Source organism: Agrobacterium sp. 22-223-1, assembly GCF_053522385.1.
Map to the genome: position 1 here is coordinate 2,191,502 of NZ_JBNWCN010000001.1, position 56,394 is coordinate 2,247,895.

Consider the following 56,394-nt stretch of genomic DNA (forward strand, 5'->3'; position numbering starts at 1 on the left):
CGCCACGAGCTGGTGGAAGCGGAATCGGAAGTGGGCGAAAGAACCATCGACGTGCAGATCAACCGTCTTCGCCGCAAGATCGAGGACGACCCTGCCAATCCTGTCTATCTGCAAACGGTGCGCGGCATCGGTTACCGCCTGAGCGTGGACTGACGAGCACCCAACGAAGGGCGAACGCACGGCCATGGCGAGCCTCGATTTTCTCAGCACGGTCAGAAACAGCGGCGCGGCCAAAGCATGGCGCACGTCGGGCAGATGGCTGCGCCACTGGCTGCCAACCGGCCTCTACACCCGTTCACTGCTCATCATCATCCTGCCGATGATCCTGCTTCAGGGCGTGGTCGCGGCCGTCTTCATGGAACGCCACTGGCAGCTCGTGACGGAACGCCTCTCCGCCGCCGTAACGCGCGATATCGCCGCGATCATCGAGCTGCTGCAGACGGACCCGGAGGAAGACGACTATCAGCGCGTCATCCGCATCGCCCGCGACAAGCTGGATCTCAGCGTCTATATCGAACCGAAGACCGACCTGCCGGCCCCGAGACCGGAGCCGCTGTTTTCGATCCTCGACAGGATCCTCGCGGATCAGCTGACGCAGCAGATCGGCAGGCCGTTCTGGATCGATACCTATGGCAACGGCTCGCTGGTGGAAATCCGCATCCAGCTCGAAGACAAGACCCTGCGCGTCTTCACCCGCCGCAGTTCGGCCTATGCCTCCAACACCCATATCTTCCTTGTCTGGATGGTCGGGGCATCGCTGGTGTTGATCGCCATCTCCATCCTCTTCCTGCGCGGGCAGATCAAACCCATCGAAGCGCTCGCCAAGGCGGCGGAAAACTTCGGCAAGGGCCAGAAGATCAGCGGCTATTCCCCCCGCGGCGCAGACGAGGTGCGGCGCGCCGGCCTCGCCTTCATCCTGATGCGCGAGCGTATCGAGCGGCAGATGGAGCAGCGCACCGCCATGCTGAACGGCGTCAGCCACGACCTGCGCACCATCCTCACCCGCTTCAAGCTGCAACTGGCACTCGCAGGGGACAATCCCGACCTCGAGGGGCTCGACAAGGATGTCGAGGACATGCAGTCGATGCTGGAAGCCTATCTGACCTTTGCCCGTACCGATGTCGAAGAGGACGTCGGCACGCTGGAGCTTCCGGCCCTTCTCGAAAAAATCGGCCATGATTTCGAGCTGCACGGCAAAAAATTCAGCTACGAGCTTTATAATATCGAGCGGATCATCGCGCGGCCGAATGCGCTGTCCCGGCTCGTCGCCAATCTGGCCGAAAATGCACGGCGCTACGCCGGCAATCTCCACATCGATATCCGCAAGGCGCCGCGTTCCATCATCATGACCTTTGACGATGACGGGCCGGGCATTCCGGAAAACTCACGCGAGGATGTGTTCAAGCCGTTCTTCCGGCTGGACGAAGCGCGCAACCTCAATGCTTCGGGCACCGGCCTTGGCCTTTCCATCGTCCGCGATATCGCCCGCAGCCACGGCGGCGACGTAACGCTCGATGAAAGCCCGATGGGCGGATTGCGGGTAATCGTAAAAATTCCGGCTTAGAGTTTTTTCGCTTTTCTTCGAATCGCGAAAACACTCTAACTCCTTGTTTCGGCACATTTCCGGACGGAAAACCGGGCTCCACTTTTCCTGGAAATGCTCTAGAGCACCGGAGCCAAAAGTGTGACCCGGACTTGCCGTTTCCGTCACTCCGGCACTGAGCCGTCGTGTTCCATCAGCACATTTTCTCGCCGTTCGGCACCGGCCGCTCGACGCCGGCAAGCACGATATCGCCATTGGCATCGGCAAAACCGAGCGTCAGGACCTCGGACCGGAAAGGGCCGATCTGGCGCGGCGGAAAATTCACCACGCCCAGAACCTGCCGGCCGACAAGGCTTTCCAGCGTATAATGCACCGTGATCTGCGCCGAGGATTTCTTGACGCCGATCTCCGGTCCGAAATCGATCTTCACCTTGAAGGCAGGCTTGCGCGCCTCGGGAAAAGGCTCGGCCTCAATGATGGTGCCGACACGGATATCGACCTTCTCGAAATCGGCATAGGAAATTTCACCGCTCATGGCCCGCCCCTTCAGCCCGCCAGCTCTTCGGCGCGCGTTTTTGCGGCAGCGACCGCCCTGTCGAACAGGGGCTGCATGCCGTCTTCGGCCATCAAAACGGACAGCGCCGCAGCCGTGGTGCCGCCCGGCGAGGTCACATTCTGGCGCAGGCGCGCCGCCTCGTCGGAGGACTGATGCAGCAGCTCGCCGGCGCCGGCCACGGTTTCGCGCGCCAGACGCATGGCCACATCCGCCGGCAGACCGGCCTTGCGGCCGGCTTCGGCCATGCATTCCACCAGATAGAAGACATAGGCCGGGCCGCTTCCCGAAACCGCGGTCACCGCGTCGATATCGCTTTCGGCATCCACCCATTCGACAGGACCGCTGACTTTCAGCAGCCCGTCCACCACCGTTTTAAGCTCCGGCGTCACCAGCTCGTTGGCATAGGCCCCCGTGACGCCACGGCCGACCATGGCCGGTGTGTTGGGCATGGCTCGCACCGCGGCAACCTTGCCGAAATGCGAAACGAACGTGCCGATGGTGGTGCCCGCCGCAATCGAAACGACGACCGTATGCGGGCCCAGCAGGGGTTTCAGTGAGGGCAGCACGGCTTCCATCATCTGCGGCTTCACCGCCACGAAAAGAATACCGGCCTTCACGCCCTCGGGCACGCTTTCGCTATGGGCAGCTCCGGCTTCCGCAATCGTCGTCCGCATGGCGTCGGAAGGGCGCGGATCGATGACGATGACCTGCGATCCCGGCACGCCCTTTTTCAGCCAGCCTGAAAGCAGAGCGCCGCCCATGTTGCCGGCGCCCACCAGGACGAGCGGCCCGGAAGCCTTATACACCATCTTACGCTTCTCCGACGGTCTCGAACATGACCGCTTCGATTGCACTTTTCGCATCCAGCCCCGACCAGACGACGAACTGGAATGCCTGATAATATTGTTCGCAGGCCTCCAGAGCGCTGGAAAGCAGCACTTCCACCTGCTGGTTGTTCGGTTCGGCGCCGCCGGCCAGAAGCAGGGACTGGCGGAAGATCACCACATCCTCCTGCCGCCACAGATCGAAATGCCCCATCAGCACCTGACCGTTGACCTGAGAGAGCAGACGAATGACTTCGTTGACGCGCTGATCCGGCACCTTGATGTCGAAGGCGCAGGCAAGATGCAGCGCCTCGAATTCTTCCATCCATGAAAAGGAGACGTGATAGTCGGCCCAGTGACCGGCGACAGTCATGGCGATCTCATCTTCGCCTGAACGTTCGAACGACCAATCGTTCGAGGCGGCGACGATCTCGATCATGTCCACGGGATTGGACTGACGCTCAATTTCAAATTCTATCAGACTCATGCGGCACCTTCTCAGCCGGTAGGAATGTCCTGTTTTGAACGCCGGGCACAAAACGCACATACAAACCGGGATAAACATTTGAGACGATTGCCCGACACCACCAGAATTACGCATTCACCCTGTCTGGAGCTTACCAGGTCTTTTCGAATCATCATTTAAAATCAGTGTATAATGGCCGAGTCCTGCTGCCACCCCTTCCCCGCCATTTTTGCTTTTTGAACAGTGGATATCTCCTCCCCCATCACCTCAGGCGAGATACATAAGCGACTCTGCCGATTGCGTTTTTTGGAAGTGTCCACAGGCCCCAAAAAATTCGTGCCGGAGAGACGTTTTTAACAACCGGGAGTCATTTCGGGCGGAATGGGCCGAAAACAAAAAGTCCCGGAATCGCAAGCGATCCGGGACCTGTCAGAAAAAGCGTTAAAAAATCAGTCTTTGGCGGCGGAAAGCTTCGCTTCCAGAGCCTCGATGCGGGCACGCAGCGCGTCGTTTTCATCACGCGCCTGAATGGCCATTTCGCGAACGGCATCGAATTCCTCGCGCCGGACGACGTCCAGACTGTTCAGCCAGCGATCCGCCTGCGCGTGAAAAGCGGCTTCGGCTTCCTTGCGCACACCCTGCGCCGCGCCGGCCGCATCGGTCATCAGCTTGGCGAATTCATCCAGAAAACGGTTGGTGCCTGTCGTGCTCATGGCGCTCATCCTTCGTCGGTTCAGGGGCATCGTCTTGCCCGCTGTTGCTAGCCTTCAGGTAGGCACTCCATCGCCGCCTTGCAAGCGAAATCGAAAAATCGCAAGAGCTTGCATGGCCTACGGTATCTTGAACCGGAGCTTGAAGAATCACCTTGACCGCCGCCACCGCAATCGCCATTTTCCTTGGCGTCAGGGAGACCGGTGAGCATCATCGCCCGGCCCCTTGAGGCAATGGCTCGTTCCGTTGTCCGCCCCGCAACGATGACGGAATATACGGATTGTTAGCCGCCCCCACCCAACTCGCCATCATGCCCTTCCCCAATATCGATCCGGTGGCGCTGTCCCTTGGCCCGCTCTCGATCCACTGGTACGGCATCGCCTATGTCGCGGGCATCATGCTCGGCTGGTTCTATGCCCGCCGCCTCGCCCGCACGGATCGCCTGTGGCCGAACGAGACGTCGCCGATCTCGGCGCAGCATCTTGACGATTTCATCCTCTGGGCAGCCGGCGGCATCGTGCTCGGCGGGCGCATCGGCTACATCCTGTTTTACGATCTCACCGCGGTTGCCGCCAATCCCATCAGGGCAATCGAGATATGGAATGGCGGCATGTCGTTCCATGGTGGCCTGATCGGCACCACCATCGCCATGATCCTTTTCGCCCGCAAGAACGGCATTCCGGTCTGGAGCATGTTCGACATCGTCGCGGCCGTAGCACCCATCGGCCTGCTGTTCGGGCGCATCGCCAATTTCATCAATGGCGAATTGTGGGGGCGCATCGCCGACGTGCCATGGGCGGTCGTGTTCCCGACCGGCGGCCCCTTCGCGCGGCACCCGAGCCAGCTTTATGAAGCGGGTCTCGAAGGCCTCGTGCTCGTCATCGTTCTGGCAATCGCCATCTATGCCTTCAGGGCGCTGAAGACACCCGGCGTCGTCACCGGCATCTTCGTCTGCGGTTACGCGCTGTCGCGCATCTTCGTGGAATTCTTCCGCGAGCCGGACGCGCAGATCGGTTATCTCGCCGGCAACTGGCTGACCATGGGCATGGTGCTCTCCACGCCCATGTTCGCTCTCGGCCTCTGGGCGGTTCTGCGGGCGCGCAGCGCGGCAAAAAGCGCCTGAACGGTATGACCCGCCATGACGACACCGCTCGCGCAACGCATCAAATCACTTATCCGGCTCAACGGTCCGCTTAGCGTTACCGACTTCTTCTCGCTCTGCCTCGCCGATCCGGAGCACGGTTATTACAGGAGTCGCGAGCCCTTCGGCCGTTCGGGCGATTTCATCACCGCACCTGAAGTCAGCCAGCTTTTCGGCGAAATGCTCGGCGTTTTCGTAGTCCATGCCTGGCAGAGGCACGGCGCCCCCATGGAAACGCAATTGGTGGAAATCGGCCCCGGCCGCGGCACTATGATGTCGGACATGCTGCGCGTCATCCGCCGCATCGCACCGCCGCTTTACGAGACGATGCAGGTGCATCTGGTGGAAACCAGCCCCCGCCTTTCCGCCATCCAGAAGGAAACGCTGGCCGCACATGCGGACAGATTGACCTGGCATGACAGTTTCGACGACGTGCCGGAAGGTTTCCTGCTCCTCGTCGCCAACGAGCTTTTCGACGCCATTCCGATCCGGCAATTCATAAAGACGCCCCAGGGTTTTCGCGAACGGGTCGTCAGCCTCGATGCCAATGACGAACTTGTGTTCTCGACCGGGCTTGCCGGCATAGACCCGGCCCAGCTGCCGCCGCAGCCGGAACGGCAGCCGATTGGCACCATATTCGAGATTTCGCCTGCCCGCGAAGCCGTGATGACCGCGATCTGCCAGCGCCTCTCCGCCCATGGCGGCACGGCGCTCGCCATCGATTACGGCCATCTGGTCGCCGGTTATGGTGATACGTTGCAGGCCATGCGCAACCATGCCTTCGACCCGGCGCTTGCGCATCCCGGCGAAGCCGATCTCACCAGCCATGTCGATTTCGAAAGCCTCGTAAAAACGGCCGAAGCAACCGGCGTACACGTCAACGGCGCCCTGAGACAGGGCGACTTTCTCTATGGCCTCGGTCTCAAGGAACGCGCGGCCGCGCTTGCCGCCAAGGCCACGCCCGACCAGACGCTGGAAATCGCCGAAGCGGTCAACCGCCTCGCCGGCGAAGGCGCCGGCAAGATGGGGGAACTTTTCAAGGTCATCGCCGTTTCAAGTCCCGCGCTTCATCTCCTGCCGTTTCGCGCGGTGGATTGACAGCGCAATCACCTCTGGGCCAACATCGCCGCGACACACGAAGCAGGCACACTGCATCACACACGCCGCGCAACGCCGCGGCAACCGGAAACATCTCGCTTAACCGTAGCTCACTGGCCAACAGCGATATTCTCCAAGGAACTCCCGCACCATGCAGAACGCAACGCTGCCGCTCCCCATCCAGAGTCCCCTGCTCGCCGACTACAGCAAAAACCGTATCCGTCACGGTTTTTTCACCCGGCAGGGCGGGGTGTCGGAAGGGCTTTATCAGGGCCTGAATGTCGGTCTCGGCTCGCATGACGAACCGGAACGGGTGCAGGAAAATCGCCGGCGCGTGACGCAATGGTTCGGCCTGTCGGCGGAGCGCCTCGCCACCGTGCACCAGATCCATTCCCCCGATGTTCTCGTGGTCGATGAAACCTATGACGGCAGCCGCCCGCAGGCCGACGCCATGGTAACCGCGACACCGGGTTTCGTGCTTGGCGTGCTGAGCGCCGATTGCGGCCCGATCCTGTTTGCCGATGCGGAAGCCGGCGTCGTGGGTGCGGCCCATGCCGGCTGGAAAGGGGCGCTGTTCGGCGTGCTCGAAAACACCATCGAGACCATGACGACGCTCGGCGCCAGCCGGGAACGCATCGCCGCCTCGCTCGGCCCCTCCATCAGCCAGAACAATTATGAGGTCGGTCCGGAATATGTGGCGCGTTTCACCGATATCGATCCGGCCTATGCGGATTATTTCGCCGGGACGGAAAGGCAAGGTCACGCATTGTTCGACCTCAAGCAATTCACCATCGACCGGCTGACGAAAGCCGGTGTGAAGGCGGAAAATCTCGGCCTCTGCACCTATCCCGACGAACATCGCTTCTATTCCTACCGCCGCACCACCCACCGCGCCGAACCCGATTATGGCCGGCAGATTTCCGCAATCGCAATTCTGGAGGACTGACATGGCCCTGCATTTCGAGCTTTCGGAATTCGATGCCCGCCGCGAGCGGCTGCTCGCGAAAATGGCCGAGGAGAAGCTGGACGCCTTGCTGCTTTTCGCGCAGGAAAGCATGTATTGGCTGACCGGCTATGACACGTTCGGCTACTGCTTCTTCCAGACGCTGGTGGTCAAATCGGACGGCTCCATGACGCTTCTGGCCCGCTCGGCGGATCTGCGCCAGGCCCGCAATACCTCGATCATCGAGAATATCCTGATCTGGGTCGACCGGCCCAATGCCGACCCGACGCTCGATCTCAAGAACCTGCTGAGCGATCTCGACCTGCTGGGTGCAAAGATCGGCGTCGAATACGACACCCACGGCATGACCGGCCGCGTCGCCCGCCTGCTGGACAATCAGCTCGCCAGCTTTTGCCAGATGAGCGACGCTTCCTATCTGGTCAGCACCCTGCGGCTGGTCAAAAGCCCGGCCGAGATCGCCTATGCGCGCAAGGCGGGCCAACTGGCCGATGCGGCGCTGGACGCGGCGCTGCCGCTCATCAGGCCCGGCGCGGACGAGGCCGCAATTCTCGCGGCAATGCAGGGAGCGGTTCTGGCCGGCGGCGGCGATTACCCCGCCAATGAATTCATCGTCGGTTCCGGCGCGGATGCGCTGCTGTGCCGTTACAAGGCCGGCCGCCGCAGGCTCGACGCCAAGGATCAGTTGACGCTGGAATGGGCGGGTGTCAGCGCTCACTACCATGCCGCCATGATGCGCACGGTGGTGATCGGCGAACAGGATTTCCGCCAGAAGGAGCTCTACAGCGCCTGCCTGCAAAACCTCACCGCCATTGAAGAGGTGCTGCGACCGGGCAAGACCTTTGGCGATGTCTTCGACGTCCATGCCCGCGTGATGGATGAACGCGGATTGACCCGTCATCGGCTGAACTCCTGCGGTTATTCGCTGGGCGCGCGCTTCTCGCCGTCGTGGATGGAGCATCAGATGTTCCACGCCGGCAATCCGCAGGAGATCACCGCCGACATGACGCTCTTCGTGCATATGATCGTGATGGATTCCGATTCCGGCACGGCCATGACGCTCGGCCAGACCTATCTGACCACGGAGGGCGCGCCGGAGCCGCTCTCGCGCCACAACCTCGATCTTCTCACAGCTTAAATCGCCGCCGGGTTTGACAGAGCGGGAAAACCGCCCTTACATTGCGCCACCTTGGGCAAGAAGGAGCGGAACATGAGAGGGAAAATCGCATGAGCCGGACGGGGTTCACCCCCCTTTTTCCGGCCATCATTGTTCCAGCGATGATGCTGGCCCTGTCAGGCTGCAACACGACGGAAGCGCTGACACCGCAGGTGGATGTCGGCCACAATGCCTCGCAATCGACACCCGTGACCCAGGGCGATCTCGACCAGATGGCCGCCGCCGCCGACCGCGCGCCCACGGGCGCTCCGGCAACCGCAACATCCGTTCCCGCCTATGCACCGCAAAACTCGTTGCAGGCGCAGGCACAGGCGCTGTCCAACGGCAGCCAGTATGGCGAGCCGCTTCGCCAGAACCAGACCGCAACCCAGCCACCCGCCGCCGCTCAACCCGCCCCCGCGCAGCAGACGGCATCGCTTGCGCCCGCCTCTTCCGCAAACTCCATCCGCTTCCTGCCGATCATCGGAGCACCGGTTCAGGCGGTGACGCCGCTGTCGCGCCAGCTCGGGGCCGAAGCGCGGGCGAAGGGGCTGACCATCCGAGCCTCCAACGACAATTCGGCCGAAAACATCCTGAAGGGCTATTTTTCCGCCTTTGCCGATGGCGCCAAGGTCAATGTCGTTTACGTCTGGGACATTCTGGACGCCAATGGCGTACGGCTTCACCGCCTGCAGGGGCAGGAAACCGTGGCTGCAAAAGGCAGCGATCCATGGGCCGCCGTGACCGACAGGGTCATGCAGGATATCGCTGCAAAAACGCTCAACGACTATTCGTTATGGAAGCAGTCTCAACAGGGATGAGGTGAAAACGGCGGGAGAAGTCACAGAGATTTCACGAAAATCATTGCGAAAGCGCGGAGTCCTCTTGCAATCGGAAGCAACAGCGCTATTAAGGCGCGCATGGCAACAAGGCGTATCCGGCAAAGGCTTTTCAGCCGGATGTTCCTCCCCTTGAACGACGCTTGGTTACGGTGGATTGAGCCCCGTGATGCAAGGCGATGGCATGGAAACAGGCGGCCGCAATGAAGGTTTTCGCAGGCAATTCGAACCGGCACCTTGCCGAAGCGATCTGCAAGTATCTTAACGTTCCTCTCGGAAATGCCACTGTAAAGCGGTTTGCTGACCAGGAAATATTCGTAGAAATCAGCGAGAACGTGCGCGGCGAAGACGTTTTCATCGTCCAGTCCACCTCCTTCCCGGCAAATGATCATCTGATGGAACTGCTCATCATGATCGACGCCATGCGCCGCTCCTCTGCCAAGCGCATTACCGCGGTGCTTCCCTATTTCGGTTACGCCCGCCAGGACCGCAAGGCCGGCCCCCGCACCCCGATTTCCGCCAAGCTCGTCGCCAATCTGATCACCGAAGCCGGCGCCGACCGCGTTCTCACCCTCGATCTCCATGCCGGCCAGATCCAGGGCTTCTTCGATATCCCCACCGACAATCTCTTCGCAGCGCCCATTCTGGCCCGCGACGTGAAGGACCATTACGACACCAACAATGTCATGGTCGTTTCGCCCGACGTCGGCGGCGTGGTTCGCGCCCGTGCACTCGCCAAGCGTCTCGACTGTCTTCTGGCCATCGTCGACAAGCGCCGTGACCGTCCGGGCGAATCCGAAGTCATGAACGTCATCGGCGATGTCTCCGGCAAGGACTGCATCCTCATCGACGACATCGTCGATTCCGGCGGCACACTCTGCAACGCCGCTGAGGCGCTGCTGAAAAAGGGCGCCACCAGCGTCACCGCCTATATCACCCACGGCGTGCTTTCCGGCGGCGCGGTTGCCCGCGTGGCCTCCTCGAAGCTGCGCGAACTCGTCATCACCGACAGCATCCAGCCGACAACCGGTGTCCAGTCCGCGCATAATATCCGCGTGGTCAGCACCGCAGGCCTGCTCGGCGAAGCGATCAACCGCACCGCGCAGGAACAGTCGGTTTCCGGCCTGTTCGACTGAAAAGCTGCGGCAAACCTCGGCAACCATTCTGCGGCTTGGCGAATTGCCGCCCGGTTTAGATTTCCGGGCAGGCTGCGGTCCATCTTGAAATCGCTGGTTCCCTCGACGTCGTCCCCGGCCCTGTGCCGAGGACCTAATCATGTTGAATAAAATCAACAGGTCGCAGATCCCCGGGGACAAGCCCGAGGATGACGCAAGGGTGTCTGGCGCGCTTCGCCATTCACCTCATTGAAGCGAGCTCCGAAGTTCCCCTTAAGACGAAGCCGCACCCGCATCCGGCGGCCGTTGCAGACGTGAGGCTGCGGCCTTGATTTTCGGCCACCAGCGCCGAACCCGGGTCAGGACAGCATGGCGACCGTTACGCCAGATACTGACCGTATCGGCTGTGACCGCATCGCCAGTAAACAGATGCCGATGACGTCCGATCACCAGCGCCCGGTAGAGAAACAGGGTCGTGAGGGCGGAAAACAGGATGGACATCACCACATCGCTGAGGAAATGCCCGCCGGCCGCGATGCGCAAGCCGGACATGAGGACGATCATACCGGCAGCGATGCTTCCCATCATCAACCGTCCGCGCCGTTGCAGCCGGGGCCAGACGAGCACGCAGAGCGGCAGGAAGAAACTGGCGATCAGCGCGGTTTCGCCGGAAGAAAACGAGCAGTTCGAATAACATTGCGCACTGTACTGGAAAGGCGGCGTGAAAAGCTGCTGCCCGCCGAATTCGGTGACGCTGAATGGGCGCGCGCGACCGATGGTCGCCTTCAGTACTCCATTGACGAGAAGCCCGGCACAAAGGATCACCGGCCCGCACAGGAAGGCCCACACCCGCCAGCCGGTTCTCTGCAGCGTGCCCAGCCGAAGATTGCCGACAAGGATCACGAAAGCCAGAAGGGTGGCAAGCTCCGTACCTTCGCGCAGCGTATCCCGCAACCATTCGGGAAACGGATCACGGCCGGACCATGGCTGCTCAACGGGCGAGAAAAACAGGGCGGAGAATCTGAGATCGATGGAGGGAAAGGTCGCGAACAGGATAACGAGCGCCAGTGTGGCGAGTGTCAACCAAATCGTGATCCGCATATGCGAAAGATCATTGTCCATTGCTGCCCTCCGGCATGCATCGCGGCAGCAGGCGCCAGAGGCCGATTTCCCTGCCTTCGAGGAAGCCCGGCCCGGCGGTCCAGCGAGCGACCGGCGCCTCGCCGGCAAGGCAGGCCGGCAGGCCATCCGCACTTGCCAGAAACAGGGGATTTTTCGCCTCGCCGGGTTTCAGCGGGTAAAGAAGCGCATAGTGACTGGAAGGCACGCCGGTTTCAGGCAGCGCGCGCGTCATCACCTGCTTCTCATCCCGAAGCTGATAAAAAAGCTCGGCAAGTATCGAACGGTCAGTAGCGACGATGGCGTCCGCACCCGCCTCGCGCGCCCGTAACAGGCCGGTCGACACCAGCTCGGCGCGCCCGAGATACCGCGCCATCGCCAGCTCACCTTTCGGCAGGCGCAATTGCGTTCCGGCAATGGTCATCAGCGGCAGCGCGACGGCCACGATGCCGCCGAGCACAAGCGTGGACACGGTGAGCCAACGCCGCGACGCCAGGACCGGCACCGCCAGAAGCACGCCCGCCGCATAGGCCCCGACCGCCCAGTTGGCGAGCGCCCGTGACATCAAACCCTGCGCAGTAATCAGCAGAACGATCGGCACCGAAAGAGCGACCAGCGCCCAGGTTTCGGCATTCTTCGCACGAATTGTTGCGACGATCATGCCGACGAAAACGAACGGTCCGACCACGCCCGCCTGCGAAAAGAAGAATTCCAACGCGGAACCGATCTTCAGCTGGACGCCATGCCAGTTCGCATTATCCGCCGTATGGCGTGCGGTCATGAAATCATGCGCCGCGTTCCACCACAGATTGGGCGCGATGACGGCAGCGCAGACGAGCGCAGCAATGACCGCGTCACGCAGCCGGATGCGCCATGCCTCACAGAGCCAGCCGGCGGCGATGAAGCAGGGCAGAAAATAGATCATCGCATATTTCGACATCAGCCCGAGGCCGAAGCAGAGACCGAGGGCGATGCTCCAGTCCAACGCCGCCCTGCCCTCGCGGCGGGCCAGCGCAAGCTTCCGCACGGAGATCATCGACAGCACGATGAACAGCATCATCGGCGTATCGGTCGAGATCAGCAGGCTGCCGAGCGTTACGGCCGGCAAGGTCAGATAGATAAGGGCGGCCAGGGATGCCAGCCTGACATCGTAGATCATGCGGCCGAGGGCAAGGATGGCCGCCGCCGCGACGCCATGCACCACGGGTGCGGCCAGCCGAACCTGAAACGTGCCCTCGCCGCCGCCCAGAACGGTTGCCGCGCGAATGAGCCAGCCGATCAGGGGCGGCTTGGAATAGGCGCCGAGCGCCATCTCCCTGCCCCATAGCCAATATTGCGCCTCATCGACGAAAAGGTCGGTGCGGTTGAAGGCCAGCCCAAGGACGCGCAGCGCGGTTACGAGGACAATCGCTGAAAACGCGAAGGTCAGCCACCGGCGCTCATCGCCTGCCTGCGCATAAGGCAGGGTCGCCGCCTCATGCATGCTGGCGGCGTTCTGCATGAATCAACCAGAGATTTCGGGCATAGATGAAAAGGCCGGACGCCTGGCCCAGAATGAAGACCGGATCGCGCCGCCAGATGGCGTAGGAAAGCAGCACCAGACCGCCGAGAACGGAAAAATACCAGAAGGCCACCGGAATGACCGAGCGGTTCGCCCGTTCCGAAGAAATCCATTGAACCAGAAAACGCATGGTAAACAGCATCTGACCCATGAAGCCGGTGCAGACCCACAGAAATTCCTTCCAGCTGTTCACATGCAGCATGGACCATAAAGCAGGTGCATTCACGGCGATGTCTCCGTTTTGAAAGTTTCAGCCCAGCTTGAGCGCTTGCGCCGGCGCAGCAGCCAGGCGACGCCGATCAGATCGTGGATGCCGACAAGCGCGCGGCCGATATTGGTGTAATGGGAATTTCCGTGCAGCCGCGCCCGATGTGTGACGTCGACATGGGTGACCTGCCAGCCGTCGCGATTGAACAGCGCCGGGAAATAGCGATGGTGATGATCGAAATAGGGCAAGGCGAGGTAGGCGTCGCGGCGGAAGGCCTTGAGCCCGCAGCCGGTGTCGCGCGTGCCATCCTTCAAGATCCGCGCCCGAAGCCCGTTGGCGAAACGGGAGGAAAGGCGTTTTCCAAGCGTATCGCGCCGGCCGACGCGCTGGCCGGCCACAAGACCGAGCCGGCTGGGAGCGCTGGCGGAAAGAAGCGGCGCGAGAAGAGCCGGCAGATTGTCCGGCGGGTTCTGCCCGTCTCCATCCAGCATGCAGATGACCGGCGCTCGCGCCGCCTGCACACCGCTGTGGATCGCCGCAGACTGTCCGCCCTGACGATCATGCCGGACGAGCCGCAGCATCGGGTAACGATCGCCAAGCGCAAGCACCGCATCGACCGTGCCGTCCGAAGATGCGTCGTCCACCACCACGATCTCGAAGGCGCCGACGGGCTGGCAGGCGGCAAAAATCTCCGCCACGAGCGTTTCCACACTCGCTTGCTCATTGTGCATGGGCACGACAACGGCGAAATCCGGCCTCGGTTTCACGCTGGCTCCGTCATATCCGTCCGCATTCAGTCCGCAGACATCATTGATAGTGGCGAGAGAAGGAGCGCGGAAAGCTTGCATGAACATGAACAGCCGTTGAACTTCACTCGATATGCGCCCGTTCTATTGCAGTTTTATTACGGGAAACGCGTCAGTGGCGGCCGGCTATTTTTTCACGGCATGCGGGAAATAATCGTACAATTCCCAGCGCTTTTAACGCGACCGTAAACAATTTTTGCCACGGTATGGCCACGTTTTTTGGGGGGAGGAAACAGGATGCCGGGTGTAAATCCGACTGCTGTCAAAGCTAAATCATTGTCGATAAAGGCCAAATTCGCAGCGCTCGTCACGGGCGCGACGCTGGTTTCATGTCTTTCCGTGGGGTTGTTGTCCTACGAGATGGGGAAGTCGGGACTGATCGACGCCAGCGAAATCAGGCTCGAAACGGTTGCAGGCAACCAGTCCAAGCAGCTTGATGCCTATACTTTGCGCGTCGAACAGAGCATTTCCGAGCTGTCGCAGAACGCCGCGGTCGCACAGGCGCTGGAAACGATGACCACCGTTGTACCGACGGAAAGGGATGCGATCATCCAGGCTTTCCGCCGCGAGGGCGTCTCCGAAGAGGAGCGCGCCTCCTTCAACGGCGAAGGCCTGCGACTGCTTTACGCCATTCGCCACGCCACCATCAACGCCACCATCGCCAGCGTCTGGCGCAACACCCGCGTCAGCGACATCTATGTGATCGATAAGACCGGCCTCATTATTTACACCGTGACCAAGGGGAAGAACTTCCTCACCAGCGTGACGGAACCGCAGAACGCCGCGATCAAGGACCTGTTCGACCGCATCGAAGCCGGCAAGGACGGCGTCGTCAGCACCACCGGTTTCAGCGGCGGCGAAAATGATTCGGCCATGATCGGCATGCCGCTCGCCGTCTCCAACTGGGGCCAGCTTCAGCGCAAGGGCGCCGTCATCATGCGCATCGCCGCCGATCGCATCGGCGCGGTGGTGACGCCCGAGGAAACCGGCAAGACCATCGATGATGCCGTTCTCCTGAGCGCCGACGGCAAACGTCGGGCCGGCGTACTGTCGGGCGGCGCTGATGCTGTCGTTTCCGCAAGCCTCGCCGCCCTTTCCAACGCAAACAACGCCGGAACGGTGATGGCGCAGACACCTGCGGGCAACATCTTCTATGCCTATCGCCCGGTCTCCGTCTTCGGACAGAAACATCTTCTGGCCATCGGCCAGCAGGAAAGCAAGGTTCTCGCCGCCGCCAACGATCTCGCCTTCTGGGCAACGGTTGCGACACTGGCCGTACTTGCGATCATGACGCTGATCGGCATTTTCGTTTCCGCGAGCCTGACCAAGCCGCTGACCGGCCTTGCGGGGCTGATGGAGCGCCTGAACGGCGGTGAAAACAACATCGAGATCAAGGCCGTTTCCCGTGGCGATGAGATCGGCACCATGGCGCGCGCGCTGGAATCCTTCCGTCAGGGAATTCTGGACAAGCAGCGCATGGAAGCTGAATCCCATCGCAAGAGCGAAGAACTGGACGAAGAACGCGCCCAGCGGGAAATGGAAAAGGCAAGAAGCGCGAAAGAACTGGAAGAGGCTGTCGACGCACTTGCCACCGGTCTCGCCAATCTCGCGGCCGGCAGGCTCGATCTCCGCATCGACAAATCCTTCGTACCGTCGCTCGATCATCTGCGCATCGACTTCAACAACTCCATGGCAGGCTTGGAAGCGACCATCTCCAACATCGGCGAAAGCGCCAATGCCATCCGCTCCGGCTCTGGCGAACTGAAAAGCGCATCGGAAGACCTGTCGCGGCGCACCGAACGTCAGGCCGCAGCCCTTGAGGAAGCGGCGGCGGCACTCGGAGACATGACGCAGGCCGTCAATCTCTCGCTGTCGCGCTGCAATGTCGCCGTCGAGGCGACGGCGGGCACGATGCAGGATGCGCACAAGTCCACGGCCGTCGTTAAAGAAGCGATCGTCGCGATGGAACGCATCGAGACCTCGTCGGCCAAGATCCGCCAGATCATCGACGTCATCGACCAGATCGCCTTCCAGACCAATCTGCTGGCGCTGAATGCCGGTGTGGAAGCCGCCCGCGCCGGCGAAGCCGGCAAGGGCTTTGCCGTTGTGGCGCAGGAAGTTCGCGAGCTTGCCCAGAAATCGGCAGCCGCCGCCCGGGACATCACGACGCTGATCGCCACCTCGGCGGGCGATGTGGAAAGCGGCGTGGCGCTGGTGCTGAAGACGGGTGAAAGCCTTGAGCAGATCCAGAAACGCATCCAGTCGGTCAACGACCAGATCGGCGAGATCGCCACCGCATCGCGCGAACAGTCCGGCCGCCTCAGCGAAATCAACGCCTCCGTCAACGAACTCGACCATGTAACGCAGCAGAATGCGGCCATGGTCGAGGAAACGACGGCCGCCGCCTTCTCGCTATCCAGCGAGGCGGACGGCCTGACCGAACAGGTGGGGCAGTTCTCGGTCGGCGGCCCCCGCCAACGGGACCAGCGTTACGCGGCATAAACCGCAACGAAAAAAGGCCGGAGGCAAAACCTCCGGCCTTTCTGTTTGAAGCCGGGCTCCCAGGGGCCGAAGCCCCTGGGAACACGCCGACGATCTGGCACCACAGCCCCTCGCCGGCTTCCGGGGAGGACCTCAGAAGAAACCGACCTTGTTCGGGCTGTAGGACACGAGCAGGTTCTTGGTCTGTTGGTAATGGTCGAGCATCATCTTGTGGGTCTCGCGACCGATGCCCGACTGCTTGTAACCGCCAAAGGCAGCGCCCGCCGGATAGACGTGATAGCAATTCGTCCATACGCGGCCCGCTTCGATGCCACGGCCGGCCCGATAGGCAATGTTGGTATCGCGGCTCCAGACGCCTGCGCCCAGACCGTAAACCGTATCATTGGCGATTTCGAGCGCCTCTTCCACCGTCTTGAAGGTGGTGACGGAGACAACCGGTCCGAAGATTTCCTCCTGGAAAATCCGCATCTTGTTGTTGCCTTCGAAGACGGTCGGCTGGATGTAATAGCCATCCTTCAGATCGCCCGTGAGCGTCTTGCGGTCGCCGCCGGTCAGAACCCTGGCGCCTTCCTTCTTGCCGATCTCCAGATAGCTCATGATCTTGTCGAACTGTTCCTGCGAGGCCTGCGCGCCCAGCATGGTCGACGGATTGAGCGGATCGTCCTGGCTGATGGCCTGAACACGCTTGATCGCCTTTTCCATGAAGCGGTCATAGATCGATTCATGCACCAGCGCACGCGAGGGGCATGTGCAGACTTCGCCCTGGTTGAGCGCGAAGAAGGCGAAACCTTCGAGCGCCTTGTCGAGGAAGGCGTCGTCTTCGTTCATCACGTCGGCAAAGAAGATGTTCGGCGACTTGCCGCCCAGCTCCAGCGTGATGTTGGTGACGTTGTCGGCCGCATAACGCATGATTTCCTTGCCGACCGAGGTGGAGCCGGTAAAGGCGATCTTGGCGATGCGGTTGCTCTGCGCCAGCGGCTTGCCGGCTTCGAGGCCGGTGCCATTGACGATGTTGAGGACGCCGGGCGGCAGCAGGTCTTCGATCAGTTCCATCACGATGAGAATCGAGGCCGGTGTCTGTTCCGCCGGCTTCAGCACCACGCAATTGCCGGCGGCAAGCGCCGGTGCAAGCTTCCACGCGGCCATCAGGATCGGGAAGTTCCAGGGAATGATCTGGCCGACGACGCCGAGCGGCTCATGGAAGTGATAGGCGACGGTATCGTTGTCGATTTCGCCGATCGTGCCTTCCTGGGCGCGGATGCAGCCCGCGAAATAACGGAAATGGTCGATGGCGAGCGGAATATCCGCATTGGTGGTTTCGCGCAGCGGCTTGCCGTTATCCCAGGTCTCTGCCCGGGCGATGAGATCGAGATTGTCCTCGATCCGCTGGGCGATCTTGAGCAGGATGTTGGAGCGCTCCGTCACGCTCGTCTTGCCCCATTTATCGCGGGCCTTGTGGGCGGCATCCAGCGCGAACTCGATGTCGGATGCGTCCGAACGCGGCACTTCGCAGATCTTGTGGCCGGTGACCGGCGAAAGATTATCCATGTAGCGACCGGATTTCGGCTCCACCCATTTGCCGCCGATGTAATTGCCGTATTTCAGCTTGAAGGGCGCTTCGCCCGCTTTCTGCTGAACCTGAATGTTCATGATTTCATCCTCCCTGATGAAAACGATCCGCAGCGGATCGCATGGGAGGAAGGTGGGCCTAGATGGCGCGGTTCGGTAGAGGGGCGGCGCGGTTCCGCAGCGCACATTGTCTCACATCTGCGACAAAGGCGCCTCGATCCGGCATGATGGGCCGGATCGCACCCGCACGCACCTCAATGCACGTCGAATTTCTTCATCTTGCGATGAAGCGTGGCGCGGCTGATGCCGAGCAGGGAAGCGGCCTGCGTGACATTGCCGTTGGTGCGCGACAACACGCGCCGCAGCGCCGAGCGTTCCGCTTCCGCAAGATCGGAACCGCCATCGTGGCGCTGTTCCTGGAGAACATCGGCGGCGGGTAGACCCTGCGCGATGCGGGCATCGTCCAGCTTCAGTGCAAGGCGTGCGGCACGGGTCGCACCCAGCACGAGATCGTCCTGATCTACGGCAAGCAGCGACAGCGCCGCGCCGAACCCGCTCGGCACGACGACGATGCGCGCACCGGGAAAGGCGCGGCGGAAAAGATTACCCTCAATACGCTGCGCCGCATCCTTCACCGCCTGGGTGACGAAGGAAAAGGTCATCTCGTTGATGTCGTCGCGGCAGGTGGAAATATCGAGCGCGCCCGTCACCCGGCCGGTATGGTCGCGGATGGGGGCCGTGGTGCAGCAGAGTTCGGTATTCGACGTGAAGAAATGCTGATCGCGGTAGACCACCACCGAGCGCTCATCCACCAGCGCCGTGCCGATGCCATTGGTGCCCACGCTCTCTTCACTCCAGACCGCCCCGGACCAGAGGCCAAGCGCCCGGAAATCACGATCATCGCCCGAAGCGCCGCGCCGCTCCAGCGCAACGCCCTGCGCGTCGGTCAAAAGCAGGCAGCAGCCGGATTTGCCGACGCTTTGGAAAATGCGGTCGAGTTCATCCGTGCTTTCGGCAATCAGGCCGGCCGCACTTTCGCGGGCGCGACGGAATTCATATTCGCTGAGAAAGATCGGCTTGCGGTTTTCCTCCGGTGCAAGATGATGTTTGACCATGCAGCGACGCCAGGAAGCGACAATCGGAGAACTTGCGGCGGCGGAACGATGGCGCGCGGTTTCATACACGCGTTCCGCATGGGCGATGTCTGTCGGCATACGCTCCTCCCAAAGCTTTTCGGCGATGGTGCGCTGGAAGCGGCCATGTTTCAACAAAAAATTTCGCGACCGGCCTTGCCGGGTGCAGCCGCGGGCGGCGCCAGACTATCGGACCGCCTTGAAATAACGCCGGCCGGCGGTCACGTCCGTTTCATCCTCGGCCGAAAGGAACGTATCGTCCACGAGATTGGCGATGGAGGTCAGCGGACCGGGCTTCCCGAAAAAGAAGCCCTGCACCTGCAGGCAGCCTTCACGCCGCAGGAACTCGATATGGGCCTTGGTTTCGACGCCTTCCGCAAGCACCGGAATATTGAGGCTGTGCGCCAGAATGAGCGTCGAGCGAACGATCGCCTCCGACTGCACGTTGGTCGACAGGCCATCGATGAAGGCGCGGTCGATCTTGATCTTGTCGAAGGGGAAGCTCTGCAGCGTCGAAAGCGAGGAATAGCCCGTACCGTAGTCGTCCATGGCGATCTTGACGCCGAGCGACTTGAGTTTGCGGATGGTGACGAGCGCGTGGCGATGGTCGGCGATGATGCTGCCTTCGGTGATTTCCAGCTCGAGCCTTTCCGGCGCAAGCCCCGTCTCGGCGAGAATTTTCTCAACCTTATCGGGGAAATCATTATCCGCAAGCTGCTGCGGCGCGACGTTTACGGCAATGGCGAGCGATTTTTTCCACTGAGCGGCCTGCGCGCAGGCTTCTCTCAGAACCCATTCGCCCAGTTCGACGATAAAGCCGGTCTGTTCGGCGATCGGAATGAATTCGGTCGGCGAGACCATGCCGCGTTCGGGATGGTTCCAGCGCAAAAGCGCTTCGAAACCGACGATGCTGCCGCTCTTGGTGTCGTTCTGCTGCTGGTAATAAAGCTCGAACTCGTTATTGGCGAGGCCGCTGCGCATGGCGACGGCCAGCACGTTGCGCTCACGCGCGGCCTCGTCCATGGATTTGTCGTAAAAGCATATGGTGTCCGAAGTACCGCTTTTCGCCCGGTACATGGCGACATCCGCCTGGGCCATCAGCGTATCGGCATCGATGGAGCCGGTATTGCGAACCGATATGCCGACGCTTGCGCCGACCGAAAATGTCTGTCCGTTCCATTCAACCGGCTTGCTGATCTGTTCGATCAATCGCTGGGCGAATTCCGCGCCGTCGGCGCGGGTGTAATAGGAATGGGTCATCGCCACGAATTCATCGCCGCCCATGCGGGCCAGAAACTCTCCGGTCTTCAGCACGGAACTCGCGCGGTCAGCGATGGCGCGCAGCACGGCGTCGCCTGCCGCATGGCCATGCACGTCGTTGATTTCCTTGAAACGGTCGAGATCGATGGACAGAAGCGCCGTATGCGCACCCATCGAGACATGGCGTGTGCGGCGATTGAGATGCTCGATGAATGCCGCCCGGTTGGGAATACCCGTCAGCGGATCGTGCAACGAAAGATGGCGATAGCGGGCAACCGCCTGCTGGGTGGACTGGGCGTCGATGACATAGGTGGAGAGCCCGAGCGCCAGAAGCAGAAGCGTCACCGCAATGGCGCCTCCGCCCATGATGGCCGGCGGCAGCAGGTTTTCCGGAATGACGATGCGCGGGTCGAAAGCGAAGGACATCGACGCCATGCCGGTATAGTGCATCGAGGCAATGGCCAGAATGAGAAACGCCACCGCGCTATACTGGCAGAAACGGTTGAGAGGCCGGGCAATGCGATTGACCGCAATGGCGCCCAGCACCGCCCCCAATATCAGCGAGGCGATGACATAAGCCTGATCCCAGAAAAGCATGCCCTGAACATTATAGGCAGCCATGCCCGTGTAATGCATGGCCGCAATGCCGAGGCCGAGGACGATGCCACCAGCTTCCACCAGCACGCTGCGCCCGCCATAGGCGGAAATGCCGAAACCGGCAGTCGTCGTGGTAATGGCGATCAAAAGCGACAGCCCGGTGAGATAGGGATCGTATCCGACATCACCCGCAGCGACATAGCCCAGCATCGCCACGAAATGGGTGGTCCATATCGCCGCCCCGCCATTGACGCCCGCCAGAAACAGCCAGTTGACCTTCTGCACACCCGTCGCCAGACGTGCTTTCGAAAAAAGGCGCATCGAGACGAAACTGCCCAGCATGCAGACGAAGACGGCTGCGGCGGTGTATCGATAGTCGTGATCGATGGTGAGGCACTGGAGAACTTTGAGCATTGTCATCTACGCAATTGGAATTTTGCGTAGCCTTATCATTCGCCAAGTTTTCACCCGGTTTATGTGCATGGATAAGCATATATTAAAGGTTGCAACAAACGAGTGAATTAGTGATCACTAATAAAATTATAAAGCGGCACCCGTGAAAAACGGGCCGCTCTTGTCTTTATGCCCCGTTTGTATTATAGCGCCCGCACCCGTGTAGACACCCTTGGAGGCAACGCGGGCGGGATGGCCTTTGGCCTCTCCGGTTCAGGCCGCTTCGTTCGGCGTGAACTCTCCATATAACCTCGAAAGGAATTGCCATGAGCAAAGAATCGTATGAGCTCAAGGCCGAGGCGCGCGAACGAGTTGGTAAGGGGTCCTCTCGTGAACTTCGCCGCAACGGTTTGATTCCCGCTGTCATCTATGGTGACAAGCAGGCCCCCATTTCCATCGCCCTGTCGACCAACGAAGTCACCAAGCGTATCCACGCCGGCGGTTTCATGACGACGGTTGCGATCATCGACGTCGACGGCAAGAAGATCAAGGTTCTCCCGAAGGACTACCAGCTTGATCCGGTCCGCGACTTCACCATGCACGTCGACTTCCTGCGCGTTTCGGGCAACACGCTCGTCAACGTCGAAGTTCCGGTTCACTTCGTCAACGAAGAAAAGTCGGACATCAAGATCGGCGGCGTTCTGAACATCGTTCGCCACACGGTGGAATTCCACTGCCCGGCCAACGACATTCCGGAATTCATCACGGTCGATCTCGCTGGTCTGAAGATCGGCGACAACGTTCACATTTCGAATGTGAAGCTGCCGAAGAACATCACGCCGGTTATCGCCGACCGTGACTTCACGATCGCAACGATCGTCGCTCCGGCTGGCGGCGTTGCAGAAGAAACGACTGAAGAAGCTTCCGAGGAATAATCGGCGGCCGCAAGGCCGGACAGCTTTGAACAATGAGGCCCGTTCCGTTTTCGGAACGGGCCTTTTAGTTTTTATGAACTTTAAAACCAGAAAGCTTGCCATCCTCACCTGATACGGAACCCGTTTCAGTGTCGATTAACACTTCCATGAAACGATACCCTCGCGCTGTCGTGAAACACCGGCCGGGCTGAGGAAATGCGTGGGAAAACAGGCTTTTGCCGAAAACCCTCGCAAAACCCTCCGGGCGGACGAAACGGGGCGCAGCAAGTCTAGGGCAAAGGGTAGCTGCAATCGAACATGGCTCATTCCGTCGAAAGTCGCTTTATCGCGATTGTTTCCGGCGCACTTCTTACAGTGGTCGCCCCGCTCTTCACGCTTTTGCTGACGCTTTCCTATCACGAAGCCATTCGCAGCCAGCGTAACCACCTTGAGATTCTGCTGTCGACCAATGCGCAGGCGCTTGCCCGGCCCCTGTGGGACCTTGATGACGACACCATAAACCAGATTACCGGCACCCTCATTTCCGACCCCGTGATCAGGATGGTCGAGGTCAGGGATACCTCCGGCCAGCTCGATATCGTCCAGACGGCCGGCAGCGACATCATTCAGGATGCAGCCTCGACGACGCGTGAAGTGACCTACAAGACCACCAAGGGCTCCATCACCGTCGGGCAACTGACGATCTATTACGACAATGTCAGCCTTCTGACCTCTTTGAGCCGTACCGAACTGGCCTTCATCACGATTTTCATCCTCGCCGTCCTTACCATCGTTCTTGCCGCCATCGCCGGCAACCGCTTCATGGTCATCCGTCCGCTGATGCGGCTGGCGGCCGCCATCGAGGCGACGCGGCGTCTCGGCTCGCGCCACCACGTCGACTGGCGTTCGAAGGACGAAATCGGCCGGCTGGCGAAAAGCTTCAACGAAATGCAGACCCAGCTCGAAAAGGAAGAGCTGGAGATCAAGAATGCGCATGAGCGTAAGACGGAAATCTACAACCGCACGCCCGCCATGCTGTTTTCGCTCGACAGGCACGACCGCATTGCCGCCGTCAGTGACTATTGGGTGCAGGCGACCGGTTACGACCGCACCCGGATACTCGGCCTGAATTTCGCCGATCTCATCCATCCCGATGACCGGCTTCTGTTCCAGCAGCGCAAGACGGCTCATCCATTGCCCGATGCCTCGCATAGCGGCATTACCGTGCGTTTCCATTGCATGGATGGCAGCCTCATGGATGCGCTCATCCTCGAAAAGGCCCTCGATTCCGGCGATGCGGCCCATCAGAGCACCTGCCTCTGCGTCATGACGGACGTGACCGAACTGCGCCAGTCGGAAAAGCGCAACCGCCAGCAGGCCATTTCCGACCACCTGACCGGCCTTTTCAACCGCCAGGGCTTCGAGGCCATTCTCGACCTGCAAATCCGCGATGCGGACCGCAACGGCAGCGAGCTGGCCTGCCTGTTCATCGACCTCGACCGGTTCAAGGCGATCAACGACAATCTCGGCCATGCCGCGGGCGACGCTGTTCTTAAACAGTTCACGCTAAAGCTCGAACCGCTGCTGACGCCGCTGGACAGCGCATCGCGGCTGGGCGGCGACGAATTCGCCATTCTTCTGGCCGGCGACAAGGTGGAAGAGCGCGCCCTGCAATTCTGCGAGCGCATCTGCGCCATGCTCGACACGCCCTTCGAGATCGAAAGCAACAGCATCCGCCTCAGCGCCAGCATCGGCATGGCGGTCTATCCCCTGCACGCCGCCAGCGCCTCCGAGCTTTTGCAGAATGCCGACATGGCCATGTATACCCGCAAGCGCACGGGCAAGAACGGCTCGCAGGTCTTCGACAGTTCGATCATGGACCGGGCGCGCGAACATGCGGAGCTGGAACGGGATATCGCGCAGGCGCTTTCCGAAGACTGGTTCGAGGCCTATTTCCAGCCGATTCAAAACCTCGCCACCGGCCAGACGGCGGGTTTCGAGGCGCTGCTGCGTCTCAACCACCCGGACAAGGGCCTGCTTTCCCCGGCCGCGATCGTCAGCCTTGCGGAAGAAAACGGCACTATCCACCGCATCGGCAATGTCATTCTCGATCAGTCGATCGCCAATCTCGCCAGGCTGTCGCACCTGCCGGGCATGGACCAGACCTATGTGGCGGTAAATTTCTCACCGTTGCAATTCGAACCGGGATTGCCGACGCGCATCGCCGGCGTTCTGCACCGCCACGGCATTCTTCCCAGACGGCTGGTCATCGAGATCACCGAAGCCGTTATCATGAAGGACGATCCGCAAATCCGGGCGATCCTCAATGCCATCCACCAGCTCGGCTGCCGCATCGCGCTGGATGATTTCGGCACCGGTTATTCTTCGCTCAGCTATCTCAGCCGTTTTCCGGTCGATATCGTCAAGATCGACCAGTCCTTCACTCGCTCGATCTGCGACGACAGGATGGACATCAGGCAGCGCAATCGCATGCTGGTCGAAGGCATCGCGGCCATCTCGCACAAGATGAACTGCGCCGTCATTGCCGAGGGCGTCGAGACGGAGGAACAGAAGGCGCTTCTGACCGATATAGGCGCGGATTTCGGGCAGGGTTATTTCTTCGCACGTCCGCAGCCGGTCGAAAGGCTGATCACCTCACTCGACACGGCGTCCGGGCAAAACCGCGCCGCGGCGCGGCAAGCATGAACCGGCAGGGGGCAGCCATGGGATTGATCCGCTTTTGCCTGATCTTTCTTGCTCTCGCCACTCCGGCCAGCGCGGCCAAGCTCTTCCTGACCACCGAGGTCTATCCGCCCTATAATCTGCAGGCCAGCGACGGCAGCGTGCGGGGTGTCTATTTCGACCAGCTCAGAACCGTGCTCGAAGACACCGGCACCAGCTACGAAGTCGCCGTCATGCCCTGGGCGCGGGCCATCGCACTGGCCAGAACGCAGGCCATGCACTGTGTCTTCGCCGCTGCGAGAACGCCGGAGCGGGAAAAACAGTTCAAATGGGTCACGCCGATCCATATCGACCGCAACATTCTCGTGGCGCGCCGCAACGCGAATATCGAAGCCTCCAGCCTTGAGGAAGCCAAGAAATATCGGGTGGGAACCCAGCGTGGAGATTACACCGAAGCGCTTCTGGAAAAGCTCGGTTTCCCGCAGGTGGATGTTGGCGCTGATTTCGAGATCACGCTTCACAAGCTGAAGGCCGGCCGCATCGACCTGATGCCCATGTCTGAAAGCACCTTCAAAAGCCTGCCCGCCGACACGTTCAGCGAAGTGATAACTCTCTCGCGGCAACAGCTTGGGCTTGCCTGCAACAAAAGCGTGCCCGACGAGGTCATCGCGAAATTACAGGCCCGGCTGGACAGGCTGATCGCCGACGGAACGCAGCAACGGATATTCGACCGCTATAATCTCGTCAGCCCATAAGCGGCCGGTTCGGCGTTCCCGCAAAACTCATAAAAAGCAAAACTCATAAAAAGATTGACAGCCGGCGGTTTTCGGGGTGGTGACAACAGCATCATCAGGCAAAACGCGGACATGCCCCATGAAGATCATCGCAGGACTTGGTAATCCCGGCGCGCAATATGCGGTAAACCGTCACAATATCGGCTTTATGGCCGTCGATGCGCTGCAGCGCCTGCCGTCCTTTGCGCCCTGGTCGAAAAAATTCAAGGCGGAGATTTCCGAAGGCGAGATCGGCGGCGAGAAGGTCCTGCTGATGAAGCCGCTGACCTATATGAACCTTTCGGGTGAGTCCGTCGGCGAAGCCATGCGCTTCTTCAAGCTTGCGCCGGCAGACATCATCGCCATCCATGACGAACTGGACTTGCCGGCCGGCCGCGCCCGCATCAAGACCGGCGGCGGCCATGGCGGCCATAACGGCCTGAAATCGCTCGACGCCCATTGCGGCAAGGACTATCGCCGCCTGCGGCTCGGCATCGGCCATCCCGGTGACAAGGAACGGGTGCACGGCCACGTGCTCGGCGATTTCGCCAAGGCAGACCGGGTCTGGCTCGATCCGCTTCTGGACGCCATTGCCGACAATGCCGCCATGCTGGTGAAAGCCGAGGATTCGCAATTGATGAACAAGTTGGCGCTGGCCACGGGCAGCAAGCCGGAAGCCGAAAAGCCGGCCAAGGCAGCCAAGCCCGCCGCACAGTCCCATATCCATCAGGCACGCAACAGCGCCCAGCCGAAAAAGCTGCCGGAAACCGGCCCGATGGCCGAAATGCTGAAACGCATGTTCAGCAAGAAGGACTAGATCGCAAATGTCTTCGGAGCCCATCGTCCTGCGCGCAGCCGGAGCCGGCGATCTGGCCGGATTGCTTGACCTTTACCGGGCTCTCAATCCGTCCGACCCTGAAATGACGGCAGAAGAAGCGAACACGGCTTTCGCGGCCATGCTCGCCCAGCCGGGCCTGACCGTGTTTCTTGCGACCGAAGGCGAAGAAGCGGTCGCCACCGCCACGCTGCAGATCGTTCCGAACCTGACGCGCGCCGCCCGTCCCTATGCCCTTATCGAAAACGTGGTGACGCTGGAAAACCGTCGCGGCCGCGGATATGGCCGCGCGGTGGTGCGCCATGCCGTCGAGGCCGCTTTTGCGGCGAACTGCTACAAGGTGATGCTGCTGACCGGGCGACAACGCCCGGAGGTCCACGCCTTTTACGAAAGCTGCGGTTTCGTGCAGAACAAGACGGGCTTTCAGATCCGGCTGGATTAACGCTCACTCCTCCGGCTCGGTGGTGAACATCAGCGGAAATCCCGCTTCCTTGCCGAGATCGGTCGCTTCCTTGGCCTTGGTCTCGGCAATATCGCGCTCGCAGACAACAACGACCGCGCTGCCGAAGCGGTGCGCCGTCATCATCACCCGGTGGCCGGTTTCCTCGCTCATGCGGAAGACGGCTTTCAACACCACGGTAACGAACTCACGCGGCGTATAGTCGTCATTCAGCAGAATGACCTTGTAGAGCTTCGGCCGCTCCAGCTTCGGTTTGACTTTCGGTTTCGGCTTGAGATCGACAGGACTGTCACTCATCATGGTCGCTCGTGCCTGTCGCTCATCGCGGTTGTTCATGGGAAAACCCCGTTGATGACGAAAGATCGATCGCTTGACCGGCTTATATTGCGCCGCAACCGCAGCATCGGCAACCCTGCCCGAAATTCCGCACCATTAAAGGTGCTTTGCCCGCACAAATCGGCCCGCGGGCTTGACCTTGCCCTGCCCTTTCCGCAAAAGGCTCCTCAACGAATTCTTTCAAACGGACAGGTTTCAAGCCATGGGCTTCAAATGCGGTATCGTTGGATTGCCAAATGTCGGCAAGTCCACTCTCTTCAACGCGCTGACGAAAACGGCAGCGGCGCAGGCGGCCAACTATCCCTTCTGCACCATCGAGCCGAACACCGGCGAAGTGGCGGTTCCGGATGCGCGCATGAAAATCCTCGCCGACATTGCCGGCTCGAAGGAAATCATCCCCACCCGCATCTCCTTCGTGGATATTGCCGGCCTGGTGCGCGGCGCATCGAAGGGCGAAGGCCTCGGCAACCAGTTCCTCGCCAATATCCGCGAAGTGGACGCCGTGGTTCACGTTCTGCGCTGCTTCGAAGATGACGACATCACCCACGTCGAAGGCCGCATCAATCCGGTGGCCGATGCCGAAACCATCGAGACCGAGCTGATGCTTTCCGATCTCGAAAGCCTTGAGCGCCGCACGGAACAGACCCGCAAGCGAGCCACCGGCAAGGACAAGGAATCGCTGGCGCAGCTGCCGCTGATGGAAGCCTCACTGAAGCTTCTGAACGAAGGCAAGCCGGTCCGCACCCTGCTCTCCACGCTGGATGCCGAGGAACTGCGCATCCTTCAGGGCCTCAACCTCCTGACCGCGCACCCGGTTCTTTACGTCTGCAACGTCGCCGAAAGCGACGCCGTCGACGGCAACGAACATACCAAGGCCGTTGCCGAAATGGCTAAGGCCCAGGGTGCGGAATCCGTCGTCATCTCCGCGGCGATCGAATCCGAAGTCGCGCAGCTTCCCGATGAAGAGGCGAAGGAATTCCTCTCGGCCCTGGGGCTTGAGGAAGCAGGCCTCGACCGCCTGATCCGCGCCGGCTACAAGCTGCTCGATCTCATCACCTATTTCACCGTCGGCCCGAAGGAATGCCGCGCCTGGACCATCGAGCGCGGCACCAAGGCCCCGCAGGCCGCCGGCGTCATCCACTCCGATTTCGAACGCGGCTTCATCCGCGCCAACACCATCGCTTACAACGACTATGTCGCCTTCAAGGGCGAAGTCGGCGCGAAGGAAGCAGGCAAGGCTCGCGACGAAGGCAAGGAATATGTGGTTCAGGACGGCGACGTCATCCACTTCCGCTTCAATACCTGATCTGGCCTTTGGCGACTTCGATAAGGTCCGCCAAGAAGGGTAACCGAACATTGCGGCGCGGTTTCTTCTCCCCGCCGGGGAGAAGGTGGCCCGAAGGGTCGGATGAGGGGGCAAGATCTCGGTTTATCTCTACCCTCGCCCCCTCATCCCGCTGCCGCGACCTTCTCCCCCTCGGGGAGAAGGCGAAACGCGCGCCCACTCGCTCCAAACCACCTCCCCAAGAACCGGCCTCCCCGATTTGACCTTTACGTAAAGGGAAAAATCATTTTAGATGCCGCCGATATTGACTGTGCGAAGGGAGGAAACCATGACGCCGGTCGCGACATATGCCTATGAGGATTTTTCCGTCGGTCGGGAATTTCCTTTGGGCCCGCAATCGATTTCCGCAGAGCAGATCATCACCTTCGCCAGCGAATTCGACCCACAGCCGATGCATCTTTCCGAAGAGGCTGGCCGCCAGAGCATTCTCGGCGGACTGGCGGCTTCCGGCTGGCACACCTGCAGCCTGCTGATGCGGATGATGGCGGACAGCTACATCTCGAACTCGACCTCGCAGGGCAGCCCCGGAATCGATTTCGTCGACTGGAAAAAGCCGGTTCTGGCGGGCGATACGCTTGTCGGAAAATCCATCGTGCTGGAACAGCGGCCCTCCGCCTCGCGCCCCGGCATTGGCCTCGTGAAATTACGCCACGAGCTTTATAACCAGCGCGGCGTTCTGGTATCGCACGGGGAAAACACCGTGATGTTCCTGATGCGCGGCAAGGGAGGCGTTGCAGCATGAAACTGGCGGAACTTTCTCCCATCGGCGAACGCGTCACCCTCGATACGCTGCATTTTTCCGCCGAAGACATCATCCGTTTTGCCCGCGATTTCGATCCGCAGCCCTTTCATCTCGATGCGGAAGCCGCAAAGAACAGCGTTTTCGGCGCTCTCTGCGCTTCCGGCTGGCACACGGGCGCAGGCTGGATGAAATGCTTCCTCTCTCACTGGGCCAAAGAGGTGAAAAGATTGAAGCTACAGGGCCTTGAGCCGCCCAAACTCGGCCCCTCCCCCGGCTTTCGCGAACTCAAATGGAAAAAACCGGTCTTCGCCGGAGACGATGTCACCTATTTCGTGACCCTGCTCGAGACCCGAGCGCTGGAATCCAGAGCCGGCGTCTGGCTGAACACGACCTTCAATGAGGGCGTCAACCAGTCGGGAGAAACAGTGATGACCTTCCAGAGCGGGGTTCTGGAATTCGAATAGAATGAGCGTCGGGGCAATAGCGTCACCATTGCCCCGTTACCATCTCAGTGGCCGGAAAACTCCACCAGCGTCCGCACCTCGACGCCAAGGTCTTCCAGCTTCTTGCGGCCACCGAGATCGGGCAGGTCGATAACGAAACAGGCGGAAACGATCTCCGCGCCCATCTGCCGCAAAAGCTTGACCGCGCCTTCGGCAGTGCCGCCGGTAGCAATCAGGTCATCGACCAGAATGACCTTTTCGCCCGGCTGTACCGCATCCACATGCATTTCCATTTCGTCGACGCCGTATTCAAGGCTGTAGGCGACGCGGACGGTGGTGTGCGGCAGCTTGCCCTTCTTGCGGATCGGCACGAAACCGGCCGATAGCTGATGCGCCACCGCACCGCCCAGAATGAAGCCGCGTGCTTCCATGCCGGCGATCTTGTCGATCTTCGTTCCGGCATAGGGCTGCACGAGTTCGTCCACGGCACGGCGAAAAGCGCGGGGGTTGCCGAGCAGCGTCGTGATGTCCCGGAAGATGATGCCCGGCTTCGGATAGTCGGGAATGGAACGGATGGCAGCGGAAAGCTCCGAAGCGATAACGGTCATGGTATTTCCAGTTGAGATAAGGGAAATGGATCAGAAGGTTCGGGCCACCCTATCAACTTGACGGCTGCGGACCAACTAAAAAGGGCCGGCGCTCATTCCGCCAGCGACATTCCCTCGATCCGCGCCCAGACCGGGCAGACATCCTCGAAGGAATGCGACAGGGGCCGCAGGGCCTCGTCGTCCCTGTCATCGAAACTTCCCGAGACCAGCGCAACCGTCGGCGCTTCGTCGATGGCGCCAAGCGTGCTGCCGCAGATCGGGCAGAAAGCCCGGCTGGAATAATCGGAGGATCGGAAAGTCGAAGGCGCGCCGCCCTCTCCCGTCCACGTCACCGCATCCCTCTCGAACTCCACCCAGGCAAGGCTGGGCGCACCGGAATGCCGCTGGCAGATATCGCAGGAGCAAGTGTGCGGATTGCCGGGCTCGCCCTTCGCTTCAAAACGGATGGAGCCGCATAGACAGCCGCCGTTACGAATTTTCGTCATTTCCACCATCCCTCTCGACACATGAAAAGGCCCCCACGGAAGACCGTGGGGGCCAATGACTGACAGGCATCTTCTGGATGCCGATCAATGTTCCTTGTTGGCGTAGACCGATTTCTTGGTGAGATAGATCAGCGCCGTGAAGATGAACAGGAACACCATGACCATGAAGCCGGTGCGCTTGCGCTCTTCCAGATGCGGTTCTGCCGCCCACATCAGGAACGCAGCAACGTCCTTGGAATATTGGTCCACGGTCTGCGGCGCGCCGTCGTCATAAGTCACCTGATCGGCACTGATCGGCGGCGCCATCTTCAGCGCGGCTGCGCTGACGAAATACGGGTTGAAATGCGTGCCTTCCGACACTTCAACGCCGGCCGGCGGATCCTGATATCCGGTCAGCAGCGCATGGATGTAGTCCGGGCCGCCTTCCTGATAACCGCCGACGATCGGGATCATGTCGATGAGGAATTGCGGAAAACCGCGCTCCACGCCGCGCGCCTTGGCGAGCAGCGACATGTCGGGCGGGGCCGCCCCACCGTTGGCGGCTGCCGCCGCCTCATGGTTCGGGAAAGGCGAAGGGAAATGATCGGAAGGCACGGCCTTGCGATTATACATTTCACCATCGGCGTTCGGCCCGTCCTGCACTTCATATTCCGCGGCGAAAGCCTTCACCTGCTCGTCCGAATAACCGAGATCCTCCAGCGTGCGGAAGGAAACGAGGCTCATGGAATGGCAGGCGGAGCAGACTTCCTTATAGACCTTCAGGCCGCGCTGAAGCTGGCCCTTGTCGTATTTACCGAAGGGGCCGGCAAAGGACCAGCTCTGCTCCTCGGGCTTGATGACCGGGAAGTGACCCCCGGCAATCGCGTGCTCCGTCTGGGCGGCGAGATCATGGCTCTCCTCCGCCGCGAAGGCGGCGGCGGAACAGCCGATGGCGGCGAAAAGCGCGATGCTCGTTACAAGCTTCTTCATTGTCGTCATCCTTCCTTCGCGCTCAGACTTCGGCAGCCGCAGATGCGGCACCCGTCTTGGCGGCGTTCTTTTCGAGAACGGCCTCGGTAATCGAATTCGGAATACGCCGGGGCGTTTCGACCAGACCGAGGATCGGCATGATGACGAGGAAGAAACCGAAATAATAAAGCGTGCCGAGCTGCGAATAGCCGACATAATTGCCTTTCAGATCGCCGGTGAGCAGGCCGATCAGGCCAGTTCCTTCCGCCGGGCGAGAACCCAGCCAGCCGAGCATGATGGCATTGACCACGAACAGCCAGAAGAACATCTTGTACCAGGGACGATAGACGGCGGAACGCACCTTCGACGTATCGAGCCAGGGCAGGAAGAACAGCACGACGATCGCGCCGAACATCACGAGAACGCCGCCCAGCTTGGAATCGATGATCCAGATGTTGAAGGTGATGGCGCGCAGCATGGCGTAGAACGGCAGGAAGTACCATTCCGGAACGATATGCGCCGGCGTCTTCAGCGGATCGGCCATGATGTAGTTGTCGGGGTGGCCAAGGAAGTTCGGCATGTAGAACACGAACCAGGCATAACCGATCAGGAACACGGAAACACCGAGCGCATCCTTCAGCGTCGCATAGGGTGTGAAGGGAACCGTGTCGGTCTTGCTCTTCACTTCAACGCCGGTCGGGTTGGTCTGGCCGGTCACATGCAGCGCCCAGATGTGGAGGATCACGACGCCTGCGATCATGAAGGGCAGCAGATAATGAAGCGCAAAGAAGCGGTTCAGGGTCGGCTGATCAACGGCAAAGCCGCCGAGCAGGAACTGCTGGATCCATTCGCCGATGGCCGGGAACGCCGTGAAGAAGCCGGTGATAACGGTTGCGCCCCAGAAGGACATCTGGCCCCAGGGCAGAACGTAGCCCATGAAGCCCGTCGCCATCATCAGCAGGAAGATCACGCAGCCGAGAATCCAGAGGATTTCGCGCGGCGCCTTGTAGGAGCCGTAATAAAGGCCACGGGCGATGTGCAGGTAAACCGCGATGAAGAAGAACGACGCACCGTTGGCATGCATGTAGCGCAGCAGCCAGCCATGGTTGACGTCGCGCATGATCTTTTCGACGGAATTGAAGGCGACCGTCGTTTCGGCCGCATAATGCATGGCCAGCACGACGCCGGTGAGGATTTGCACCAGCAGCATGACGGAAAGCATCGCGCCGAAGGTGTAGGCGTAGTTCAGGTTACGCGGGACAGGATAGGCAACGAAGCTGTCATAGATCATGCGCGGCAAGGGAAGCCGCGAATCGATCCACCTTTCGATGCCGGTGGACGGCTGATAACTGGAATGGCCACTCATGAATATCTGTCCCCTTATCCGATCTTGATCACGGTATCGGATGTGAATGCAAATGTCGGGATGGCGAGGTTCTGCGGCGCCGGACCCTTACGTATGCGGCCCGCCGTATCGTAGTGCGAGCCATGGCAGGGACAGAACCACCCGCCGAAATCGCCGGCCTGGCCGAGCGGAATGCAACCAAGATGGGTACAGGAACCGACCATGACGATCCAGTTTTCCTTGCCCTCGCCGGCGGAGCGGTCGATATCCGTCGCCTGCGCGTCGGCGGCGATGTTGGCATTGCGCGCCACGGGATCCTTCAGATCGCCGAGAGCGACGGCCTTGGCTTCCTCGATTTCCTTTTCCGTGCGGTTGCGGATGAAAATCGGCTTGCCGCGCCACTTCACGGTAAGCGACATGCCTGGCTCGACGGCCGTGACATCCACCTCGATGGAGGCGAGCGCCAGCGTCGATGCATCGGGACGCATCTGGTCGATAAAGGGCCATGCAACTGCGGCGGCACCGACAGCGCCCGCCATTCCCGTCACTAGGTAAAGAAAATCGCGACGGGTCGGTTCACCCGAAGCGTCGTGATTGGTTACGTGCTCGCTCACCGCTACACCATCCTCTGCGCTGTTTTTGCCGTAAATCGCATGAGTCCTCCCGCTATGATTTGATCCAAGACAAACTCCGTCCCATCGTCCTGGTCATTCTCGCGGCATTTGAGAAACCGCGTCATGTGTTTGATCGCAAAATATTGACTGACTTGGCAAGAGCAAAGCACACAAAGCTGCCGTAATTCTGCCGGAGGGGGCCGATTTGGCTCGCATTTTTTCGCCGTCCTTGGCAGGCGGGCAACATTGTGCGCATCCATGCACCATGTTAGGAGACTTCAAGGGAGAGCGCGGAAAGCAGGGATTCGGATGACGGCGAAGCTCTCTTGCATGGTCTCCACGGCGGTGGCTGCCGTTCTTTTCGTCGCCAGCCTGCGTTATGTGACGGATTTCTGGCTTCTCGCCTTCGTCACCAGTTTCCAGCTGCACATAGCCATCGTCTGTATCCTGCTCTCATGCCTCGTTTTCTGGCTGACGCGTGACGCGGTTTCGGCGCTCCTCGTCGTCTGGTCGCTTGCGCTCGCCATCCATGCCATTGCCATGCTTCTGGAATTTTCCACATCCGCCAACCCGGCGCCAGGCGCCAAACCCTTCCGGCTGCTGTCCTTCAACGTGCTGATGGACAATGCCGCCAATGCGGACGCAATTGCCGACACGATTCTCGAATCGGGCGCGGATGCCGTCTATCTCTTCGAGGCGGCGGCGCTGAAATCGGCCCTGCCGCGACTGCAGCAAACCTATCCGCACAGGATTGGCTGTTACACCGGAACCCCCGGATGCGATCTGGTCATCCTGTCAAAAAGACCGTTGCTGGAAGGCCGTTTCCACAGCCTCAGCGATCTTCGGCGGGACCGGTTTGCCATAGCCCAGATCGATCTCGACGGCACGGAACTGACGCTCGCCGCCGGGCATATCACCAAGCCCTATTTCGACGATTATCATCGCGACGAACTCGATGAAGTCAGCGAAATTCTCTTTCGCGTCACCGGGCCGCTCATTCTGGCCGGAGATTTCAATTCGGCCAGCATCGCCCCTGACATGCGCGCTTTCCTCGCCGCCAACGATCTGAAGAAAGCGACCTTCGAACCCGCCACATGGCCGACGGAGGCCGGCCGCTTCGGCATCGCCATCGACCACATCTTCGCCCGCGAACCGGCGACGCTGATGAAAACCACCCGCCTGCCCGACAGCCTCGGTTCCAATCATTACGGCCTGATGGCGGATTTCATGATCGGGAAATAGCCGAAGGCCTTATTGCGCCGCTTCGTCCGCGGCAAGAAAACCGCCCGACTGCCGCGCCCAGAGTTCCGAATAGAGACCGCCCTGCATGACCAGATCGGAATGGCTGCCCTGTTCGACGATGCGCCCCTGATCCATCACGATCAGCCGGTCGAGAGCGGCGATGGTCGACAGGCGATGGGCGATGGCCAGCACCGTCTTTCCCTGCATCAGCTCGTCCAGATTGCTCTGGATCGCCGCCTCCACCTCCGAATCGAGCGCCGACGTCGCCTCATCGAGCACGAGGATCGGTGCGTCCTTCAGCATCACGCGGGCGATTGCGATGCGCTGGCGCTGGCCGCCGGACAATTTCACGCCGCGTTCGCCCACATGTGCATCGAACCCCTTGCGACCGCGCTGATCCTCGAGCCTGGCGATGAAATCATCCGCCTTGGCGCGTCGCGTCGCCTCCTGCAATTGCGCTTCGGTGGCATCGGTGCGGCCGAACAGGATATTGTCGCGAATGGAGCGATGCAGCAGCGACGTATCCTGCGTGACCATGCCGATATGGGCGCGCAGCGATTCCTGCGTCACCCTGGCGATATCCTGCCCGTCGATCAGGATGCGGCCTTTTTCGACATCGTAAAAACGCAGAAGCAGATTGACGAGGGTGGATTTTCCCGCCCCGGAGCGTCCGACGATGCCTACCTTCTCGCCCGCCCTGATTTCGAGATTGAGATGGTCGATGACGCCGTTCGCGCGCCCGTAATGGAAGCTGACATTTTCGAAACGGATGCCCGGCTTCTTGACCTCTAGCACCGTCGCCTCCGGCGCATCGACGAGACCGATCGGCTGCGAAATCAGTTCGGCGGCATTCTGCACCGTGCCGAAATTGCGCATGATGCCGTTGAACTGCGTCATCAGCCGGCCGAGCAGGAAGTTGAGACGCAGCACCAGCGCCAGCGTGAAGGCCACCGCACCGGAACTGATCTTGCCGGAAAGCCACAGATCGATGCAGAGCGCAGCCATGGAGGTAATCATCACGCCGGACAGCAGCGCCATGGAGGCGCGCACGCCGGTGATGAACCGGGTGAATGTCATGGTCGCATGCTGGAAAATGTCGAAACCCTGCCGCATGTAGCGGTCATTGGCATCATCTCGCCCGAACAGCCGGAGCGTCTGGATATTGCTATAGGCATCCACCATGCGGCCGGAGAGCATCGAGGCGGCTTCCGCCGTTTCCTTGGAATGGTAACGGATGCGCGGCACGAAATAGCGCGCCAGCAGCGAGAATATCCCCACCCAGACGACGACGACGACCGCAAGCCGCCAGTCCAGCCCGCCAATCAGGAACAGCATGGAAACGAAATAAATGCCGACGAACCACACGCTTTCCATCAGCGAGGTGACGAGATCGCCCGCCGCCTGCCCGCCCGACCAGACCTTGGTGACGATGCGGCCGGAAAAATCGTTCTGGAAGAAGGTCAGCGATTGCCGCGCCACATGCATATAGGATTGCCAGCGCACCAGATTGTAAAAACCGGGCGTGATGATCTGCTGATCCACCAGCGCCGTTACCATGGTGACGATAAAACGCACGACGCCGATCAGCACCAGCATGCCCACCAGCTCGCCGCCATGGGCCGCAAGCAGCCCCGCCCAGCCCTCTTCCGGCTTCACGGTGGAGAGAATATCCACCAGCCGCCCGACGAACCAGAACAGCGCCGCCTCGATGGCCGCCGTCAGCCCGCCGAGCACCAGCATGGCGAAAAACGGCGCCTTGGCCTGCGAGATGTAGAACCAGATAAAGGCGAACGTACTTTCAGGCGGCCGCAAATCGTCCTTGCGGGCGAAGGGCCTTATCCAGTTCTCGAAAAACTCGAAGATGCGGGTAATAACCATAATCCGGATATAGGCGGATTCCCGGAGCGGGAACAGCCGCGAAGGCTTCGGGAAGAGATTATATTTCGGTAACATTCGGGGAATGAAAAAGGGCGGGGAATGTTCCACCGGCTTGAGACTGATGACAACCTTCCTTCACGCCGGGCGTCATCCTCGGGCCTGTCCCGAGGATCTAACCACCTGTCCAATATTCAACGGTGGCAGATGCTCGGGACAGGCCCGAGCATGACGGAGGAGAGGTTTTCAGCCGTTGTTGTCAACCTGAGGGCGGGAACACCCCGCCCTCTCGCTTTTCCTTACTCCGCGGCCACTTCCGCCTCGTGGTCGGCGATGAAGCCGCCGGACTGGCGCCGCCACAGGTCGGCATAGATACCGCCCATCGCCACCAGCTCCGCATGGCTGCCCGCCTCCACGATCCGGCCCTTGTCGAGAATGATGAGCCGGTCCATTTCCGTCAGCGTCGAAAGGCGGTGGGCGATCGCGATCACCGTCTTGCCTTCCATCAGCGAGAACAGGTTTTCCTGGATCGCCGCCTCGACTTCCGAGTCGAGCGCCGAAGTCGCCTCGTCCAGCACCAGGATCGGTGCATTCTTGAGGAAGACGCGGGCGATTGCGATACGCTGGCGCTGGCCGCCGGAGAGCTTCACGCCGCGTTCGCCCACCTGCGCATCGAGGCCCTGACGACCATGCATGTCGACAAGCGTTTCGATGAAGTCCCAGGCATTGGCCCGCTTCGCCGCCGCGATCACCTGCTCGTCCGTGGCCTCGGGGTGACCATAGGCGATGTTGTCGCGGATCGAACGGTGCAGCAGCGAGGTATCCTGCGTCACGACGCCGATCAGCTCGCGCAGGCTGTCCTGCGACACCTTGGAAATGTCCTGCCCGTCGATGGTGATCCTGCCCGCTTCCAGATCGTAGAAACGCAGAAGCAGGTTCATCAGCGTCGTCTTGCCCGCACCCGAACGCCCGACCAGACCGACCTTTTCGCCCGGCTTGATGTCGAGTGTCAGTCCGTCGATCACGCCCTTGTTCTTGCCGTAGTGGAAACGGACATTGTCATAACGGATCGCGCCCTGCGGGGCCGCGAGCTCAGGCGCCTTCGGAACGTCGACGATGTCGTGCGGCTTCGTCATCATCGACATGCCGTCATAGACCGTACCGATATTTTCGAACAGCGAGGTGACTTCCCACATGATCCACTGCGACATGCCGTTGACACGCATGGCAAGGCTGATGGCGATGGCGACCGAACCGGCGGTGACCGAACCCTGCATCCAGAAATAAAGACCGAGCGCCGCCGTGGAAAACAGCACCAGCGCGTTGTTAAGGTCGATCAGGATGTTGAAGCCGGAAATCTTGCGCATCTGGCGGTGAACCGTGCCGAGAAACACGTTCATGCCCTCACGCGCATATCTTTCCTCGCGCCCCGCGTGGGAAAACAGCTTGATCGTCGAGATGTTGGTGTAACTGTCGACGATCCGGCCCGTCATCATCGAGCGTGCATCGGCCTGCTCCTGCGCCAGCCGGCCGAGCTTCGGCACGAAATAAGCGAGGATGGCCATATAGATACCGAGCCAGACCAGCAGCGGAATGACCAGCCGCCAGTCCGCCGCCGCGACCATGAACAGCATCGAGACGACGAAGCTGATCGCATAGACGAAGACGTCGATCACCTTCAGCGCCACTTCGCGGATCGCCAGCGCCGTCTGCATCACCTTGGTGGAAACGCGGCCGGCAAACTCGTTGGCGAAGAAGTTCATGGAATGACGCAGCAGGAAACGGTGCATCTTCCAGCGCGCGATCATGCCGAAATTGCCGGCAAGCGTCTGGTGCATCGTCATGGTGTGGATCGCGCCCATCAGCGGCAACACGAAGAGCACCAGCGCCGCCATGCCGATCAGATGCCAGCCCTCATCGGCAAAAAACGTCTCGCGATTGGCCGTGGAAAGCCAGTCGACGATATTGCCGAGGAATTTGTAGAGCATGGCTTCCGCAATCGCGATGCCCATGGACATCAGGCCGAGCAGCAGGAGCCATGGCCATGCGGGCTTCACATAATGCCACAGGAACGGCAAAAGCGTCTTTGGCGGCACGGAGGGCGCCGAAGAGGGAAAAGGATCGAGGCGTTTTTCAAACCAGCCAAACATAGGCCAAGCTCCGGCAATCAATCGCTCCATCGTGACATGGTGAGCGGACACAAATATGGCTCACGACGGAACGGAAAAGTCTTTGGATATGGCCGTGACAGCCACATGACGAATCGAAAAATGGGAAACGCGGGCGAACCGCGGAGTAACACCTAAGCCAGCAGCGGCACGACGGGGGCCGGGAGGCGAATACGAACATCATTTAGCATGAGAACCTCCCTTGGCTGGTGTTGAAGATATGGCCTTGTAGCGCAAAATTTAGTCAATGACCAGTCGGAAAGACACCGAATACGCGAGAAAACATGCAGGTGCCGCCCAAAGGCGAACGGGCGGAGATGACCCCGCGAGGTCTCCGCCCGTTAAACGATGCGCACGTCGCCCTATTCGGCCGCGTCCTGCGCCTCTGCGCTTTCATAGCCCGCAATCAACTCGGCCATTCCGGCCTGCGTATGCCGCTTCAATTCCCGACGGTCGCTGGGCTGCGGCGCAAAGGTGACGGTGAGCCCCGTGTCCCTTATCGTGCCGATCGCGAAGGAAGCACCGGACAACATGCGCACGCCCTCATGCAGCCAAAGCGGATCGGTGGCGAAATGCTGGCCGATGCCGACCACGACGGGAATGCCCTGCCAGTGCGACATGCGGTCGTAATGGATGTGGCCCGCAAGAATGCCGATGACATCATGCTCGAACAGCACCTCGTCCAGAGCCTCGGTATCCGCGAAGGAAAGCGATTCCCACTCCGCATCCGGACGGTCGAAATCGAGCGCCGGCGCATGGTGCATCACCAGCAGCTTCGGCAGTTCGGGGTGGTTTTCCAGCTCATCCTCCAGCCATTCGATCTGCCCCGGCTCGAAAGCGCCGCCAACCTTGCCCAGAACGCTGGTATCCATGACGATGATGTGGATCCCGGCAATGACCTCGGCATGGTCATAGGGCTCGTCCAGATCCTCATGGCGGTCGAGCATGACCGGATAAAAACCGTCGCGGCGGTCGTGATTGCCGAGCGCGAAGAGCACCGGCATATCGAGTTCCGCTTCCGCCATCAGCCGCTTGAGTTCCTCATAGCTGCCGGCATCGCCCCTGTTGGTCAGATCGCCGCTGGCGACGATGAATTCAGGCGGCGGCACGAGCGCCTTGATCTGCGCAAGCGTTGCGGAAAGCGTGGCCGAGGTCTCGGAATAAAGATCATCGTCCTGCACCTGCGGATTGCCCACATGCAGATCGGTCAGATGGACGAAATTCACCCGTTCGGACATGGTGTCCTCCTGTTGTTGCGTGCAGAAAATCCGGCTCGAAACGACCTGTCCAGACCATTCGCGATGGTCCGGGCAAACCCGACGATGTTCCGGTGAATGGGTAGCCGCCCTGTGTGTCACGCGAATGAACATCCAGCCGGGAACGACGCCTCAAAGGGACTTTTCGCAGCATAGCTGTCGCCCGGCCCCTGCCCGTGATAATCGGACGGGCAGACCAACCGCAGTGAGACGTCCATGCCCGAAATCAGGATCGCCCTTTACCAGCCCGATATTCCCGGCAACACCGGCACCATCCTGCGGCTGGCCGCCTGTCTCGGCCTCGGCGTCGACATCATCGAGCCGGCCGGTTTCGATATTTCCGACCGTAATCTGAAACGGGCGGGCATGGATTATATCGCGGCGGCGGCGCTGACGCGCCATGTCAGCTGGGACCGTTTCGAGGAATGGCGGGCAACCACCGGCCGCCGTCTCGTTCTCGCCTCCACCAAAGCCGCCCTGCCCTATACGAAGATCGCCTACCGCACGGATGACATCCTGCTTTTCGGCCGCGAAAGTGCCGGCGTACCGGACCATGTGCATGAAAAGGCAGAGGAGCGAATCATCATCCCCATGGTGGCGGGACAGCGCTCCATCAACGTCGCCATGTCGGCGGCGATGATCGCCGGCGAGGCTTTGCGTCAGGTGGCATGGGCATAGGCGTCATTTTTAACGCCAATTTTTCGGGCAAATACAAAATTTGACCGTTTTTACTTCAAAACTGTCGCAACCCGGCCTGTACCGAGGGCATCGAGGCTCCTATACTGATTAGCCGGACAATAAAAATCGTGCTCGCCGGAACCATCCGCCGGCGGGTGTGAGGAGACGTCGCATGCAATCCACCATTGTCATCGTCAACCTTCTCGGCGCAGTCGCGCTGCTGCTCTTCGGCCTTGCCCAGGTCAAGGATGGCGTCACCCGCGCCTTCGGCATGAAACTGCGAAGTGTGCTGGCCACCGGCACCCAGAACGGTCCGCGCTCCTTCTTCTCCGGCTTCTTCGCCACCGTCGCGCTGCAAAGTTCGACGGCGACGGCCCTCACCGTCGCCTCCTTTGCTGAACGAGACCTCATCAGGCCACGCATGGCGCAGGTGGTGCTGCTCGGCGCCAATGTCGGCACCGCCGTGACCGCATGGATCGTCGCGGCCGGGGTGGAATGGCTGTCGCCGCTGCTGATCCTTGCGGGCATTATTCTGAAAAAGGGCAGTTCCAATGCCCGGCAAGGCGGCGGAACGGCGCTGATCGGCATCGGCCTCATGCTTCTGTCGCTGCATCTGTTGAGCGGCGCGACAGAACCGATGCGCGCCTCGCCGGCTCTCGGCGTCTTTATCGGCCTGCTTGACGGGGCATGGCCCGTCGCGCTGATCTTTTCCGCCGTGCTCGCCTTCGTTTCGTCTTCGAGCCTTGCCGTCGTGGTGCTTATCCTGTCGCTCGCCGCCACCGGCACGCTTTCCACCGGCCTCATCATCGTGCTCATTCTCGGCGCCAATCTCGGCGGCGCCATTCCGCCGGTCATCGCCACGCTTTCCGGCCCCGCCTCGGCACGGCGCATCACCATGGGCAACCTTCTGGTGCGCACCATTGGCTGCCTCATCGCTCTGCCGCTCGCCTCCTATGGCGCGGAGTTCCTGCAGCAATTGCCGCTTTCGCCCGCAAAATTGCCGGTCGACGCCCATCTGATCTTCAACGTCATTCTGGCGGCGCTGGCCTGGCCCTTCTCCGGCCTCCTGTCCGACCTGATGGCAAGGCTGGTGCCGGGCGATCCGAAAGCCGAAGACGGCCCGAATTTCCTCGACCAGCAGGCGCTGGACATGCCGGTCGTGGCGCTCGCCAATGCCACCCGCGAGGTGCTGGGTGTCGGAGACAGCATCGAGCGGATGCTGATCCGCGCCGAAAACGCCTTCAAGCATAATGATCTGGCGCCGCTTCAGGAGGTTTCCCTGCTCGAAAAGAAGGTCGACCGCCGCCAGCAGGAGGTGAAGGTCTATCTGTCGCAACTGGGGCGCAAGGGGCTTGCCGACGAAGAAGCCCGCCGTTCGATCGCCATCATCGACTATGCCATCAACCTCGAACACATCGGCGATATCATCGAAAAAGGTATCTGCGAGCAAATCCGCAAGAAGGTGCTGAACAGCTTCAAATTTTCCGATGACGGCTATGAAGAGCTGAAAACCCTGTTCGACATGACCATCGAAAATCTGCGCGCCGCCCAGAGCATTCTGGTAACCGGCGATTTCGAGCTCGCCCGCAGGCTGATGGAAAGCAAGGTGGATATACGCCGCCTCGAAAAACAGTCCTCGAACCGCCATCTGGAGCGGCTGCGCGACGGGCTGGCGGAAAGTATGCAGACCAGTTCGCTGCATCTCGACATGCTGCGAGATCTGAAGCGCATCAACGCCCATATCGTCACGGTGGCGCATCCCATTCTGGATGAAAGCGGCGTGCTGATCGAAAGCCGCCTGCGTTATGCCGAGCCTCGCGCCTAAAAGCATTTCCGGGAAATGCGAAAACGCTCTAAACTTCAATCGGCCGAAGGAAGCCGCCGCATGGTGAATTCGATGCGGTCGCCTTCCAGTTGCCGCCAGCTTTCCACTTCCGTCCAATAGGCCGCTTTCGGAAAGCTGTCGAACCATTCGCGCGCCTTGGCGCGGGCTTCCTCGCGTCCGAGACAGAAGGTCTGCCGCACGAACATGCCATTGCGCGTCTTGTCGTCGCCCGAGCCTTCACGCGCCTTGCGGTGATTGGCTATCCTGCGCTTCAGCCCGTCCAGGGGCGGCGGTCCGGTAAATTTCGTCATGATATTCACCTCTGGCACCTACATCGATAAAGATAGTGCCCGCATGTGAACTTGGCGAGTCGAATTTGTGCGCGGGGCCTGCACCTGCTAGACGCGACAGGGAATCGACCTCACCAAAGGAGAATACGCATGGAACGGCCAATCTTGCCGAAGGGCTTGCCCGACGACATCGAGGACAAGAAGGCCCTTGCCCAAGCCTGGTTCCAGCATCTTCGCGACACCATCGTTAACTCCTTCGAGACCCTCGAAAACGACCTGACCGGCCCTCTTTCCGATCAGGAGCCCGGCCGTTTCGTCCAGAAAGACTGGCTGCGCGATAATGGCGAGGGCGGCGGCGGTAAGATGTCGATGATGGAAGGCCGCGTCTTCGAGAAGGTCGGCGTCCACACCTCCACCGTCTATGGCGAATTCTCGCCGGAATTCCGCAAGCAGATACCGGGTGCGGAAGAAGACCCACGTTTCTGGGCCTCCGGCCTCTCGCTCATCGCCCATCCCGTCAACCCCAATGTGCCGGCGGTGCACATGAACACCCGCATGGTCGTCACCACCAGCCACTGGTTCGGCGGCGGCGCGGATCTGACGCCGGTGCTGGGGCGCAGAAGGACGCAGGAAGACCCGGACAGCCAGCTTTTCCACCGCGCCTTCGAAATCACCTGCAACCGCCATCCGGTTGCCGATTATCCGCGCTACAAGACGTGGTGCGACGAGTATTTCTTCCTGAAGCACCGTAACGAAGCCCGCGGCATCGGCGGCATCTTTTTCGACTGGCTGCACCCGCAGGAGGAAAATGGCGGCTGGGACGCCAATTTCGCCTTCGTGCAGGATGTCGGCCGCGCCTTTAATCTGGTTTATCCGAAAATCGTCCGCGCCAATTTCAACCAGAGTTGGACGGAAGAGGACCGCGACGAGCAGCTTATCCGCCGCGGCCGCTATGTGGAATTCAACCTGCTTTACGATCGCGGCACGATCTTCGGCCTCAAGACCGGCGGCAATGTCGAATCGATTCTCTCCTCTCTACCGCCGGTGGTGCGCTGGCCCTAAAAACCTCACGTAAATTTGACGCTCATCAGCCATTTGGTCGCAAATAGCGCAAATTAGGACTTATGGAAAAATCAAGGCAATGATAGTCTCCTCCCCGCAGACGTACTGGAGGAGCTATCGTCATGATTACTTCGAACAGCATGCCTATCTCTGCTTCCCCCGAGGAAGCCCAGCATTCCATTGATACCCCTGATTTGATCGATCGCCTGGCAGCGGAAATGCGTGCCACGGGTGATCGAGAACTGCCGCATTCCTTTTATGTCGAACAGGTAAAACGCACGCTGGCCGGAAAAACGGTGAAGCGGGCGGACAATGACGAAATGCCTCGTACAAAAATTCCGGCAGCCGGCACATCCTCTGTTTTCCAGTGCTGGGCGATGCCCGAATAGGGGCCTGAATAAGGTCGAAGGACGCCGCTCTGGAACATAAGCGGTGAACATTCGTTTCTTGTCGGAGGGACAGCAGGCAATTGAATGCTGTCCCTCACTCTCGCACATTCTCCCTGTCGAAAATCGATTCCGGTTTTCGACAGGGAGAATGTGCAGACTCAAAATGTTAGAGCGTCCTTTATGCGTCCGAACGGATGCATGGCGCTCTAAAACAGGGAGGCAAGACCATGAGACTGTTTGAATGTGGAACGCTCGTGCCCGGCTGCGCCTGGCACACGCGCGCAGATGACGACGCAGAAGTTGTGCGTCGCACCGTGGAACATATGCGATCGGCGCACGGCGAAACCGTCATCCGCGAGAACATGATCGAAAACATCAAATCCCGCATTCGCGACGAGGCAAATGCGGCCTGAGCCGCAACGCCGCCGTCGCTGACCTCAATTTTCCAGCATATCCTTCAACCGGGCGGTCAACGCTGCCCGGTCGAGTGAGAAATTAACGTCGATCCACTTTTCCTCAAGGCTTTTCAGCACTTCGCCCACCTTCGGGCCGGCCTCGACGCCCGCTGCCATCACATCCGCACCGCTCAGCGGAAAGCCCGGTTTGTGGAATTTTTCCGCCCGCGTCAGCAAAGTCGAAAGCCGCGCCACTTTCTGCATGGCGGTGTCGCCAGCGGAAAGATCGGCACGGGCCGAAGCAAGCGCGAGTTTCAGCCGCGTCTTCACGCCCTCGACGCCCTGACGATAAAGCAGCCGGTCGAGCGCCGTCTCCTTCAGCTCGGGATCAGCCGCCGGAGCCGAAGCCCAATGGGCGAGATAGGCCGCTTCGGCCTTCGACAGCCGGAGGCGCGCGGCAAGGGCAGCCAGCCTCTCCCTGTCCGGCGGCATGATGGCGGCAAGCCGCAGCATCGGGTCCACCGCCCAGCTCAGAGCCTGCTCCGTCGCCACCAGCCCATGAATGGCGTCGATGCCCCATTTTTCCGTTTCGGGAAGAATTTCCGCCAGAACGCCCGATTGCCGCATCCACAAAAGGGCGCGCGAAGGATCGCGGGCGGAAAGCAGCTTTTTCAATTCGCTCCACACCCGCTCGGCCGAAAGGGTGCCCAGCTTGTCCTTGGCCCGCGCGCTCGCCCGCAAGCCGTCCGCATCCGGGCGGCCGGAGCCATAATGGGCGAAAAAGCGAAAAAACCGGAGAATCCGCAGGTAATCTTCCGAAATCCGCATCGCCGCATCGCCGATGAAGCGCACCGTGCCGGTCTCTATATCGGGAAGACCATCGATAAGGTCGATGATCTCGCCCTTTTCATCGGCATAAAGAGCATTGATGGTGAGGTCACGCCGCTCGGCGTCGGTCTGCCAGTCGGTTCCGAAAGCCACCTGCGCATGGCGGCCATTGGTTTCGACATCGCGGCGCAACGTCGTCACCTCGAAACCTTCGCCATCGATCACCAGCGTTACCGTGCCGTGCTCGATGCCGGTCGGCACCGCCTTGATGCCCGCCGCCTTGGCCCGCGCAACAACCACATCAGGGGTCAGCGTCGTCGCCATGTCGACATCGACCACTGGCAGGTCCATCAGCGCATTGCGCACCGCGCCGCCAACGATCCGCACCTCGCCGCCATCGGCATTCAGAAGCGTAAAGATGCGCTTCAGCGCCGGTTTTTGAAACCAGTCCCGCCCGGCAAGGCTGCTCATGAATAAAACCTCTCGTAAATCGTCCTGACGATGCCCGCCGTAATGCCCCAAATGTAACGTTCGCCATAGGGCATTTCGTAGAAAAACCGCTCCTTCCCCTGAAAGATGCGGCTGCCGCGCCCGTGGTTGGCCGGGTCCATCAAAAAGGACAGCGGCACCTCGAAAACCTCATCCACTTCCGTTGGATTGAGCGTCAGGTCAAAGCCGGGCCGAACGATGGACAGCACCGGCTTGATGCGGAAACCCGTCCCGGAAACATAATCCGGCAGGCGCCCGACCGTTTCCACGAAGGACCTGGAAAGGCCGATTTCCTCTTCCGTCTCGCGTAGCGCCGCCTCTTCCGGCGTGCGATCCTCGGCATCGATGCCGCCGCCCGGAAAGGAAATCTGGCCGGAATGTTTGCGCAACGTCGAAGTGCGCTGGGTGAAGATCACCCGCGCATCGTTGCCATCGTCAATGACCGGTACCAGCACGGCGGCGTCCTTCAGCCTGATGCCGTTTCCAGACAGCACCACGCCCGGATTGAGCACATGGTCGCCATGCTCCCGCTCCGCCACGCCCTCGCCTTCCTGCAGCACCCGGCAGCGGAAATCGGCGGCGGTAAAAGTCTTGAATGCCGTTGTCGTCATTGCGAAAGCCGTTCCAGTTCCTTGGCGGGCATCACCGGAAAAGTCACCCCGCCCGAGCGCACGGCGAACATGTCGACGCCCTCCACTTCGATCACCTCGCCAAGTGCGACGAGATCATACATCACTGCCCGCGAGATGAGCGCTTCCAGTCTGCCGCGCACCAGAAGATAGGGCTTCAATTCGCGGTTCTCACCGAAAACCTCGAACCGCAGCGGATGCTCCGGCCCGGCCTCCACCACATCGCCGACATTGGTGCGGAAGGTCAGCAGCGGCTCGCCATCATCCTCACCCGCCGTCAGCTTCATTTCCACGGCGACGAAAGGCGCATCCACGACGCGGATGCCGACTTTTTCCACAGGAGTTACGAGATAGGTTTTACCGTCCTCATCCTTGCGCAGAACCGTGGAAAACAGCCGCACCAGCGGCGCCCTGCCGATGGGGGTGCCGAGATAGAACCAGGTGCCATCGGCGCGGATTTCCATGTCGAGATCGCCGCAAAAGGGCGGATTCCAGCGCTCCACCGGGGCCGGCCCGCGTTTGGCGTCGCCGGTCTGTTCGGCGGCGCGGGAAATCATCGCCGCAAGCCCGGCCGCATCGCCCGCCGAATTTATCGTCTCCGCTGCCATATTCGAGTCTCGCTTTGCCGATAAGGAAATACTAAGTCACGACATAGTCATTCGAATGGCGCTTGTCAGCGGCCAAGAGAGCAATAAGCTATATGCAGCGCAAAATCCGTCCCGGCCGACTGCCAGCAAAACCGGGATGCGACTGTGACAGCGGCGAAGGTATGAGGAGAGCGACATGGGCGTGATGAATACCGGCGAAACCCTCGATGAAAAGGCCATCGTCGCCGCGGCCGAAAAAGCGCTTTCCGACATCGCGGCCATCCGCACGGAAGTCTCCAAGGTCATTTTCGGCCAGGAAAAAGTGGTGCAGAACACGCTTCTCGCCATCCTCTCCGGCGGCCATGCGCTGCTCGTCGGCGTTCCCGGCCTCGCCAAGACCAAGCTCGTCACCACGCTCGGCACCGTGCTCGGCCTCGATGCCAACCGCATCCAGTTCACGCCGGACCTGATGCCGTCGGACATCCTCGGTTCCGAAGTCATGGATCAGGACGAAAACGGACGCCGTTCCTTCCGCTTCATCAAGGGTCCGATTTTCGGCCAGCTGCTGATGGCCGACGAAATCAACCGCGCCAGCCCGCGCACACAGTCCGCCCTTCTGCAGGCCATGCAGGAATATCACATCACCATGGCCGGCCAAACCTATGAGCTGCCGAAGCCGTTCCATGTTCTCGCCACCCAGAACCCGCTGGAGCAGGAAGGCACCTATCCGCTGCCCGAAGCCCAGCTCGACCGCTTCCTGCTGCAGGTCGATGTCGGTTATCCCGAGCTTGCCGCCGAACGCCAGATCCTGCTCGACACGACGGGCACCGCCTCGGGCGAAGCGCGCGGCGTGATCGATGCCGGGCGCCTGATGGAAATTCAGGCCCTCATCCGCCAGATGCCGGTCAGCGACAAGGTGGTGGATGCCATCCTCTCGCTCGTCCGCTCCGCCCGCCCCGGCCATGGCAACAAATTGACCGACAAACACGTTGTCTGGGGTCCGGGTCCGCGCGCCGGCCAGTCGCTGATGCTGACGGCCCGCGCCCGTGCGCTTTACGAAGGCCGGCTAGCCCCGTCGCTGGACGATGTCCATGCACTGGCCGAACCGGTGCTGGAACACCGCATGGCGCTGACCTTTGCGGCCCGCGCCGAAGGCATGTCGGTGCGCGATGTCATCGCAGCGCTCGTGGAGCAGGCGAAGAACTGAAGCGACGTTCGCGAAAGGACTGCATGTGGCATCCATCGGCCAGATCGTAGACAAGACGCCGGGTAGCGAAGTTCTGGCGCGTGCACGCCAGCGCGCAGCCCTGGTGCCGGACTGCATGGTCGAGGCAAAGCGCATCGCCAACACCGTCACCGCCGGCTGGCACGGCCGCCGCAAACGTGGCATCGGCGAAAATTTCTGGCAGTTCCGTCCCTATGCCGAAGGCGAGAGCCTGTCGCGCATCGACTGGCGGCGTTCTGCCCGCGACGACCATACCTATGTGCGCGACCGGGAGTGGGAGGCAGCTCACACCATCTGGCTCTGGGCCGACATGTCGCCGTCGATGATGTTCAAATCCACCCTCGGCTCCGTCTCCAAGGAAAGCCGGGCGCTGGTGCTGATGCTGGCGCTGGCGGAAATCCTTGCACGTTCGGGCGAGCGCATCGGCTGCCCCGGCATCATGGAGCCGGTTTCGGCCAGAAACGCCGCCGAACGGCTGGCCGCCGCCATCATGCATGCACCGCTGACGACAGGCATGCCGGAAACGGGCATGATCCGCGGCGCGAGCGACATCGTCCTCATCGGCGATTTTCTCGATGATGCCAAAGCCGTGATGGAGCGGATTTCGCCGCTCGCGCGGCGCGGCCTGCGCGGCCATGTGGTGGAAATTGCCGATCCGGCCGAAGAGACCTTCCCCTATTCCGGCCGCACCGAATTCACCGATCCGGAAACCGGCGAAAAACTGGTGTCCGGCCGTGCCGAAACCATTCGCGAGGATTACACCCGCGCCTATCTCGCAAGGCGTGAGGCGCTGTCCTCGTCGCTGCGCCGTCTCGGCTGGAACTTCGTGTTCCACCGCACAGACCATCTCGCTTCTGAGGCGCTCGTCGCCATGCACATGTATCTTTCCGGCGCGCCGGCACAGGGCGGTGGGCACAGATGAGCGCATTGCCTTTCGTCTTCACCAGCCCCTATATCCTCTTCGGCCTTCTGGCGCTGCCCGCCATCTGGTGGCTGCTGCGGCTCACCCCGCCGCGCCCCAAGGCGGAAGTGTTTCCGCCGCTGAAAATATTGGCGACTGTGCTGAAACGCGAGGAAACGCCCTCGAAAAGCCCGTGGTGGCTGACCCTGCTGCGCATGGCGCTTGCCGCCGCGGTGATTTTCGCGCTGGCCGATCCGGTGGTGAACCCGCGCAACAACAGCATAGCCGGCAGCGGCCCGCTGGTGCTGGTGGTCGACAACAGCTGGGCCTCCGCGCCCGACTGGGAAAGACGCGTGGCGACCGCTCAGGCCCTGATCGGCGACGCGGAGCGCGCCGACCGCCCCGTCTCCATCAGCTTCACCGCCGATGCGGAACATGACGCCGTACCGGGAACGACAGCCGTTGCACTGGAAAAACTCGCCGCAGCAAAGCCGAAGCCGCTCGTTCCCGATCGTATCCGCACGGCGGAAGCCATCACCGAGGCGCTGAACGGCGCGGCCCCCGGCACGATTGCCTATATTGCCGATGGTGTTCAAACCGCGCAGGATGAAAGCGCGATGAGAACGCTTGCCAGCCTCTCCCCAGCCGAATTCCGCATCGTGAAGGGCGACGGCAAGGCGATCACCGCCATTACCGGCGCCACCAACAATGCCGATGCCATGAGCGTCACACTGTCGCGGCTCGATACCGCCGAAGCCGCCCGGATAACCGTCAATGCGCAGGACAGCCAGGGCCGCATCCTCGCCAACGGCATCGCGAACTTCGCGCCCGGCGCGGCCGAAACCACGGCGACGGTGGAAGCACCTTTCGAACTGCGCAACGATTTCGCCCGCCTCTCCCTCGAAGGCGTGTCGACGGCGGGTGCGGTGCATCTTCTCGACGACGGCTTCCGCCGCCGTCGCGTGGCGTTGCTGGCCGGCGAAACCGGCAATGATTTCCAGCCGTTGCTGCAGCCGCTTTATTATATCAGCCGCGCGCTGCAGCCTTTCGCCGATCTCATTCCGCAGCGGCAGGCCGATCTGGCGCAGGCGATCCCGGAAATCCTGCAATCCAATCCTTCGGTCATCGTCATGGCCGATATCGGCCGTCTGCCGCAGGAAACCTATGAGCCGATGCAACGCTGGCTCGCCGGTGGCGGCACGCTGATCCGTTTTGCCGGACCGCGCCTTGCCGCAGCCCCGGCCGACGATCCGCTGGTGCCTGTAACGCTGAGACAGGGCGAACGCGCGCTTGGCGGCGCGCTCTCCTGGGCCGAGCCGCAGCCGCTTGCCGATTTCCCGAATTTCGGCGCCTTTGCCGGCATGCCGAAGGCCGATGGCGTCCTCGTCAAACGTCAGGTTCTGGCCGAACCGACACCGGATCTGGCTGAACGCACCTGGGCAAGCCTTGCCGATGGCACGCCGCTCGTCACCACCCGCACTGTCGAGGCAGGCCGCATCGTGCTCTTCCATGTCAGCGCGGAGGCGAGCTGGTCCGACCTGCCGATCTCTGGCCATTTCGTCGACATGCTGCGCCGTATCGTGCAATTGTCGAAGGCGGGCGGCGCTTCCGCCAACGCCAATGCCCCGGCTGCCGCCCTTCCGCCCTTCCGGCTGCTGACGGCCGAAGGTGCGCTTTCCGCCGAAATCGGCACTGCCCGGCCGCTGGAAATGCGCGCCGGCCAGCCGCCCCGCACCGGTTTCGACAATCCCCCCGGCCTCTATGGCACAGAGGATGGTTTCGTGGCTCTCAATCTCCTGCCCGCAGGCGCGACGCTGCGCCCGCTCGACGCATCCGTCGCCGGCGTCAGCACCACCAGCGAAGCCCTGATCGGCGAAACGGCGAAATCGCTGCGCCCGGCGCTCTTCATCGCCGCTTTCCTGATGCTGATTGCCGACAGCCTGATCGTGCTCTTCATGAACGGCGCCTTCGCACGCCTGCCGAAAGCCCGCAGCGCCACCGCCGCCACCGTGCTTCTGGCCCTCGGCGCCTTTGCCGCCATGTCGCCAACCGACGCCCGCGCCGACGATCCCAAACCCGGCGACGAACAAATCTTCGAACGGCTGGACACGACGCATCTCGCCTATGTCCGCACCGGCGAAGACGATGTCGACCGCATTTCCGAGCAGGGCTTGCAGGGGTTGAGCGAATTCCTGACCTGGCGCACGACGCTGGAGCCCGGCCAGCCGGTCGGCCTCGATATTTCCAAGGATGAATTGTCCTTCTATCCCATCATCTACTGGCCGGTTTCCGCAACGGCACCCATGCCCTCAAGCGCCGCCATCTCACGCATCGACGCCTATATGCGCGCCGGCGGCACCGTGCTGTTCGATACGCGCGACCAGTTCTCCTCGCTCGATACCGGTGCGACCAGCCCTAACGGCGAACGCCTGCAGGCGATCCTCGCCAATATCGATATCCCACCGCTGGAGCCCGTGCCGGAAGACCACGTTCTGACGCGCTCTTTCTACCTGCTCACCAATTTCCCCGGCCGTTACAACGGCTCGCCGCTCTGGGTGGAATCGCGGCAGGGGGCGGCCAAGACCACCTCGGGCCTCTCCTCCTCCGGCGATGGCGTGACGCCGATCATGATAACGGGCAATGATTTCGCCGGCGCCTGGGCCGTCGATCCGCAGGGCGCGCCGGTTCTGCCTACCGTGCCGCCGGACGAGATGCAGCGCGAGCACGCCTTCCGCTCCGGCGTCAACATCATGATGTATATGCTGACCGGCAACTACAAGGCCGATCAGGTCCACGTTCCCGCACTTCTCGAACGGTTGGGGCAGTGACATGACATTGACCTTCTCCCCATTCCTGCCGTGGATCGTGATCGCCGTTCTGGCCGTCGCCGCCCTTCTCCTCTCCTTCATCGGCCTGTGGCGCGGCGTGCGTGGCGCATGGCTGCGCGGGCTGGCGCTCGCCGCTTTGCTTGCCGCTATTGCCAATCCGCTTCTGACGCAGGAGGAGCGCGAGCCGCTCTCCACCATCGTGCCCGTCATCGTCGACCGTTCGCAGAGCCAGGACGTGCAGGACCGGCCGCAAATGACCGATACGGCGCTGGAGACGGTGAAAGACCGGCTCTCCCGCTTCCCGCGCATCGAGCCGCGCATCGTGGAAGTGCGCGACAATGGCGAGAGCGATTCACCCTCGACGCAGCTGTTCTCCGCACTTTCCTCCGCCGTTTCGGATGTCTCGCCGTCGCGTGTCGGCGGCGCGATCTTCCTCAGCGACGGCCAGATTCACGATATTCCCAATGCCCTGCCCAATGCCGAACAGGCGCTGGGCTTCCGCGCCCCCGTGCATGGGCTGATCACCGGCAAGGCCGATGAATTCGACCGCCGTATCGAGATCGTTCGCGCCCCGCGCTTCGGCATCGTCAATGAGGAACAGCAGCTGACACTGCGCGTCTTCGATGATGGCCGCCCCGCCGGCGGCGGTTCGGCGGAAGTGACGGTGAAGATGAATGGCGAAGAAATCGCCACGCTGCAGGCCACACCCGGCCAGCCAACGCCGTTCAATTTCAAGGTTCCGCGCGGCGGCAACAATGTCATGGAATTTTCCGTCGCCGAGCTTCCCGGCGAAGTGACCGCTGCCAATAACCGCGCCGTTCACCTGATCGAAGGCATCCGCCAGAACCTGCGCGTGCTGCTCGTCTCCGGCGAGCCGCATGCCGGTGAACGCGCCTGGCGCAATCTCCTGAAATCCGACGCCTCGGTCGATCTGGTGCATTTCACCATTCTGCGCCCGCCGGAAAAGCAGGATGGCACGCCGATCAACGAACTCTCGCTGATCGCCTTCCCCACCCGTGAATTGTTCGTCGAAAAGATCGAGGATTTCGACCTCATCATCTTCGACCGTTACCAGCATCGCGGCGTGCTGCCGATCCTCTATTACGATTACATCGCCCAATATGTCGAAAAGGGCGGCGCGCTTTTGATCGCCGCCGGGCCGGAACATGCCGGTCAGGATTCGATCGCCATGACGCCGCTCGCCTCCGTGCTGCCGGCGCAGCCGACCGGTCAGGTGCATCAGGCCGCCTTTTATCCGCGCCTTTCGGAAGCTGGCAAGAAACACCCCGTCACCCGCGGGCTGGAAGGTTCGGGCAACGAACCGCCGCAATGGGGCCGCTGGTTCCGCACCATCAGCGTCGACCCGCCGCAGGGCCAGACCGTGATGCTGGGCGACGGGCAGGACCCGCTTCTGGTTCTCAACCGTCAGGGCGAAGGCCGTGTCGCCATGCTGCTGTCCGATCAGGGCTGGCTCTGGGCGCGCGGTTTCGAAGGCGGCGGCCCGCATGTGGCGCTTTACCGTCGCATCGCCCACTGGCTGATGAAGGAACCCGAGCTTGAGGAAGAAGCGCTGACGGCGCGCGCCAATGGCCGCACCTTGCAGATCACCCGCCAGACCATCGGCGACGATCCCGGTCAGGCCAGCGTGCGTTTCCCTTCCGGCAAGACCGAGAACATGGCCTTCACCAGCACGGAGCCCGGTCTTTACAGGATCGAGCGCCGCATGGACGAAACCGGCCTGTTCGAGATCAAAAACGGCGATTTCACCACCCTCGTCCATGTCGGCGCGGTGGATGCGCCGGAATTCAAGGCGATGATTTCGACGACCGAGACGCTGAAACCGCTCGCCGATGCCACCAGAGGCAGCGTGCACCGCGTCGCCGATAATTCCGGCCGTATCGCGCTGCCAGATATATTGCCCGTGCGCGGAGATATCAGGGTTGCCGATGAGGATCGCATGCTGATACGCATGACCGACGAGACGGTGCTGAAAGGCGTCAACACCCTGCCGCTCTTTGCCGGTTTTGCCGGGCTTGCCGCCCTGCTGCTCGCCTTCTCCGCGCTGTGGTGGCGTGAGGGCCGGTAACTGAGTTTCCAGCGAAGAGCTTAGGGCGCTTCACGTCTCGGAACGGAAAACGGGAAACGGCTGCCGCCCGGCGGCCCGGGAAGATGAACATGAATTTCGTTTTGAGCGACGTCGCGGATGCGGAAGTCGAAAAGTCCATTCGCGATCCGCTGGTGGCCTATAATCTCGCCCGTTTCGGCGAAAGCGACAAACGCGAACTCAACATCACCATTCGTGATGACGACAATACCGTCACCGGCGGTCTGGTGGGCTATACCGCTCGCGGCTGGCTTTACGTCCAGCTTCTTTTCGTGCCGGAGGCCATGCGCGGTCAGGGCACGGCTCCGAAGCTGCTTGCCATGGCAGAGGAGGAAGCCAGAAAGCGCGGCTGCATGGGTGCCTATATCGACACGATGAACCCGGATGCCCTGAGAACCTACGAACGCTACGGTTTCACGAAGATTGGCTCGCTTGCGCCGCTTTCCACGGGCCAGACGATCACATGGCTCGAGAAACGCTTCTAGCAGGCTGTTGAAAATCGTCGACGATCGCGCACGTCGTTACCCCCCTCTGTCTTGCCGCTTCATTCTCGACCGTCGAGAAGTACGAGACATCGCCACGGAACGATCTCCCCCCTTGAGGGGGAGATGTCCGGCAGGACAGAGGGGGGTATAACGACACCCAGCGCCGTCGATGATTTCAACTGTAGCGTACTGTGGAAGCAGATTAAATGCGACGCGCTTTATGTTCTATGCATGTCTCCCAAAACCACTGCACAGTTTGGGAGACATGCTTTAGGCGGCGATACCCGATACCCCACCGTCGACCGTTCGGCCCATAGCCTCGCGGATTTGCTGGCGAAGCCAAACGGCTCCGGCATCCGCATCGGTCTGCAATGTCCAGACCATGGCGACGGGCGGGAAACTCAGCGTCACCGGCACCGGGCTTATTTCCAGCCCCAGCATCGGCGCATAACGCAGCGCGATGCGTGAGGATACGGTCGCCAGCACCGCCGAGGATCGCGCCGTTGCCAGCACCGAGAGAAAATCCGGTGCGGCCGCAACGACGTCGATTTCCAGTCCGCTCAGTTCCAGCGCATCCTTGATGCAGCCATGCAGACTGTCCGTCTGCGAGATAACCGCATGTTTGGCCTCCATATAGGCGTCCAGCCCGACGGGATTGGGCAGATCGAGCAAGGCCGGGTTGAAACAGCAAAGCACGCTGGAGGAATAAAGCGGCTCGCAATGGTGGCGCTGCTCCTTCGAATAGGTGCATCCGACAGCCATGTCGATCACGCCCGTATCGAGCATCGCGGTAATTTCCTGCTCCTGCCCGCTGCGGGCGAGGATGCGGATGCCGGGTGCGATCTCCCGCAGCCGCGCCGTCAGATCCGGCAAAAGCAACAGCTCCACCTCGCTCGACATGCCCAGCCGGAATGTGCGGCGCTCGGTGGCCGGATCGAACACATCCGCCGTCATCACCGCCGCCTGCGCCTGCCTGAGCGCCTGCCGCACCGGGCCGGCCAGATTAAGCGCCCGCGCCGTCGGCTTCATCTCCTGCCCCACGCGGATGAA

53 protein-coding genes (2 of these 53 only partly in view) are annotated in these 56,394 nt (G+C 61.1%); 28 read left to right on the forward strand and 25 right to left on the reverse strand.

Features of this window, described 5'->3' with window-relative positions; translation table 11 throughout:
- Both ACQZ60_RS10860 and ACQZ60_RS10865 read left to right on the forward strand, forming a co-directional pair.
- Positions 1-153: the end of a response regulator gene (locus tag ACQZ60_RS10860; RefSeq protein ID WP_003522866.1), read on the forward strand. The gene continues 561 nt to the left of window position 1, outside the view; 153 of the gene's 714 nt are visible here — the last part of the coding sequence; the start codon falls outside the window, past its left edge; its stop codon occupies positions 151-153.
- Positions 154-184: 31 nt separating this feature from the next.
- Complete coding sequence (locus tag ACQZ60_RS10865) at positions 185-1,564, forward strand: ATP-binding protein (protein ID WP_020811281.1); 1,380 nt, start codon at positions 185-187, stop codon at positions 1,562-1,564.
- Between the two features lie 172 nt (positions 1,565-1,736).
- On the opposite strand, the gene ACQZ60_RS10870 is transcribed toward ACQZ60_RS10865, so the two are convergent.
- The 4 genes from ACQZ60_RS10870 to ACQZ60_RS10885 all read right to left on the reverse strand — a co-directional run bounded on the left by ACQZ60_RS10870 (position 1,737) and on the right by ACQZ60_RS10885 (position 4,102).
- Positions 1,737-2,078: a tRNA-binding protein gene (locus ACQZ60_RS10870; RefSeq protein ID WP_020811282.1), complete on the reverse strand. Its 342-nt coding sequence runs from the start codon at positions 2,076-2,078 to the stop codon at positions 1,737-1,739.
- 11 nt (positions 2,079-2,089) lie between these two features.
- The gene (gene proC, locus ACQZ60_RS10875) at positions 2,090-2,908 is read right to left on the reverse strand and encodes a pyrroline-5-carboxylate reductase (protein WP_003522869.1); all 819 of its coding nucleotides are present in this window, start codon (positions 2,906-2,908) and stop codon (positions 2,090-2,092) included.
- Between the two features lies 1 nt (position 2,909).
- Positions 2,910-3,410, reverse strand: coding sequence for a type III secretion system chaperone family protein (locus tag ACQZ60_RS10880; protein WP_003522870.1), 501 nt, complete (start codon positions 3,408-3,410; stop codon positions 2,910-2,912).
- A gap of 428 nt (positions 3,411-3,838) precedes the next feature.
- Positions 3,839-4,102 (reverse strand): accessory factor UbiK family protein, encoded by a 264-nt coding sequence (locus tag ACQZ60_RS10885; RefSeq protein ID WP_003522871.1) that lies wholly within the window; start codon positions 4,100-4,102, stop codon positions 3,839-3,841.
- Between the two features lie 308 nt (positions 4,103-4,410).
- Between ACQZ60_RS10885 and lgt the strand changes: the two genes are divergently transcribed.
- The 6 genes from lgt (at position 4,411) to ACQZ60_RS10915 (ending at position 10,431) form a co-directional block, all read left to right on the forward strand.
- Positions 4,411-5,223, forward strand: a complete 813-nt coding sequence (gene lgt / locus ACQZ60_RS10890) for a prolipoprotein diacylglyceryl transferase (protein WP_031234097.1) — start codon at positions 4,411-4,413, stop codon at positions 5,221-5,223.
- Positions 5,224-5,238: 15 nt separating this feature from the next.
- On the forward strand, positions 5,239-6,339 hold the full coding sequence (locus ACQZ60_RS10895) for a class I SAM-dependent methyltransferase (RefSeq protein ID WP_020811370.1): 1,101 nt from the start codon (positions 5,239-5,241) through the stop codon (positions 6,337-6,339).
- 151 nt (positions 6,340-6,490) lie between these two features.
- Positions 6,491-7,285, forward strand: coding sequence for a peptidoglycan editing factor PgeF (gene pgeF, locus ACQZ60_RS10900; RefSeq protein ID WP_020811369.1), 795 nt, complete (start codon positions 6,491-6,493; stop codon positions 7,283-7,285).
- A 1-nt stretch (position 7,286) separates the two neighbouring features.
- A complete protein-coding gene (locus tag ACQZ60_RS10905; protein ID WP_448735213.1) occupies positions 7,287-8,438 on the forward strand; it encodes a M24 family metallopeptidase in 1,152 nt (383 codons plus the stop codon).
- Positions 8,439-8,527: 89 nt separating this feature from the next.
- A complete protein-coding gene (locus ACQZ60_RS10910; protein ID WP_448735214.1) occupies positions 8,528-9,277 on the forward strand; it encodes a hypothetical protein in 750 nt (249 codons plus the stop codon).
- A gap of 221 nt (positions 9,278-9,498) precedes the next feature.
- Positions 9,499-10,431: a ribose-phosphate pyrophosphokinase gene (locus ACQZ60_RS10915; protein WP_003522877.1), complete on the forward strand. Its 933-nt coding sequence runs from the start codon at positions 9,499-9,501 to the stop codon at positions 10,429-10,431.
- 252 nt (positions 10,432-10,683) lie between these two features.
- Here ACQZ60_RS10915 and ACQZ60_RS10920 read toward each other — a convergent pair whose 3' ends face one another.
- Genes ACQZ60_RS10920 through ACQZ60_RS10935 form a run of 4 tightly spaced genes read right to left on the reverse strand, consistent with a single transcriptional unit; the run spans position 10,684 to position 14,152 of the window.
- The gene (locus ACQZ60_RS10920) at positions 10,684-11,532 is read right to left on the reverse strand and encodes a phosphatase PAP2 family protein (RefSeq protein ID WP_448735215.1); all 849 of its coding nucleotides are present in this window, start codon (positions 11,530-11,532) and stop codon (positions 10,684-10,686) included.
- The gene (locus ACQZ60_RS10925) at positions 11,522-13,030 is read right to left on the reverse strand and encodes an ArnT family glycosyltransferase (RefSeq protein WP_448735216.1); all 1,509 of its coding nucleotides are present in this window, start codon (positions 13,028-13,030) and stop codon (positions 11,522-11,524) included. Before ACQZ60_RS10925 ends, ACQZ60_RS10920 begins: the two co-directional genes overlap by 11 nt.
- On the reverse strand, positions 13,005-13,292 hold the full coding sequence (locus tag ACQZ60_RS10930; RefSeq protein ID WP_031233742.1) for a lipid-A-disaccharide synthase N-terminal domain-containing protein: 288 nt from the start codon (positions 13,290-13,292) through the stop codon (positions 13,005-13,007). The genes ACQZ60_RS10925 and ACQZ60_RS10930 overlap by 26 nt, the downstream gene beginning before the upstream one ends.
- A 20-nt stretch (positions 13,293-13,312) precedes the next feature.
- Positions 13,313-14,152 carry a glycosyltransferase family 2 protein gene (locus ACQZ60_RS10935; protein WP_142779540.1) on the reverse strand — a complete coding sequence of 280 codons (840 nt, stop codon included), beginning with the start codon at positions 14,150-14,152 and terminating at the stop codon, positions 13,313-13,315.
- 189 nt (positions 14,153-14,341) lie between these two features.
- Between ACQZ60_RS10935 and ACQZ60_RS10940 the strand changes: the two genes are divergently transcribed.
- Positions 14,342-16,606, forward strand: coding sequence for a methyl-accepting chemotaxis protein (locus ACQZ60_RS10940; protein WP_448735217.1), 2,265 nt, complete (start codon positions 14,342-14,344; stop codon positions 16,604-16,606).
- A 132-nt stretch (positions 16,607-16,738) separates the two neighbouring features.
- Here the strand turns inward: ACQZ60_RS10940 and adh are convergent, their stop codons facing one another.
- The 3 genes from adh to ACQZ60_RS10955 all read right to left on the reverse strand — a co-directional run bounded on the left by adh (position 16,739) and on the right by ACQZ60_RS10955 (position 21,579).
- Complete coding sequence (gene adh, locus ACQZ60_RS10945; RefSeq protein ID WP_059757421.1) at positions 16,739-18,256, reverse strand: aldehyde dehydrogenase; 1,518 nt, start codon at positions 18,254-18,256, stop codon at positions 16,739-16,741.
- Positions 18,257-18,429: 173 nt separating this feature from the next.
- The gene (locus tag ACQZ60_RS10950) at positions 18,430-19,389 is read right to left on the reverse strand and encodes a helix-turn-helix domain-containing protein (RefSeq protein ID WP_003522885.1); all 960 of its coding nucleotides are present in this window, start codon (positions 19,387-19,389) and stop codon (positions 18,430-18,432) included.
- A gap of 105 nt (positions 19,390-19,494) precedes the next feature.
- Positions 19,495-21,579 carry a putative bifunctional diguanylate cyclase/phosphodiesterase gene (locus ACQZ60_RS10955; protein ID WP_448735331.1) on the reverse strand — a complete coding sequence of 695 codons (2,085 nt, stop codon included), beginning with the start codon at positions 21,577-21,579 and terminating at the stop codon, positions 19,495-19,497.
- A 305-nt stretch (positions 21,580-21,884) separates the two neighbouring features.
- On the opposite strand from ACQZ60_RS10955, the gene ACQZ60_RS10960 reads away from it, so the two are divergent.
- The 5 genes from ACQZ60_RS10960 (at position 21,885) to ACQZ60_RS10980 (ending at position 27,204) form a co-directional block, all read left to right on the forward strand.
- A complete protein-coding gene (locus ACQZ60_RS10960) occupies positions 21,885-22,493 on the forward strand; it encodes a 50S ribosomal protein L25/general stress protein Ctc (RefSeq protein ID WP_004430287.1) in 609 nt (202 codons plus the stop codon).
- Between the two features lie 297 nt (positions 22,494-22,790).
- Positions 22,791-25,178 (forward strand): putative bifunctional diguanylate cyclase/phosphodiesterase, encoded by a 2,388-nt coding sequence (locus tag ACQZ60_RS10965; RefSeq protein WP_448735218.1) that lies wholly within the window; start codon positions 22,791-22,793, stop codon positions 25,176-25,178.
- A gap of 17 nt (positions 25,179-25,195) precedes the next feature.
- On the forward strand, positions 25,196-25,909 hold the full coding sequence (locus tag ACQZ60_RS10970; protein WP_035260425.1) for a substrate-binding periplasmic protein: 714 nt from the start codon (positions 25,196-25,198) through the stop codon (positions 25,907-25,909).
- Between the two features lie 118 nt (positions 25,910-26,027).
- On the forward strand, positions 26,028-26,744 hold the full coding sequence (gene pth / locus ACQZ60_RS10975; RefSeq protein WP_035260419.1) for an aminoacyl-tRNA hydrolase: 717 nt from the start codon (positions 26,028-26,030) through the stop codon (positions 26,742-26,744).
- A 7-nt stretch (positions 26,745-26,751) separates the two neighbouring features.
- Positions 26,752-27,204, forward strand: a complete 453-nt coding sequence (locus ACQZ60_RS10980; RefSeq protein WP_035260421.1) for a GNAT family N-acetyltransferase — start codon at positions 26,752-26,754, stop codon at positions 27,202-27,204.
- Positions 27,205-27,207: 3 nt separating this feature from the next.
- Here the strand turns inward: ACQZ60_RS10980 and clpS are convergent, their stop codons facing one another.
- Positions 27,208-27,519, reverse strand: a complete 312-nt coding sequence (gene clpS, locus ACQZ60_RS10985) for an ATP-dependent Clp protease adapter ClpS (RefSeq protein WP_035260429.1) — start codon at positions 27,517-27,519, stop codon at positions 27,208-27,210.
- A gap of 241 nt (positions 27,520-27,760) precedes the next feature.
- On the opposite strand from clpS, the gene ychF reads away from it, so the two are divergent.
- The 3 genes from ychF to ACQZ60_RS11000 all read left to right on the forward strand — a co-directional run bounded on the left by ychF (position 27,761) and on the right by ACQZ60_RS11000 (position 30,109).
- Positions 27,761-28,864 carry a redox-regulated ATPase YchF gene (ychF, locus tag ACQZ60_RS10990; protein ID WP_035260423.1) on the forward strand — a complete coding sequence of 368 codons (1,104 nt, stop codon included), beginning with the start codon at positions 27,761-27,763 and terminating at the stop codon, positions 28,862-28,864.
- Between the two features lie 307 nt (positions 28,865-29,171).
- The gene (locus ACQZ60_RS10995) at positions 29,172-29,645 is read left to right on the forward strand and encodes a MaoC family dehydratase (RefSeq protein WP_035259523.1); all 474 of its coding nucleotides are present in this window, start codon (positions 29,172-29,174) and stop codon (positions 29,643-29,645) included.
- On the forward strand, positions 29,642-30,109 hold the full coding sequence (locus tag ACQZ60_RS11000; protein WP_059757406.1) for a MaoC family dehydratase: 468 nt from the start codon (positions 29,642-29,644) through the stop codon (positions 30,107-30,109). The genes ACQZ60_RS10995 and ACQZ60_RS11000 overlap by 4 nt, the downstream gene beginning before the upstream one ends.
- A gap of 44 nt (positions 30,110-30,153) precedes the next feature.
- Here the strand turns inward: ACQZ60_RS11000 and ACQZ60_RS11005 are convergent, their stop codons facing one another.
- The 5 genes from ACQZ60_RS11005 to petA all read right to left on the reverse strand — a co-directional run bounded on the left by ACQZ60_RS11005 (position 30,154) and on the right by petA (position 34,088).
- The gene (locus tag ACQZ60_RS11005) at positions 30,154-30,696 is read right to left on the reverse strand and encodes an adenine phosphoribosyltransferase (RefSeq protein WP_003494623.1); all 543 of its coding nucleotides are present in this window, start codon (positions 30,694-30,696) and stop codon (positions 30,154-30,156) included.
- Positions 30,697-30,788: 92 nt separating this feature from the next.
- Positions 30,789-31,181: a GFA family protein gene (locus ACQZ60_RS11010; protein ID WP_448735219.1), complete on the reverse strand. Its 393-nt coding sequence runs from the start codon at positions 31,179-31,181 to the stop codon at positions 30,789-30,791.
- 84 nt (positions 31,182-31,265) lie between these two features.
- Positions 31,266-32,150, reverse strand: coding sequence for a cytochrome c1 (locus tag ACQZ60_RS11015; RefSeq protein ID WP_003523103.1), 885 nt, complete (start codon positions 32,148-32,150; stop codon positions 31,266-31,268).
- A gap of 22 nt (positions 32,151-32,172) precedes the next feature.
- Positions 32,173-33,495, reverse strand: coding sequence for a cytochrome b (locus ACQZ60_RS11020; protein ID WP_003523102.1), 1,323 nt, complete (start codon positions 33,493-33,495; stop codon positions 32,173-32,175).
- A 14-nt stretch (positions 33,496-33,509) separates the two neighbouring features.
- Positions 33,510-34,088 carry a ubiquinol-cytochrome c reductase iron-sulfur subunit gene (gene petA / locus ACQZ60_RS11025; RefSeq protein ID WP_035239587.1) on the reverse strand — a complete coding sequence of 193 codons (579 nt, stop codon included), beginning with the start codon at positions 34,086-34,088 and terminating at the stop codon, positions 33,510-33,512.
- Positions 34,089-34,397: 309 nt separating this feature from the next.
- Here petA and ACQZ60_RS11030 point away from each other — a divergent pair, with 309 nt between their 5' ends.
- Entirely contained in the window at positions 34,398-35,330 is a 933-nt protein-coding gene (locus tag ACQZ60_RS11030) for an endonuclease/exonuclease/phosphatase family protein (protein ID WP_448735220.1), read from the forward strand.
- A 9-nt stretch (positions 35,331-35,339) separates the two neighbouring features.
- Here the strand turns inward: ACQZ60_RS11030 and ACQZ60_RS11035 are convergent, their stop codons facing one another.
- The 3 genes from ACQZ60_RS11035 to ACQZ60_RS11045 form a co-directional block, all read right to left on the reverse strand.
- Positions 35,340-37,208, reverse strand: a complete 1,869-nt coding sequence (locus ACQZ60_RS11035; protein ID WP_448735221.1) for an ABC transporter ATP-binding protein — start codon at positions 37,206-37,208, stop codon at positions 35,340-35,342.
- A 296-nt stretch (positions 37,209-37,504) separates the two neighbouring features.
- Positions 37,505-39,355 carry an ABC transporter ATP-binding protein gene (locus ACQZ60_RS11040; protein WP_448735222.1) on the reverse strand — a complete coding sequence of 617 codons (1,851 nt, stop codon included), beginning with the start codon at positions 39,353-39,355 and terminating at the stop codon, positions 37,505-37,507.
- 380 nt (positions 39,356-39,735) lie between these two features.
- Positions 39,736-40,611: a phosphodiesterase gene (locus ACQZ60_RS11045; RefSeq protein WP_448735223.1), complete on the reverse strand. Its 876-nt coding sequence runs from the start codon at positions 40,609-40,611 to the stop codon at positions 39,736-39,738.
- Positions 40,612-40,845: 234 nt separating this feature from the next.
- On the opposite strand from ACQZ60_RS11045, the gene ACQZ60_RS11050 reads away from it, so the two are divergent.
- Positions 40,846-41,307, forward strand: a complete 462-nt coding sequence (locus ACQZ60_RS11050; protein ID WP_020808606.1) for a tRNA (cytidine(34)-2'-O)-methyltransferase — start codon at positions 40,846-40,848, stop codon at positions 41,305-41,307.
- A gap of 172 nt (positions 41,308-41,479) precedes the next feature.
- The gene (locus ACQZ60_RS11055; protein WP_448735224.1) at positions 41,480-43,132 is read left to right on the forward strand and encodes a Na/Pi cotransporter family protein; all 1,653 of its coding nucleotides are present in this window, start codon (positions 41,480-41,482) and stop codon (positions 43,130-43,132) included.
- A 35-nt stretch (positions 43,133-43,167) separates the two neighbouring features.
- Here the strand turns inward: ACQZ60_RS11055 and ACQZ60_RS11060 are convergent, their stop codons facing one another.
- Positions 43,168-43,443 (reverse strand): hypothetical protein, encoded by a 276-nt coding sequence (locus ACQZ60_RS11060; protein WP_003523094.1) that lies wholly within the window; start codon positions 43,441-43,443, stop codon positions 43,168-43,170.
- 129 nt (positions 43,444-43,572) lie between these two features.
- Here ACQZ60_RS11060 and hemF point away from each other — a divergent pair, with 129 nt between their 5' ends.
- From hemF to ACQZ60_RS11075, 3 genes are all read left to right on the forward strand, one after another.
- Positions 43,573-44,484: an oxygen-dependent coproporphyrinogen oxidase gene (gene hemF, locus ACQZ60_RS11065; protein ID WP_269829141.1), complete on the forward strand. Its 912-nt coding sequence runs from the start codon at positions 43,573-43,575 to the stop codon at positions 44,482-44,484.
- Between the two features lie 122 nt (positions 44,485-44,606).
- The gene (locus ACQZ60_RS11070; protein WP_003523092.1) at positions 44,607-44,873 is read left to right on the forward strand and encodes a hypothetical protein; all 267 of its coding nucleotides are present in this window, start codon (positions 44,607-44,609) and stop codon (positions 44,871-44,873) included.
- Between the two features lie 227 nt (positions 44,874-45,100).
- A complete protein-coding gene (locus ACQZ60_RS11075) occupies positions 45,101-45,286 on the forward strand; it encodes a DUF1059 domain-containing protein (protein WP_003523091.1) in 186 nt (61 codons plus the stop codon).
- A gap of 24 nt (positions 45,287-45,310) precedes the next feature.
- On the opposite strand, the gene ACQZ60_RS11080 is transcribed toward ACQZ60_RS11075, so the two are convergent.
- Genes ACQZ60_RS11080 through ACQZ60_RS11090 form a run of 3 tightly spaced genes read right to left on the reverse strand, consistent with a single transcriptional unit; the run spans position 45,311 to position 47,822 of the window.
- Positions 45,311-46,567: a CCA tRNA nucleotidyltransferase gene (locus ACQZ60_RS11080; RefSeq protein WP_448735225.1), complete on the reverse strand. Its 1,257-nt coding sequence runs from the start codon at positions 46,565-46,567 to the stop codon at positions 45,311-45,313.
- Positions 46,564-47,196 carry an NUDIX hydrolase gene (locus ACQZ60_RS11085; RefSeq protein WP_448735226.1) on the reverse strand — a complete coding sequence of 211 codons (633 nt, stop codon included), beginning with the start codon at positions 47,194-47,196 and terminating at the stop codon, positions 46,564-46,566. The genes ACQZ60_RS11080 and ACQZ60_RS11085 overlap by 4 nt, the downstream gene beginning before the upstream one ends.
- Positions 47,193-47,822 carry a DUF1285 domain-containing protein gene (locus tag ACQZ60_RS11090; RefSeq protein ID WP_448735227.1) on the reverse strand — a complete coding sequence of 210 codons (630 nt, stop codon included), beginning with the start codon at positions 47,820-47,822 and terminating at the stop codon, positions 47,193-47,195. The genes ACQZ60_RS11085 and ACQZ60_RS11090 overlap by 4 nt, the downstream gene beginning before the upstream one ends.
- 175 nt (positions 47,823-47,997) lie before the next feature.
- Between ACQZ60_RS11090 and ACQZ60_RS11095 the strand changes: the two genes are divergently transcribed.
- From ACQZ60_RS11095 to ACQZ60_RS11115, 5 genes are all read left to right on the forward strand, one after another.
- On the forward strand, positions 47,998-49,008 hold the full coding sequence (locus ACQZ60_RS11095) for an AAA family ATPase (RefSeq protein WP_003523087.1): 1,011 nt from the start codon (positions 47,998-48,000) through the stop codon (positions 49,006-49,008).
- Between the two features lie 25 nt (positions 49,009-49,033).
- Positions 49,034-49,948, forward strand: coding sequence for a DUF58 domain-containing protein (locus tag ACQZ60_RS11100; protein ID WP_020808613.1), 915 nt, complete (start codon positions 49,034-49,036; stop codon positions 49,946-49,948).
- The gene (locus ACQZ60_RS11105) at positions 49,945-52,755 is read left to right on the forward strand and encodes a DUF4159 domain-containing protein (RefSeq protein WP_448735228.1); all 2,811 of its coding nucleotides are present in this window, start codon (positions 49,945-49,947) and stop codon (positions 52,753-52,755) included. The genes ACQZ60_RS11100 and ACQZ60_RS11105 overlap by 4 nt, the downstream gene beginning before the upstream one ends.
- A gap of 1 nt (position 52,756) precedes the next feature.
- The gene (locus ACQZ60_RS11110; protein ID WP_448735229.1) at positions 52,757-54,841 is read left to right on the forward strand and encodes a hypothetical protein; all 2,085 of its coding nucleotides are present in this window, start codon (positions 52,757-52,759) and stop codon (positions 54,839-54,841) included.
- Positions 54,842-54,930: 89 nt separating this feature from the next.
- Positions 54,931-55,344, forward strand: a complete 414-nt coding sequence (locus tag ACQZ60_RS11115) for a GNAT family N-acetyltransferase (protein WP_031233330.1) — start codon at positions 54,931-54,933, stop codon at positions 55,342-55,344.
- Between the two features lie 270 nt (positions 55,345-55,614).
- Here the strand turns inward: ACQZ60_RS11115 and ACQZ60_RS11120 are convergent, their stop codons facing one another.
- On the reverse strand, positions 55,615-56,394 hold the 3' portion of the coding sequence (locus ACQZ60_RS11120) for a LysR substrate-binding domain-containing protein (RefSeq protein WP_020808472.1). It continues 174 nt past the right edge of the window; the window shows 780 of its 954 coding nt (coding positions 175-954); its start codon lies beyond the right edge, outside the window; it ends in the stop codon at positions 55,615-55,617.

Bases quoted from the DNA above. Each gene is read 5' to 3' on its own strand.
- ACQZ60_RS10865 (WP_020811281.1), top strand. From the start codon at position 185: ATGGCGAGCCTCGATTTTCTCAGCACGGTCAGAAACAGCGGCGCGGCC.
- ACQZ60_RS10870 (WP_020811282.1), bottom strand. From the start codon at position 2,078: ATGAGCGGTGAAATTTCCTATGCCGATTTCGAGAAGGTCGATATCCGT.
- proC (WP_003522869.1), bottom strand. From the start codon at position 2,908: ATGGTGTATAAGGCTTCCGGGCCGCTCGTCCTGGTGGGCGCCGGCAAC.
- ACQZ60_RS10880 (WP_003522870.1), bottom strand. From the start codon at position 3,410: ATGAGTCTGATAGAATTTGAAATTGAGCGTCAGTCCAATCCCGTGGAC.
- ACQZ60_RS10885 (WP_003522871.1), bottom strand. From the start codon at position 4,102: ATGAGCACGACAGGCACCAACCGTTTTCTGGATGAATTCGCCAAGCTG.
- lgt (WP_031234097.1), top strand. From the start codon at position 4,411: ATGCCCTTCCCCAATATCGATCCGGTGGCGCTGTCCCTTGGCCCGCTC.
- ACQZ60_RS10895 (WP_020811370.1), top strand. From the start codon at position 5,239: ATGACGACACCGCTCGCGCAACGCATCAAATCACTTATCCGGCTCAAC.
- pgeF (WP_020811369.1), top strand. From the start codon at position 6,491: ATGCAGAACGCAACGCTGCCGCTCCCCATCCAGAGTCCCCTGCTCGCC.
- ACQZ60_RS10905 (WP_448735213.1), top strand. From the start codon at position 7,287: ATGGCCCTGCATTTCGAGCTTTCGGAATTCGATGCCCGCCGCGAGCGG.
- ACQZ60_RS10910 (WP_448735214.1), top strand. From the start codon at position 8,528: ATGAGCCGGACGGGGTTCACCCCCCTTTTTCCGGCCATCATTGTTCCA.
- ACQZ60_RS10915 (WP_003522877.1), top strand. From the start codon at position 9,499: ATGAAGGTTTTCGCAGGCAATTCGAACCGGCACCTTGCCGAAGCGATC.
- ACQZ60_RS10920 (WP_448735215.1), bottom strand. From the start codon at position 11,532: ATGGACAATGATCTTTCGCATATGCGGATCACGATTTGGTTGACACTC.
- ACQZ60_RS10925 (WP_448735216.1), bottom strand. From the start codon at position 13,030: ATGCAGAACGCCGCCAGCATGCATGAGGCGGCGACCCTGCCTTATGCG.
- ACQZ60_RS10930 (WP_031233742.1), bottom strand. From the start codon at position 13,292: ATGCTGCATGTGAACAGCTGGAAGGAATTTCTGTGGGTCTGCACCGGC.
- ACQZ60_RS10935 (WP_142779540.1), bottom strand. From the start codon at position 14,152: ATGTTCATGCAAGCTTTCCGCGCTCCTTCTCTCGCCACTATCAATGAT.
- ACQZ60_RS10940 (WP_448735217.1), top strand. From the start codon at position 14,342: ATGCCGGGTGTAAATCCGACTGCTGTCAAAGCTAAATCATTGTCGATA.
- adh (WP_059757421.1), bottom strand. From the start codon at position 18,256: ATGAACATTCAGGTTCAGCAGAAAGCGGGCGAAGCGCCCTTCAAGCTG.
- ACQZ60_RS10950 (WP_003522885.1), bottom strand. From the start codon at position 19,389: ATGCCGACAGACATCGCCCATGCGGAACGCGTGTATGAAACCGCGCGC.
- ACQZ60_RS10955 (WP_448735331.1), bottom strand. From the start codon at position 21,579: ATGCTCAAAGTTCTCCAGTGCCTCACCATCGATCACGACTATCGATAC.
- ACQZ60_RS10960 (WP_004430287.1), top strand. From the start codon at position 21,885: ATGAGCAAAGAATCGTATGAGCTCAAGGCCGAGGCGCGCGAACGAGTT.
- ACQZ60_RS10965 (WP_448735218.1), top strand. From the start codon at position 22,791: ATGGCTCATTCCGTCGAAAGTCGCTTTATCGCGATTGTTTCCGGCGCA.
- ACQZ60_RS10970 (WP_035260425.1), top strand. From the start codon at position 25,196: ATGGGATTGATCCGCTTTTGCCTGATCTTTCTTGCTCTCGCCACTCCG.
- pth (WP_035260419.1), top strand. From the start codon at position 26,028: ATGAAGATCATCGCAGGACTTGGTAATCCCGGCGCGCAATATGCGGTA.
- ACQZ60_RS10980 (WP_035260421.1), top strand. From the start codon at position 26,752: ATGTCTTCGGAGCCCATCGTCCTGCGCGCAGCCGGAGCCGGCGATCTG.
- clpS (WP_035260429.1), bottom strand. From the start codon at position 27,519: ATGAGTGACAGTCCTGTCGATCTCAAGCCGAAACCGAAAGTCAAACCG.
- ychF (WP_035260423.1), top strand. From the start codon at position 27,761: ATGGGCTTCAAATGCGGTATCGTTGGATTGCCAAATGTCGGCAAGTCC.
- ACQZ60_RS10995 (WP_035259523.1), top strand. From the start codon at position 29,172: ATGACGCCGGTCGCGACATATGCCTATGAGGATTTTTCCGTCGGTCGG.
- ACQZ60_RS11000 (WP_059757406.1), top strand. From the start codon at position 29,642: ATGAAACTGGCGGAACTTTCTCCCATCGGCGAACGCGTCACCCTCGAT.
- ACQZ60_RS11005 (WP_003494623.1), bottom strand. From the start codon at position 30,696: ATGACCGTTATCGCTTCGGAGCTTTCCGCTGCCATCCGTTCCATTCCC.
- ACQZ60_RS11010 (WP_448735219.1), bottom strand. From the start codon at position 31,181: ATGACGAAAATTCGTAACGGCGGCTGTCTATGCGGCTCCATCCGTTTT.
- ACQZ60_RS11015 (WP_003523103.1), bottom strand. From the start codon at position 32,150: ATGAAGAAGCTTGTAACGAGCATCGCGCTTTTCGCCGCCATCGGCTGT.
- ACQZ60_RS11020 (WP_003523102.1), bottom strand. From the start codon at position 33,495: ATGAGTGGCCATTCCAGTTATCAGCCGTCCACCGGCATCGAAAGGTGG.
- ACQZ60_RS11030 (WP_448735220.1), top strand. From the start codon at position 34,398: ATGACGGCGAAGCTCTCTTGCATGGTCTCCACGGCGGTGGCTGCCGTT.
- ACQZ60_RS11035 (WP_448735221.1), bottom strand. From the start codon at position 37,208: ATGGTTATTACCCGCATCTTCGAGTTTTTCGAGAACTGGATAAGGCCC.
- ACQZ60_RS11040 (WP_448735222.1), bottom strand. From the start codon at position 39,355: ATGTTTGGCTGGTTTGAAAAACGCCTCGATCCTTTTCCCTCTTCGGCG.
- ACQZ60_RS11045 (WP_448735223.1), bottom strand. From the start codon at position 40,611: ATGTCCGAACGGGTGAATTTCGTCCATCTGACCGATCTGCATGTGGGC.
- ACQZ60_RS11050 (WP_020808606.1), top strand. From the start codon at position 40,846: ATGCCCGAAATCAGGATCGCCCTTTACCAGCCCGATATTCCCGGCAAC.
- ACQZ60_RS11055 (WP_448735224.1), top strand. From the start codon at position 41,480: ATGCAATCCACCATTGTCATCGTCAACCTTCTCGGCGCAGTCGCGCTG.
- ACQZ60_RS11060 (WP_003523094.1), bottom strand. From the start codon at position 43,443: ATGACGAAATTTACCGGACCGCCGCCCCTGGACGGGCTGAAGCGCAGG.
- hemF (WP_269829141.1), top strand. From the start codon at position 43,573: ATGGAACGGCCAATCTTGCCGAAGGGCTTGCCCGACGACATCGAGGAC.
- ACQZ60_RS11070 (WP_003523092.1), top strand. From the start codon at position 44,607: ATGATTACTTCGAACAGCATGCCTATCTCTGCTTCCCCCGAGGAAGCC.
- ACQZ60_RS11075 (WP_003523091.1), top strand. From the start codon at position 45,101: ATGAGACTGTTTGAATGTGGAACGCTCGTGCCCGGCTGCGCCTGGCAC.
- ACQZ60_RS11080 (WP_448735225.1), bottom strand. From the start codon at position 46,567: ATGAGCAGCCTTGCCGGGCGGGACTGGTTTCAAAAACCGGCGCTGAAG.
- ACQZ60_RS11085 (WP_448735226.1), bottom strand. From the start codon at position 47,196: ATGACGACAACGGCATTCAAGACTTTTACCGCCGCCGATTTCCGCTGC.
- ACQZ60_RS11090 (WP_448735227.1), bottom strand. From the start codon at position 47,822: ATGGCAGCGGAGACGATAAATTCGGCGGGCGATGCGGCCGGGCTTGCG.
- ACQZ60_RS11095 (WP_003523087.1), top strand. From the start codon at position 47,998: ATGGGCGTGATGAATACCGGCGAAACCCTCGATGAAAAGGCCATCGTC.
- ACQZ60_RS11105 (WP_448735228.1), top strand. From the start codon at position 49,945: ATGAGCGCATTGCCTTTCGTCTTCACCAGCCCCTATATCCTCTTCGGC.
- ACQZ60_RS11110 (WP_448735229.1), top strand. From the start codon at position 52,757: ATGACATTGACCTTCTCCCCATTCCTGCCGTGGATCGTGATCGCCGTT.
- ACQZ60_RS11115 (WP_031233330.1), top strand. From the start codon at position 54,931: ATGAATTTCGTTTTGAGCGACGTCGCGGATGCGGAAGTCGAAAAGTCC.